Origin of the sequence: Pseudomonas sp. 8O, from assembly GCF_902506495.1 — a bacterium.
Lineage (GTDB): Bacteria > Pseudomonadota > Gammaproteobacteria > Pseudomonadales > Pseudomonadaceae > Aquipseudomonas > Aquipseudomonas chaetocerotis.
In genome coordinates this window covers 1,773,627-1,829,183 of the sequence record NZ_LR733264.1, presented here as the reverse complement: position 1 = coordinate 1,829,183, position 55,557 = coordinate 1,773,627, and the positions used below count along the sequence as shown (strand labels likewise).

Sequence of the window (55,557 nt, the reverse complement as noted above, 5' to 3'; positions counted from 1 at the left end):
TGAGCTCGCGGTCGCTCAGGGCGTGCAGGTTGAGGATGTCCTTGCGAAACAGCAGCGCCTTGTTGGTGTTGTCCCAGATCAGGTCCTCGACCGGATAGATCTCCGAGTAGCCCGGCACCAGGATGCGGCAGGCGTTCGCGCCGAGGTCGTCGTAGGTGGCCACGTAGACTTCCTTGCCCAGGTCTTCGAGGATGCCAAACAGGGTGGCGGCTTCCTGTTCGTTGGAATCTGCCCCTTCGCCGGAGAAGTCCCACTCGACGAACTCGAAGTCGGGCGTGGCGCCGAAGAAGCGCCAGGACACCACGCCGCTGGAGTCGATGAAGTGCTCGACGAAGTTGTTCGGCTCGGTCAGCGCCAGGCTGTCGAAGGTCGGCTGCGGCAGGTCGTTGAGGCCCTCGAAGCTACGGCCCTGGAGCAGCTCGGTGAGGCTGCGCTCCAGCGCCACTTCCAGGCTCGGATGGGCGCCGAAGGAGGCGAACACGCCGCCGGTGCGCGGGTTCATCAGGGTCACGCACATCACCGGGAATTCGCCGCCGAGCGACGCATCCTTGACCAGCACCGGGAAGCCCTGTTTTTCCAGCCCCTGGATGCCGGCGACGATGCCCGGATACTTGGCCAGGACGTCTGGCGGCACGTCCGGCAGGCACAGCTCGCCTTCGAGGATTTCGCGCTTGACCGCCCGTTCGAAGATTTCCGACAGGCACTGCACCTGGGCTTCGGCGAGGGTGTTGCCGGCGCTCATGCCGTTGGACAGGTAGAGGTTTTCGATCAGGTTGGACGGAAAGTACACCGTCTCGCCATCGCTCTGGCGCACGAAGGGTAGCGAGCAGATGCCGCGTACAGTGTTGCCTGAGTTGGTGTCGTACAGGTGCGAGCCGCGCAGTTCGCCATCCGGGTTGTAGATGGCCAGGCAATGCTCATCGAGGATTTCCTCGGGCAGCGCATCCTTCGGGCCTGGCTTGAACCAGCGCTCGTTGGGGTAGTGGACGAACTCGGCGTTGGCGATGTCCTCGCCCCAGAATTGGTCGTTGTAGAAGAAGTTGCAGTTTAGCCGCTCGATGAACTCGCCCAGCGCCGACGCCAGCGCGCTTTCCTTGGTCGCGCCCTTGCCGTTGGTGAAGCACAGGTTCGACTGCGCATCGCGGATATGCAGCGACCAGACGTTGGGCACGATGTTGCGCCAGGAGGCGATCTCGATCTTCATGCCCAGGTCGGCGAGGATGCCCGACATGTTGGCGATGGTCTGCTCCAGCGGCAGATCCTTGCCCGGAATGTAGGTAGTGGTAGCTCCCACCGGCATCAGCAGCGCCTGGGCATCGGCGTCGAGGTTTTCCACCTCCTCGATGATGAACTCGGGGCCCTGCTGCACCACCTTCTTCACGGTGCAGCGGTCGATGGAGCGCAGGATGCCCAGACGATCCTTCTCGGAGATATCGGCGGGCAGCTCAACCTGGATCTTGAAGATCTGCGCGTAGCGGTTCTCCGGGTCGACGATATTGTTCTGCGACAGGCGAATGTTCTCGGTGGGAATGTCGCGGGTCTGGCAGTACAGCTTGACGAAGTAGGCCGCGCACAGCGCCGAGGAGGCCAGGAAATAGTCGAACGGCCCCGGCGCCGAGCCATCGCCCTTGTAGCGGATCGGCTGATCGGCGATCACCGTGAAGTCGTCGAACTTGGCTTCGAGGCGCAGGTTGTCGAGAAAGTTGACCTTGATTTCCATGGGGCAGTACCAGCGAGCGAAACAAAATGGCCGCCATTATCCGGGTTTTCGGCGGCCTGTCTTGCTTGGCTGCTGGCGATCGAGGCGCGCCGGACCGGCGGCGAGCGCAATGCCGGCCCGAGCGACGGCTCAGCTGTCGAGTTCGGCGGTGTTGCTGGTTCCGATGGAGGTGTAGCTCGGCCATTGCCGCAGCAGGGTTTCGACGAACTGTTCCGCTGCCGGTGACAGCGAAGAGCCGCGGCGGCGAACCAGGCCCAGGGTGCGGCTGATCACCGGGTCGACCAGCGGCCGGCTGACCAGAATCGGATGGTCCTCGGCTGGCATCGCCAGGCTGGGCAGGGCGGCGATGCCCAGGCCGGCCTCGACCATGCCCAGCGATGTCGAAAGATGCTGCACCTCGTAGAACCAACTCGGGCGCCAGTCGAGATGGGCCAGGCCGTGATCGAGCAGCACGCGGTTGCCACTGAGGCGTCCGACGCCGATCAGGCGGTAATCGCTCAGCTCGCGCCAGGCCACTTCCGGCTGCTTGGCCAGGGGATGATCGCGTCGGCAGGCGAGCACGAAAGGCTCGTTGACCAGCGGGGTGAAGTCGATTTCCGCGCTTTGTCCGCTCTGCATGTTGATGCCGAAATCCGCCTCGCCGCGTATCACCGCTTCCAGCCCTTCATGGGCGCTGAGGTCGAGGATACGGATGCGGATCTTCGGGTACTGCAGGTTGAAGGCGCGGATCACCGTCGGCAGGAAGTAGAAGGCTGCCGTCGGGATGCAGGCGAGGGTGACCTGGCCGGACTGGCGCTCGGCCAGCTCGCGGATGCCCAGGATCGAACGCTCGAAGTCGTCCAGCAGACGCTGCGCCTTGGGCAGAAAATCCCGCCCCACGGCGGTCAGGCTGACGCGGCGCGTCGTGCGGTCCAGCAACTGGGTGCCGAGGCTTTCTTCCAGCTTCTGCATGCGACGGGTCAGTGCCGGCTGGGACAGGTGAATGGCGTTGGCGGCCTCGTGAAAGTTGCCGAACTCGGCGATTTTCACGAAAGCGCGGATATCTTGCAGTTCGTAATTCATGCGCTTGGGTTATCAGTCTGGCGTATTTTTGTTTGAAGGTTAGCAATGAACCCTAGTCTTTCGGCTCAGCAGTGGCAAGCGGGGAAACACGCACGTGCATTAATGCGTTTAATGGAATAAATATCGAAATATATGCATTTTACAGAATAAATATCCGCTCCTCATAATCGACGCAAAGCAACAATCACTAGTTTTATTGCGTTGGAGGCATCATGCGGACGGTACCTTGTGTACTCATGCGAGGCGGTACTTCGAAGGGGCCGGTCTTTCTGGCCAATCACCTGCCCACGGACCCGCAGCAGCGCGACGAGGTATTGCTCAGCCTGATGGGCTCTGGCCACGAGCTGGAAATCGACGGTATCGGTGGTGGCAGCCCGCAGACCAGCAAGGTGGCGATCGTCAGCCGCTCGCCGCACCCGGATGCCGATGTCGACTACCTGTTCGTGCAGGTCATGGTCACCCAGCGCCGCGTCGACACTGCGCCCAACTGCGGCAACATGCTTTGTGCCATCGGTCCTTTCGCCATCGAGCACGGCCTGGTCAATGCCGGCTCGCCGATGACCCGGGTGCGCATCCGCAATCTCAACACCAACACCTTCGTCGATTCCGACGTGATGACCCCGGGCGGCCGCGTGCGTTATGACGGCGACACCGCCATCGACGGCGTGCCCGGTACCGCCGCGCCGATCAAGCTGACTTTCCTCAATGCCGCTGGTGGCAAGACCGGCCGTCTGCTGCCCACCGGCCGCGTGCGTGACGCGTTCGATGGCATCGAGGTGACCTGCATCGACATGGCCATGCCGATGGTGCTGATGCATGCCGAGGCACTGGGCAAGACCGGCTATGAGTCGCCTGCCGAACTGGATGCCGACAGTGCGTTTCTCCAGCGTCTGGAGCGCATTCGCCTGCAGGCCGGCCTGGCCATGGGCCTCGGCGACGTGTCGCAGATGGTCATCCCCAAGCCGGTGCTGCTGGCACCTGCACGTCACGGCGGCACGCTGAGCGTGCGCTATTTCATGCCGCACAACTGCCACCGCTCGGTCGCGGCCACCGGGGCCATCGGCCTGGCCACGGCCTGTGCGCTGCCCGGCAGCGTCGCTCAGGACATCGCGCCCATCGAAGGCGAGGCGCTGGTACGCCTGGAACACCCGGGCGGGCAGATCGAGGTTTCCCTGCAGCCTGCCGCCGACGGCAACCCCGAGCACCTGCGCGCCTCGCTGGTACGCACGGCCCGTCGCCTGTTCTCGGGTGAGGTGTACATCCCCAGCCTGCGGCGCACCGGCACCTGATTTCGCCTCACTACAACCACACCCGTAGGGCCAACCACAATGACAAGAAAAAAATCCCTCAGTTGCTCCGTCGTCGGCATGACGGTCATGGCGCTGCCTGCAGTCAGTGTCCATGCCGCCGGTTTCATCGAGGACAGCAAGGCCAGCCTGGAGCTGCGCAACTTCTACCTCAACCGCGACTTTCGCGAGAATGCCGGGCAGAACAAACGTGAAGAATGGGCGCAGGGCTTCATCCTCAACCTGGAGTCCGGATACACCCAGGGCACCGTGGGTTTCGGTATCGATGCCATCGGCATGCTAGGGGTCAAGCTCGACTCCTCGCCTGATCGCAGCGGCACCGACCTGCTGCCGCGTGACAGTCGCAACCGTGCCGAGGACGACCACAGCAAGCTCGGCGTGACCGGCAAGGTGCGTTTCGCCGAAAGCCAGCTGCGCGTGGGCACCTTGCTGCCAAAGATGCCCTACCTGCAGTACAGCAATTCGCGTCTGCTGCCACAGGTGTTCGAGGGTTGGCAGGTGCAGAGCAAGGATCTCGAGCGCGCCACCTTCACCCTGGGCGAGATCGACCGTGTGGTGCAGCGCAATGTCTCCGGCTCCGACAAGCTGGCGCTGAACAACAAGAATGGCCGCTTCGGTCGCAGCCCCGAGAGCGACGAGCTGCGCTTCGCCGGGGTCGATTACGCGATCAACCCGCAGTTGCTCGCCAGCTATCACTACGCCGAACTGAGCGATGTCTATCGCCAGCATTTTCTCGGCGTGCAGCACAACCTGGCGCTGGGGCCTGGCAAGCTGAAAAGCGACCTGCGCTATTTCAACAACAGCGAAGCGGGGCAGGAGCGGGTTGGCAAGATCGACAACCAGGCCGTCAACGCGATGTTCACCTATAGCGTCGCGGGGCATTCTCTGGGGCTCGGCTACCAGAAAATGCTCGGCGATGATGCCTTTACCTATGTCAACGGTGCCACGCCTTACCTGACCAACTTCCTGCAGATCAATGATTTCGCCGGCCCGGACCAGCGTTCCTGGCAGCTGCGCTATGACTTCGACTTCGCCCGTGTAGGCGTGCAGGGACTGACCTTCATGACCCGCTATGTACGCGGTGACCAGGTCGACCTGGCGGTAGGCGAGGGGCGCGAGTGGGAGCGTAATACCGATATCGCCTACGCCTTCGGCGATGGCCCGCTGAAGAATCTCAAAGTGACCTGGAGAAACGCGACTTACCGTTCGAGCTTCGTTCGTGACCTGGACGAGAATCGTCTGATCCTGAGCTATATCGTGCCGCTCTGGTAACGCATCGGCCTACATACAAGACCAATAAGAGGAACCCATCATGATCACCTGCACTATTCGCCGCATTCTGCCGCTGTCTTTCGCCGTATTGCTTGCCAGTGGCTCGGCACTGGCTGGTGAACCTTCCCGTCCGGAGTGCATTGCTCCAAGCAAGCCAGGCGGCGGCTTCGACCTGACCTGCAAGTTGGCCCAGGCCGGGTTCAAGGACGAAGGCCTGCTCAAGGCACCGATGCGCGTGACCTACATGCCTGGCGGCATCGGCGCCGTGGCCTACAACTCCATCGCCGCCAACCGCCGGGCAGAATCCGGCACCCTGGTGGCCTTCTCCGGCGCTTCGCTGCTGAACCTGGCTTTGGGTAAATACGGTCGTTTCGACGAGACCGCAGTGAAGTGGCTGGCCACCGTCGGCAACGATTACGGCACCCTGGCAGTACGTGACGACTCGCCTTACAAGAACCTCGACGATGTGGTGCAGGCGCTGAAGAAAGACCCGAAAAGCATCGTGGTCGGCGGCGGTGGCAGTGTCGGCGGTCAGGGCTGGGTGAAGATCGCCCTGCTGGCCCGCGCGGCAGGTGTCGATCCGCGCGAGCTGCGTTACGCCGCGTTTGAGGGCGGCGCCGAGCACTACATGGCGCTGATGGGCGGCCACGTGGACCTGGTCACTGGCAGCGCAAGCGAGATCCGCGCGCAGCAGGGCAACAAGATCCGCACCCTGGCGATCTTCAGTGAAGAGCGTCTGGGTGGCGATCTGGCCTCGATTCCCACCGCCCGCGAGCAGGGTTACGAGATCCAGTGGCCACTGATTCGCGGCTACTTCCTCGGCCCAGACGTGAAAGAGCAAGACGTGGCCTGGTGGCAGGAGCGCTTCGCCAAGCTTGCGGCCTCCAGCGACTTCCAGGCCTACCTGGCCGACCGCGATGTACTGCCTTACTACGTGACCGGGCCGGAGCTGGATGCGCTGGTCAAGAGTCAGGTTGCTGAGTACCGCAAGCTCGGTCGCGAATTCGGCCTGGTCGAGTAATCGAGTTCCCATGCGCCGTCCCTGACGGCGCAGCGTTCTGGAGCGCATCCACATGCATGACCGTATCTTTGCGGGGGTGACCCTGCTGCTTTGCTGCATCCTGGGATTTTTCGCCTGGGGCTACAGCGCCCCGTTTGCCTACGAGCCGGTCGGGCCCAAGGCCTTCCCGCTGCTGCTGTTACTGCTGATCGCCTTTGCCTGCCTGCAACTGCTGCTCAAGCCGGCCGGTGAGGTGCAGGGCGAAGAGCCACCCTTGAACCGCCAAGTGATGATCAAGGCGCTGGTCTTTCTCGGCCTGATGATTGGCTATGCGGTGCTGTTCGAATCGCTCGGTTTCATCCCCGCCAGCGTGCTGTTCGGCATCGGCATGGCGCGTCTGTATGGCGGTAGCTGGCTGCACAGCCTGATCAGTGGTGTGGTGTTGGCAATCGGCCTCTACCTGCTGTTCGACAGAGCCCTCGCCGTACCCCTGCCGCTTGGCATCCTTTCGACCCTGGAGAGCTGAACCCATGGATACTCTCGGTTATCTCGGCCATGGCTTCGGCGTGGCGCTGAGCCCCTACAACCTGCTTACTGCCCTGTGCGGGACCCTGATCGGCACGGTCGTCGGTCTGCTGCCCGGGCTGGGTCCGATCAACGGCGTGGCCCTGCTGATTCCGGTCGCCTTCGCCTTGGGGCTGCCACCGGAAACCGCGCTGATCCTGCTTGCTGCGGTGTACCTGGGTTGCGAATACGGCGGCCGTATTTCCTCGATCCTGCTGAACATTCCGGGTGAGGCCTCTGCGGTGATGACCACCCTCGATGGTTATCCGCTCGCGCGTCAGGGCCAAGCCGGTGTCGCACTGTCCCTGTCGGCCTGGAGCTCGTTCATCGGCGGCCTGATCGCCACCGCTGGTGTCGTCCTGTTCGCGCCGCTGCTGGCCAAGTGGGCGGTTGCGTTCGGCCCCGCTGAATATTTCGTGCTGATGGTGTTCGCCATCACCTGCCTGGCCGGGATGGCCGGCAACAAACCCTTGAAAACCGCTGTCGCGGCGCTGATCGGTCTGCTGCTTTCTTGCGTAGGCATCGACGCCAACAGCGGCGTCTACCGCTTCACCTTCGGCAGCCTGGGCCTGGCCGATGGCATCCAGTTCGTGGTGCTGGTGCTGGGGCTGTTCTCGGTCAGTGAGCTGTTGGTACTGCTCGAACGTACCCATCATGGCCAGAAGGCGATCAAAGCCAGCGGGCGCATGCTGTTCAGCATGAAGGAGGGTGGCTTCGTGTTTGCCACCAACCTGCGCAGCGGCGTGGTCGGCTTCGTGCTCGGCGTGCTACCGGGTGCCGGGGCGACGCTGGCCAGCGCTGTTTCCTACATGAGCGAAAAGCGCATGGCGGTGAAGGACAATAAATTCGGCAACGGTGACCTGCGCGGTCTGGCCGCACCGGAAACCGCCAACAGCGCGGCTGCCTGCGGCTCCATGGTGCCGATGCTGACCCTGGGCGTGCCGGGCTCGGGCACCACGGCGGTGATGCTCGGCGCCCTGACGCTGTACAACATCACGCCGGGACCGCTGTTGTTCCAGAACCAGCCGGACATCGTCTGGGGCCTGATCGCCTCGCTGTTCGTCGCCAACATCATGCTGATCATCATGAACGTGCCGATGATCAAGGTCTTCACCAAGGTGCTGGCCGTGCCTTACTGGGCATTGGTACCGGCGGTGGCGATCATCACTGCGATCGGTGTGTACGCGGTGCACGCGACCACCTTCGACCTGTACCTGATGATCGCCATCGGCCTCTTCGGTTACGTCATGCGCAAGCTGGACTTCCCGCTGTCGGCGATCCTGCTCGGTTTCATCCTCGGCGGGATGATGGAGCAGAACCTGCGTCGTGCGCTTTCCCTGTCCAGCGGTGATCTCGGTATCCTGTACGCCAGCCCGATCACCTGGGTGGTCTGGGGCCTGGTGGCGGTGATGATCGTGCTGCCATTCTGGCGCGCCTGGCGTGCGCGTCGTCAGCAGGGCCGCGCCGCCAGCGTGGCCTGATTCGGAGGGTTGGCATGCGTATCGTGATACCGGATGACTATCAGCGGGTCGTTCAACAGCTCGATTGTTTCCGCTTGTTGGAGGGCTTCGATGTCCGCCTGTATCACGACGCCGTGAGCGATCCGCAGGTGCTGGCCGAGCGCTTCGCCGATGCCGAGGCGCTGGTGCTGACCCGCGAGCGCACGCGTATCGATGCCGCGCTGCTGGCACGCTTGCCGAACTTGAAGCTGATCAGCCAGACCGGGCGAGCCGGCCCGCATCTGGATCTGGAGGCTTGCCGCGAGCGCGGCGTGACCGTAGCCGAGGGCACCGGCTCGCCGACCGCAGCGGCCGAGCTGACCTGGGCGCTGATCCTCAATGCCCGGCGGCAGTTGCGCGAGGCCATCAACGGTTTGTATGACGGACACTGGCAGGTCAACCTGGGCCAGCGTCTGTATGGCCAGACGCTGGGCATCTGGGGTTACGGCAAGATCGGCCAGCGTCTGGCGCGTTATGCACGAGCCTTCGACATGCGTGTCCTGGTGTGGGGCAGCGAGGCTTCGCGCCAGGCCGCCATCGCCGATGGCTACGAGGCCGCGCCGACGCGCGAAGCCTTCTTCGAGCAGGCCGACGTGCTCAGCCTGCACCTGCGCCTGGTGCCCGCCACCCGGCATTGCGTAGGCGCTGCCGACCTGGCGCGAATGAAACCTGACGCGTTGCTGGTCAATACCAGCCGCGCCGAGCTGGTCGCCCCCGGGGCGCTACTCGACGCGCTGGACCTTGGCCGTCCTGGTCAGGCGGCGCTGGATGTTTTCGAGCAGGAGCCGATCCTGCAGGCCGATCATCCGCTGCTGACTCATCCGCGCATTCTCTGTACGCCTCATCTGGGCTATGTCGAAAAGCACAGCTACGAAGCCTACTTCGGCGAGGCCTTTGCCAACGTCAGGGCGTTTGCGCAAGGATGACGCCCTGAGCATCGCGGCAAGGATTCTCGAGGCAGAGTCCGAATCCTCCTCGGCGTTCTTTCACCAGCGCTAGCTCTCAGTGCTCAGCATCCAGCGCTGGCCGCTCTATCGCATCAGCTCAACGCATCGATCTGCAGCGTTTCTGCAGCGTGCTATTGAGCGAATCACCGAGTTGGATGCAGGCCTCTGCCAGGTATTTCGGTAGGATCGCACCTGGGTTCAGAAATGGAGATAGGGATGCACTCGTCCGAGCGGCTGAAGGGGATCGATGTCTTTGTGGCTGTCGCTGATTCTGGCAGTTTCAGTGCTGCTGCCGAACGCCTCAATCTCACCGGCTCCGCCGTCAGCAAGAGCGTGGCACGGCTGGAGGAGCGGTTGGGCGCGCGGCTGTTCAATCGCACCACCCGCTCGCTGGCGCTCACCGACGCCGGAGTCCTGTTCTACAGAACCTGCACATCGGTTCTGTCCGAGCTGGAAGAGGTCGAGCATGCGCTCGTCAGCGAGGAACACGAGCTCCATGGCAAGGTCCGCATAGACCTGCCGGCCTCCTACGGTCGCCTCCATGTGCTGCCGCTGATCATGGATTTTGTCCGTCTGCACCCCATGCTTCAGCCGCATATCTCGTTCACCGATCGGTTCATCGATCCTGTTTACGAGAACATCGATATCGTCGTTCGCATCGGTGGCCCGGATACCTGGCCGGCCAATCTGGGGCATGAGTATTTCGGTGCGCAGCGCCTGATCTTCTGCGCTTCACCGGACTACGTGAGGCGCTTCGGCTGTCCAGAAAGACAGGATGATCTGGATAACCACCAGTGCATCGGTTACGTGCAGAGCGATGGCTTGGTTGGTCCCTGGTTCTTCAGGGGCGCGCGGCCGGGAGAGATGGAGCGCCGAACCATGCAGACGCGAATTGCAGTGGGTGACGGTGAAGGGGAGGTGGCAGCGGTGCTTGCAGGTCACGGTATCGGGCAGTTACCGACCTGGCTTACGCAGCGCCATATTGAACAGGGCACGCTCGTCGAGGTGCTGCCAGACCTGGCTACGGATGGTTTGCCCATGCATTTGATCTGGCTGAAAAATCGCGAAAACGTCGCCAAGGTCAGAGCCCTTCTGGACTACCTGCGCCTTCGGCTTACGCCTTATGGAACGAGAGTCTCGACAGATACGGCGGAGCACTGATCACGCCGAATCATGCTCCGCATTGATCGGAACCGACGCTTTCAGGTCGCAGGTGCCTGCTCCTGCCGGGACGCCAGCTTGTGTACCAGGGGCACCAGCATCAGAGCCATGACGGCGATAGCCGCAGCCGCATAGCCAAGATAATCGACCCCCAGATTGGCAATGGTCATGCCGCCGACAATAGCGCCAATACCGATGCCGGCATTCGCCGCCGATACGTTGGTGGTGCCCGCCAGTGCCTTGGAGTGGGAGACCGAACTCATGACGCGGACCTGGCTGACCGGATAAAGAGCGGTATTTGCAATGCCCCACAGGCCCAGCGCAGCGCAGAAAATCAGGCCCACATGAGCGAACGGAACAATCGCAGTCATGCCAATCGCCAGCAGAAGCAAAAAGAGCACGCTGGCCTTGATCGGGGATATATCAATCGCCTTGCCGCCAATCCAGTTGCCGACCAGGCCGACTGCGCCGAATGCCATCAACCACCATCCGATATTTTCCGGACGCACGCCCGCCACGCGCTCCAGGATGTCGGCCAGGTAGGTGTAGGCGGTGAACATGGCGCTGAACACGACGATGGAAAGCAGCACATTCGAAAGGAAATAGGGTTCCTTGAAAATCTTTGCTTGCTGCAGAAAATTCACCTTGGCAGTGCGGGCAACGGCAGGCATGAACGCCAGAACTGCCAGTGCCATGATCATCGATAAGCCGGCGAGCGACCAGAATGCGCCCCTCCAGCCGAGCGCATTCGACACCAGAGTGCCCAGCGGAATGCCGAGCAGCATCGCGGCAGAGATACCCAGGTAAACATTCGCGATCGCCTGGCCCGCTTTTTCGGGACCGACCAGTTGCCCTGCGGTTTCACTGGCGGTACCCCAGAAAACGGGCAACGCCAGTGCAGGCACCAGGCGCGCGACGGCGAGAAGCCAAAAGCTGTCCGATACCGCCGCAAGCGCGTTCGATGCGGCGAAAATCAGCAAAATGGCCACGAACAGCTTCTTCCGATCAAGATGAGACAGCATTGCTGTCAGCGGTGGGCCGAAAATCATCACTGTGAAGGCAAAAAGAGTCACCAGTTGGCCTGCCATGGAGATGGAAATATCCAGGTCTCGGGCAAGAGAAGGCAGGAGGCCGACGATCAGAAATTCAGTGGTGACGATGAGAAAAGCGGAAAATGCCAGGATGGCGACGCTAAGGCCGGCGCCTCGTTGCGAGCCGACAGAGTGAGAGGCTGATTCATGAACAGGCATGGGCGGAGCTCCGATAAGAACGGCCCTGAGTCTATTGATTATTTATTTTCTTATTTTTGGTATTTATTCATTTTATTAATGAATAAATTTCGTTAATTGGTAGTGGCAACTGAGCGCTGGTCAGTCCGCCCATCCGCCTACCGAAAGGCCAGTCCGTCCACGCCCTTAAACACAGCTTCGCCAGCCCCTTCATCCACAACGGCGGCAACATCCTCACCTTGCAGGACATCCTGGGTTACTCCAGCCTGGTCATGACCAGGCGCCGGAGCATCTGACCGAGGCGGTGAGGCTGAATCCTGGCGCGGTGATATCTGCCTGGTTTGGCGTGGAACCCTGTTCGGATTCGGGCAAGATTTCTTCCACGACTCAACCCTTGGCGAGCCAATTCAGTCTAGCTTTAGCCTCGTCAGACCTGCGGCAGCGGTCAGGTCGTCCATCGAGCTGTCCGCATAGCCGTTCGCCGCGAAAGCCTCGCGCGCCGCTTTGATCAGTTTGTTGCGCGTTTCCACAATCATCGCTGCACGCTTATGCGCCATCGAAATTCGTCCTCAAGCAATTTGCGTGCGATGCGTATGAGTCAATTGGCATGCGCCGCGTACGTTGTATTCTGATTCGCATACGTGTTGTATGCAGTTGCATTGGGGCTGCTTTCATCCATGCAGGCGCAGGTACCTGCAGACAAAACAGGAGATGGCGCCATGGACGAGCAGCGTCACCATCAAATCTTCGCTTCTATCAGATACCAGGCCAATGCCACTGATGCTGTGGCGGGTGAGAAAGGGCAGGGCGGCGAGGGCATGTCGCGTGCCATGTTCGCAGCTATAGGCTATCAATGGCCGATGCTCCCGGACCTGCTGCGCCTGGTATTGTGCTCGATGACGCGCTTACCGGTAGTGCTGCACCGGGCGAGATGGCCCGTTCAGCAGGCCCGGCGTTCGTAGATGTCGGTTCTGGCCTGCACCTCCTGCCGCGCCCCCCGTGCTATCGGGCTTGCTCTGTTCCCCAGGCGACTATCCTGAGCGATTTGATAGTAGAGGTAAGCGCCGGCGAGCTGAGCGCAGCCTTTGGATTCAATGTCCGATGAACGGTTGACTCGCGTATTGACATATCGGCAAATCTCGATATTATGAGCCCCATGGAACTGATAAATGTATTTAAAGCCCTCTCGAATCCAACCCGCCTTGAAGTCCTCAAGGGGTTGAAGGATCCGGTGAAGAACTTTCCTCCCCAAGATGAAGGGGACGTTCATACCGTGGGGGTCTGCGTAAGCAGTATTCAGGAAGGTGTTGGTCTGTCGCAGTCGACGGTGTCGGATTACCTTGCGACGCTGCAACGAGTCGGCCTGGTAGAAGTTCGTCGTATCGGGCAGTGGACCTACTACAAGCGCAATGAAGCCAACATCCGTGCTCTGGCTGAGCTCATAGGCAAAGAGCTGTAATTTTTTAACCTAATGTATCGATAATTCTCGATATCCCTTTTTGTCGAAGCGAGGATTCACGATGGAGAGACCTTAGGCAAGACCGTGCATTTTTTTAATCACATATATCGAAAATTCCCTATATCCCTTTTTCCAGAAACGAGGATCCAAAAATGAAAGCGCAAACTTTTTTGAAGAACTTACTTACAGCTGTAATTCTGGCCCATGTAGCTTCATCTGCATTCGCTGTAACTCCGTCTAACCCGCAGCCGTTGCAAAGTGCTACGACCGTTCAGCAAGCAACCACCGACCATCAGAATGTTTCGGAAAATGGTTTCGACCGCACGCCTCTCGGCGAACGTATTGCTGAAGACGGTTTCGACCGTACGCCTCTTGGCGAGCGCATTGCTGAAGATGGTTTCGACCGCACGCCTCTGGGCGAGCGTATTGCTGAAGACGGTTTCGACCGCACGCCTCTGGGCGAGCGTATTGCTGAAGACGGTTTCGACCGTACGCCTCTGGGCCAACGCATTGCTGCAGACGGTTTCGACCGCACGCCTCTGGGTGAGCGCATTGCTGCAGACGGTTTCGACCGCACGCCTCTTGGTGAGCGCATTGCTGCAGACGGTTTCGACCGCACGCCTCTCGGCGAGCGCATTGCTGCAGACGGTTTCGACCGCACGCCTCTCGGCGAGCGCATTGCTGAAGGTGGTTTCAGCCGCACGCCTCTCGGCAAACGCATTGCTTGAAGATGGTTTCGACCGCACGCCAATTGGGCAACTACTGGCGGTCATCGACAGTGAGCACACCGGGCATCGTTAATGCCCAACGTGAACGAGCACGTTTACGTGTCAATATATCGAAAATTCCCTATATCCCTTTTTCCAGAAGCGAGGAACCACAATGAAAGCGCAAGTACTCAAATCCTTTGGCGGCCCGAACGCGTTCGAACTGAGCGAAGTGGCCAAACCCGCACCGCAGGCAGGACAAGTACTGGTGCGGGTTCACGCAACCTCCATCAACCCGCTGGATTACCAGGTACGTCGTGGCGACTACGTTGATTACGTCCCTCTCCCCGCCATTACNGTGTTGTCAATCGGTTTCTTTCTTTTAATCGAAAATACTAATCGACCAGGCAAACAAAAAGGCCACTCGTTAGAGTGGCCTTTCCGGAAGGTGGTTGCGGGAGCAGGATTTGAACCTACGACCTTCGGGTTATGAGCCCGACGAGCTACCAGACTGCTCCATCCCGCGGTGGCCATTCTACCGGCAGAGAGCCTTACGTCAACTGTTATCTTCAAGAAACTGTTTTCAACTCAGATGGTTAGCCTCAAACAACTGTTAGACTTCAGCGAGTTCGACCAGACCTGGCAAGGCTTTCGAGGGTGTTGTGCGCAAGATAATTCACGTTGACTGCGACTGCTTTTACGCCGCCATCGAGATGCGTGACGACCCGAGTCTGGCCGGTCGTCCGCTGGCTGTTGGCGGTTCGGCGGACCGTCGCGGGGTAATCGCCACCTGCAACTACGAGGCGCGTGCCTATGGTGTGCGTTCGGCGATGTCGTCGCGGCATGCGCTGAAACTGTGCCCGGATCTTCTGATCGTCAAACCGCGCTTCGAGGTCTACCGCTCGGTCTCTCGTGACATTCACGGCATTTTTCGTCAGTTCACCGACCTGATCGAGCCGCTGTCGTTGGACGAGGCCTATCTGGATGTCAGCGACTCGCCGCATTTCGCCGGCAGCGCCACGCGCATCGCCCAGGAAATTCGCCGTCGTGTGGCGCAGGAGCTGCACATCACCGTGTCGGCTGGCGTCGCGCCGAACAAGTTCCTGGCCAAGATCGCCAGCGACTGGCGTAAACCCAACGGGCTGTTCGTGATTACCCCGGATCAGGTCGATGATTTCGTGGCTGATTTGCCGGTGAACAAGCTGCATGGCGTCGGCAAGGTCACAGCTGACAAGCTGACGCGCCTGGGCATTCGCACCTGTCTGGATCTGCGGGACTGGAACAAGCTGACGCTGGTGCGCGAGTTCGGCAGTTTCGGTGAGCGCCTGTGGCGCCTGGCCCACGGCATCGACGAACGTGCCGTGCAGGTGGACAGCCGCCGCCAGTCACTGAGCGTGGAGAACACCTACGATCAGGATCTGCCGGATCTGCAGAGCTGTCTGGAGAAACTGCCGGCGCTGCTCGAGGAGATGAACGGCCGCCTGCAGCGTCTGGACGCCAGCTATCGACCGGACAAGCCTTTCGTCAAAGTGAAGTTTCATGATTTCACCCAGACCACTCTGGAGCAGGCGGGTGCCAGTCGGGATCTGGAAAGCTATCGGCTATTGCTGAGCAACGCTTTCGCCCGCGGCGACAAGCCGGTGCGCCTGCTCGGGGTGGGCGTCAGGCTGCATGATCTGCGCGGGCGGCAGGAGCAGCTGGAGCTGTTTGCGTAGCCCGGATGAAATCCGGGAGCTCTTTGCGCGCTATCTGTTGATGCTCCGCTCTGACCTTTATAGGAGTGACCGAGCGGCACACTGCTTCAGGCGCGAATTTCGCGGATAAATCCGCTCCTACAACCCTGTGCAACAGCCAACTCGATCATGGCTTTCGGGCAACCGCCCCGGATTGCATCCGGGCTACGCCGTCATTGCGGCCAGAGACGAATAGGCTTGCCGCTGGCCGGCCACAACTGCAACTGGCCGATTTCGTTGAAGTCCCAGCGCTGCACTTCAGTCAAGGCCGCGAGGAAGCGCTGCTCCTGCTCCATCAACGAGGGTGCGCACATTTTGCGGGTGCTGCCCGGGGTTTCGAAGCGGACGGCGTCATCTTTCAGCGTGTAGCCGGCGAACCAGTGGTTGCAGCCAGCATGCCCGTGAGCGCGACCGTCAGCGGCAAAGGTGACGGTCAGGTGGCTGCGGTCGATCAGTGGGCGTTCGCCGATCCATTCCACCTGGTAGCTGCGTTCGGTTTCCAGCTGCGGGGCGTCGCTGGCGCAGCCGACCAGTGTGGCGGTGAGAAGGGCGAGGGGCAGGGCGCGGTACATGGTGTCAGGCCTCCTGGCAGGTGCGGCATAGATGACGGCCAGCGTCGTTGCGCCAGCCCAGTTCGGCGATGCGGGCCTCGGCGGCCGGAGCATGTGCGGCCTTGCCGAGCGCGGCATCGACGGCGAATTCGAAATCCAGCTGCTTGCCGCAGCTGTCGCAGTTCACTTGCCAGTTGTGAATGGCCAGCTCCTTGAACTGCGGGCCCTTGCACACCGCCAGCCATTGACCGGGCGGGTTGATCAGGTGACGAACCTTCTCCACGTCAAGGCGCATGTGCAGGTCGCGGCTGCCCTTGAGGGTGACCAGCAGCACGTCGTTGGCCTTGATCGAGCCACCGTTACCGGTGACCTGGTAGCGACCCGGTGCCAGTGCGCGGCACTCGGTGAGGGTGTGTTGCGGGTTGAGCAGGGAATAACGGAAATCGTGTTCGGCCATGGGTCCTCCAGATCAGCCGGCATGCTATCACGCGCCGGCCTTGACCTCATTGCTCGGCTGGCCGGCGAGCCAGGCGGCGATGTTGTCCAGGGTGGTGCGGGCGATGGCGTCGAGCGCTTCGTGGGTGAGAAAGGCCTGGTGCGCGGTGACGATGACGTTGGGAAAGCTCAGCAGGCGGGCCAGGGTGTCGTCCTGCAAGGGCAGGTCGGAGTGATCCTCGAAAAACAGTTCCGACTCCTCCTCGTAGACGTCCAGGCCCAGGTAGCCGAGCTGGCCGCTTTTCAGCGCCTTGATCAGTGCCGGTGCGTCGACCAGCGCGCCGCGGCCGGTGTTGATCAGCATCGCGCCACGTTTCATCTGAGCCAGACGTGCAGCATCTATCAAGTGGTAGCTGTCGTCAGTCAGCGGGCAGTGCAGGCTGAGGATGTCGCTGCTGGCGATCACTTCTTCGAGAGCTGCCTGGCGTGCGCCGAGCTCACCGAGCCCGGTCAGCGGGAACGGATCGTGGATCAGCACCTGGCAACCGAAGCCGTGCATGATGCGGGCGAATACCTGGCCGATCTTGCCGCCGCCAACCACGCCGACGGTCTTGCCATGCAAGTCGAAGCCGGTCAGACCATGCAGGGAAAAATCACCCTCGCGGGTGCGGTTGAACGCGCGGTGGATGCGCCTGTTCAGCGCCAGTACCAGGGCCACGGCGTGTTCGGCCACGGCATGCGGCGAATAGGCCGGTACGCGCACCACTGGCAGACCGAGGCGCTGCGCGGCTGTCAGGTCGACATGGTTGTAACCGGCCGAGCGCAAGGCGATCAGGCGCGTGCCACCAGCGGCCAATTGCTCCAGTACCGGCGCCGACAGGTCGTCGTTGATGAAGGCGCAGACCACTTCGCTGTCCTTGGCCAGTGCCACGCTGTCGCGGGTCAGGCGCGACTCATGAAACTGCAGGTGCCATTCGGGCGAGCCGTTGGCTGCCAGGAAGGACTCGCGGTCGTAGGTTTTGCTGCTGAACAGGCAGATACGCATGGCGGCTCCTCAGGCGCTTTGTGCCGCCGCTTCGGTCAAGCGCGCGATTGCTGCGTCCAGTTCGTCCAGAGCGCGCTGGGCCTCGGGATCATCCTGTTTGAGCAGCGTCTCGCTGCGTTGGCAGGCCATGCGCAGTTGCGGCACGCCGCAGTAGCGCGTAGCGCCGTGCAAGCGATGAACTCGTTCGATCAGTGTGGTGCGCTCGCCGGCGTCGCGTGCCTGGCGGATGGCCTGGCGGTCACCGGGCAGGCCGGCCAGCAGCATACTCAGCATGTCCGCCGCCAGATCGGCTTTGCCTGCTGCCAGGCGCAGGCCTTCTTCCGCGTCGAGCACCTTGGGCTGCGGTTGCGGCGCAGCAACCGGTGCGACACTGAGATTGGGCTGGTTGCGCAGGCTCAGCCCCGTCCACTTGAGCACCACCTGGGCCAGTTGGCGTTCGTTGATCGGCTTGGTCAGGTAGTCGTCCATGCCACTCTGCAGCAGGGCGCGTTTCTCGTTGGCGAGGGCGTGAGCGGTGAGGGCGATGATCGGTGTGGCACTGCGACCCTGTTCGCTTTCCCACTGACGAATCGCTTCGGTGGCTTCGCGACCATCCATGCCGGGCATCTGCACGTCCATGAACACCAGGTCGAAGCTGTCGCGCTGTATCGCTTCTATGGCCGCGTAGCCGCTGTCCACGGCGGTAACCTGAGCACCGAGGTCATCGAGCAGGGTTTGCACCAGCAGCAGGTTGGCCGGGTTGTCGTCGGCGCAGAGGATTTGCGGGCGACGCGTGTTGCTGATGGTGACCGACTCGCTGGCCGGGCGTTGCGGGCTGACCAGTTCCACCAGCGCCTTGTACAGTTTGCGTGTGCAGGGTGGCTTGGCCTGCAGTTGGGCGTAGGCATCGGGCATCGAGTCGTGAAACAGCCCCAGTTCGGTGGTCGGGCACAGCACCAGGGCCTTGCAGCCGAGCCGGTCGAGCTCCTGGATACGTTGGCCGAGGGTGTCAGGCGGTAGCTGGCTGGCGGTGATGCCAAGAACAGCCAGGCTCAGCGGTTTTTCGTGATTCTGCTGCTGGTTCACTGCATCGAAGAGTTGGCCGGGGTCGGCGAAGCTTTCCACCTCCAGGCCGCAGTCTTCGAGTTGATGGGTCAGCGCCTGGCGCGCCAGCTCGTGGCTTTCCAGCACGGCCACGCGGCGGCCCTGGAAGACGGCACGTGGCAGGTCTTCGGCGTCGTCGCGGGCCTTGGGCAGGGTCAGGGTGACCCAGAATTCGGAGCCTTCGCCCGGCGTGCTGTCGACGCCGATCTCGCCGCCCATCTGCTCGATCAGGCGCTTGGAGATAACCAGGCCGAGGCCGGTGCCGCCGGCCTGGCGGCTGAGTGAGTTATCGGCCTGGCTGAAGGCCTGGAACAGCGCGCGCAGGTCCTCATCCGACAGGCCGATGCCGGTATCCATTACGCTGATGCGCAACTGCGCGCTATCGGGACTTTCGTCCTCGACCATGGCGCGCATGACGATGGTGCCTTCGCGGGTGAACTTGATCGCATTGCTGACCAGGTTGGTCAGGACCTGCTTCAGGCGCAACGGATCACCGCGCAGGGCCAGCGGGGTGTCGCGGTAGATCAGGCTGACCAGTTCCAGCTCTTTCTCGTGGGCAGCCGGTGCGAGGATGGTCAGGGTGTCCTGCAGCAGGTCGCGCAGGTTGAAGGGAATGGATTCGAGCATCAGCTTGCCGGCTTCGATCTTGGAGAAGTCGAGCACCTCGTTGATGATGCCAAGCAGGCTGTCGGCGGACTTTTCGATGGTCGACAGGTAATCCTGCTGGCGCGGGCTGAGCTCGCTCTTCTGCAGCAGGTTGGTGAAGCCCAGGATGCCGTTGAGCGGCGTGCGGATCTCGTGGCTCATGTTGGCCAGGAACTCGGACTTGATGCGGCTGGCTTCCAGGGCCTCCTTGCGCGCGAAGTCCAGCTCGATGTTCTGGATCTCGATGGTCTCGAGGTTCTGCCGTACGTCCTCGGTGGCCTGCTCGATGCTGTGCTGGAGTTCTTCCTGTGCGTTCTGCAGGGCTTCGGCCATGCGGTTGATACCGGCGGCCAGCTCGTCCATCTCATGACTGCCCAGTGGAGGGAGACGGGTTTCCAGGTGGCCGTCCTTGAGCTGGGCGACACCGGCCTTGATCTGGCGCAGTGGCTCGTTGATGCTGCGGCCCATGCGCAGGGCGAGCAGGGCGGTGACGGCCAGGCCGCCGGCGATCAGCAGCAGGCTGGCGAACAGGCTGCGGTAGCCGCTGAGCAAGGTGCCCTGATGCGAAAGCTCCAGTTCGACCCAGCCGAGCAGTTCCAGCTTCCGCCCTTCATCCTGGTCGTCGCTAAGCGCCAGGTGCTGGTCGTAGACCGGTAGCAGAAAACGCGTGGCGTCCTGGCCGCTGAGCAGGCTGATGCCCGCCTGGTCGCTGGGTGATGGGTTGAGCATGCTGGGGCCGGCGTGTGCCAGTGACGTGCGCTCGGGGCTGAGAAAACCCACCGCGCGCACATCAGGGTGCTCCAGTGCCTGCTGAGCGATGCGCTCGAGTTTTTTCAGGGCGTTCTGTTCCAGCGCGGGGGCCGCCAGGGGCGCCAGGTGTTCGGTCAGCATCTCACCGCGCTGCAGCAATTGCGTCTGCAAACCGGACAGCTGCACCCAGGTGAAATAGCCACCCAGCACCAGAGCCAGCAGGCTGGTGGGGAACAGGGTGAGCAGCAGCACACGGCCTTTGATGCCTAGATCCTTGAACACGACGTTCCTCCTGAGTGACGTTCCGGCAGTGTAGCGATTCAGCGCGGCGGAATCTGTAGGTGAGCGATTGTCGTTTAGTAGGTAGAATTGTTCTCATTCTGCCTCGTCGGTTTCTCTCCATGAATGCCAGCTCCGTTTCTCCAACCCGAATCCTCGCTGTCGAGGACGACCCGCTGCTTGCCAGTCACCTGCAATCTCACCTGATGGCCCGTGGTTTCGACGTGACCCTCAGCCATGACGGCAGCGATGGGTTGCGCTTGGCTGAGAACGAGGATTTCGATCTGATCCTGATGGATATCCTGCTGCCCGGCACCAATGGCCTGGTGGCGCTGCAGCAATTGCGTCAGCGCCGCAGCGTGCCGGTTCTGCTGATGTCTGCGTTGGGCGATGAGCAGAACCGCATCGCCGGTTTCAGTCAGGGCGCCGACGACTATCTGCCCAAGCCCTTCAGTCTCGGCGAACTGAGCGTTCGCGTGGATGCGATCCTGCGGCGTGTCGCCTATGAGCGCCGCGAGCCGCAGTCGAGTGCAGAGGGCAACGGTTTGCAGTTCGACGAGGGACGCAGCGATGTGGCCTTCCGTGGTGACTGGGTCGGCCTGACGCCCAGCGAATACCGGGTGCTGGAGCTGCTCTGGCGACACAAGGACGAGGCCTTGAGCAAGCCCTTCCTTTATCAGCAGGCGCTGCGCCGTGCTTACGCCCAGCACGACCGTAGCCTGGACATGCACGTCAGCCATATCCGTCGTAAATTGCAGGCCGTCGGCTACGAGGCGACGCGTGTCGATACCGTCTGGGGCAAGGGCTACATCCTGACGCAGGCCGGGGCATGAACCTGCCGGGGCGACATTCGCTGCTCTGGCGGCTGGCCGGAGCGCTTGCACTGTTTTGCCTGTTGCTGGTCAGTCTGCATGTGGATGTCGGCCGCGTGCTGATCGATGCGACGTCCTATTTGCCCGAGTCCACCCGGCAGACGCTCAAAGACTACGCCCGGGAGGCGGAAACAGCGTGGCGCGAGGAGGGTGCAGCAGGCGTCGATGCCTTCGTGCAGCGGCTGCAGGAGCGTGAGCAGGTCTGGGCCGTGGTGGTCGATCAGCACAAGGACTCGCTGTCCTCGCAAACCTTGACGGCCGAACAGGCGCAACGCCTCGATTTCGTGCGCAGGCTGGAGTTCCCGGTAGGGCGGCCAGGCGGCACGCCGACCTTTTACATTCCTTTCAGCGACGGCAATGCCCGGCTGGTCATGGAGTTGCCGCAGCGGTTGAACCCGCGCAAGTACAACGAGCTATGGGAGTTGCTGCTGCAGCGCGTGCTGCCGGCCGTGCTGGCTGTGATCGTGGCCGTTCTGCTGTATCGCCTGCTGATCGCTCCGCTGGCGATCCTCAGGCGTCAGGCCGCGGCACTCAGTGCAGGCGACCTGTCTGCTCGGCTCGGGCCGCAGGTGACGCAGCGCAAGGATGAGCTGGGAGAGCTGGCACGAACCTTCGACCATATGGCCGAGCGCCTGCAGGGCACCGTGGCGTTCCAGCGCCAGCTGCTGCGCGACCTGTCCCATGAACTGCGCACGCCGCTGGCCCGCTTGCGTGTGGCGGGGGAGAGCGAGCAGGACATCGAGGCCCTGCGTCAACGCCTGGCGCGTGAAGTCGAGGAAATGGAAAAACTGGTCGGCGATGCCTTGGAGCTGGTCTGGCTGGACACCGAACGGCCCAGCTTGCCGCTGGAAGAGGTGGACATCGTCAGGCTCTGGGATGTGTTGCGTGAGAACGCCGGCTTCGAGACCGGCTGGCCCATCGAGCGCATGCCCTGCGAGCTGCCGGCCGATTGCCGGGTGCTGGGCAACCTCAACGGCCTGGCGCAGGCGCTGGAGAACATCCTGCGCAATGCCATTCGCCACTCGCCTGAAGGCGCAGTGGTGCGCCTGGCCGGACAGCTCGATGGTGGGCAATGGCTGTTGTGGATCGAGGACCAGGGGGCCGGTGTCGCCGAGAGCGAGCTTGAGACCATCTTCCGTCCTTTCACCCGCCTTAGTGCGGCTCGTCCGGGGGGGGACGGCTTCGGCCTGGGGCTGGCCATTGCGCGCAGCATGATCGCGACTCAGGGCGGGCACCTGTGGGCGGAGAATGCCAGGCCCGGTCTGAGGCTGAAGCTGCGGCTGCAAAGTGTATAGTTCGTAAATTAGATTTACTCTCAAATGTAAATTCTTACTATTTGCGTCTGACCCGACAGGGCCGGCAAGTAGTAGCGCTTCTTTTTCTTCCTAGTGCTCGCTCTCGATGGCGTGTTGTCCATCCGAGGCTTTGCCACGGCCCTTTCTAGTTGTCTCGGCCATCACATGCCGGCTGCTCGCGCTGATCACGGCGGAGCCTGCCGCCGATGTTCCGAGATGGGTCAGCCAGCGAAGCCTAAGTCCGGGGGAGTGCAGGGTTCGAGTTCCTGTGCAGGACGGCCGCTGGAAACAAGCCGACAACTCGATTTACCTTGATCACTGGGAGCAATCCACATGTCACTCAACCAGCGACGTCTCGCTGCATCGTCTCGGCCTCTATTCAACAAAACCCTGCTGGCTGTCACGCTGGCCTCGCTGGCCTGTTCGGCGGGTGCCGACGAGAAGGCCGAGCAACTGGAGCTTGGGGCGGTAGTGGTCACCGCCACAGGGTTCGAGCAAAGCGTCAAGGATGCTCCCGCCGCCATCACGGTCATCTCCGCAGAAGAACTGAAGAAACGCTCCTATACCGATATCACCGACGCGCTGAAGAACGTGGCCGGGGTGCAGATTGCCGGTGGCGGTGTGGAACGCTCGATCCAGATCCGTGGCATGACCTCGGGCTATACGCTGTTTCTGATCGATGGGCGGCCGATGCAGGGCAACGATTCCTTCGGCCTCAACGGTACGCAGAACGGTACGCCGATCAATTTCCTGCCACCCCTCGAGGCGATCGAGCGCATCGAAGTCATTCGTGGCCCAGCTTCGTCCTTGTATGGCTCCGATGCCATGGGCGGGGTGATCAACATCATCACCAAGAAGATCCGCAACGAGTTCGCCGGTAGCATCACCACCGAGTACAGCCTGGCCGATAGCGCCAACAAGGTGAACGAGGACGGTTATCAGACCAGTGCCTATCTGAATGCGCCGCTGATCGAGGATGTGCTGGCCCTGCAGGTCAATGGTTCCTTCCTGCACCAGGACGAAAGCCATTTCCTCGGCAGTGACGACAGCGCTGCCTCCGATCCCAGGTACAGAAGAAGCAACCTGGGCGGCAAGCTGGGCTGGAACATCGACGAGCAGAACCTGGTCACCTTCAACTACAACGAGGCGCTGCAACGCCGTTGGGCCAATCCGGGCAAGAGCATCGACGTGGCCGACGAGCCGAGCTACAACGAGTCGATCCTCAAGACCTACGCCATTACCCATGAAGGGCGTTACGACAACCTGCTGCTGGACACCTACGTCAACTACGACACCTCGGAGAACCCGACCCGTGTCAACGCCAATACCGGCAATGGCATCGAGTACAACGTGCTGACGGCCAACACCCAGGCGACCTATTTCCTCGGCTCCCATGCACTGACAGGTGGCCTGACCCACAAGTACGAAGAGCTCAAGGACGGTGCCAGCAGCGGCCTGCGTCCGCCGGTCGTTCCGGTTGCCGATGCCGTAGTGGAGATGGAGCGCTACCAGAACTCGATCTTCCTGGAAGACAACTGGAGCCTGACCGACGACCTGTCGCTGACCTTGAGTGCCCGCTACGACGACAACGAGGCGTTCGGCAGCGAAGTCAGTCCCAAGGTCTATGCCGTCTATCACCTGACCGAGAACTTCACCCTCAAGGGCGGCGTGACCTCCGGTTACAAGGCGCCCAGCCTGCGCCAGGCCGCAACCGATTTTGGCTCCAGCTCAAGGGGCGGCGTAATCATCGGTAACCCCGAACTGACGCCGGAGACCAGCCTCAACCGCGAGATCGGCATCGGCTACGAAAACTTCGATCTGGGCCTCAACACGACCCTGACGGTCTATCAGACCGACTACAAGGACAAGATCAACCGCACTGGCCGCGTCTGCCAGCCGAACGTGCCCTGCGTATACAACGGCACCACCTATCCGGCGCACCAGTATGGCTACACCGCCTACGAGAACGTGGACGAGGCAGAGTTGAAGGGCGTGGAGTTCACCCTCGATTACCAGCTGCTCGACAACCTGATGTACCGCCACAGCTACACCTACACCAGCACGGAGCAGAAGACCGGCCAGTACAAGGGCGAGCCGCTCAACGACATGGCCAAGCACATGCTCAACGTGTCATTGGACTGGCAGGCCACGGACAAATTGAACCTCTGGACCCAGCTCAACTACCGGGGCGAGACATCCGGTCGTTGGCAGACCGGTACCAGCGGCGCGTCCAGCAACGGCGTGACCTACCCGTCCTATACCTTCGCCGACGTCGGTCTGGTGTACAGGCCGACCAAGGATCTCAGTCTGAAGTTCGGCGTGTACAACGTCACCAACAAGGAAGTCACCACCGAGGATGACTATGCCTACAACCTCGATGGCAGGCGATACGTGTTCGGCCTGACGCAGAACTTCTGACCCGCAGCACATCGCCCAGGCCGCCCAGGAGCCTCTCCGGGTGGCCCTTGCCGCCAGCTCCTGGCGCGCTGCCACGGCATTGCACCGAACATGACGGACACTAAATAGCGAGGAAAGAGATATGACGCTGTTCAAGCGTACCCTGACGAACCTGCTGTACCTTGGCGCGCTGATGTGCGCCGTGTCGGCCGCCCAGGCCGCCTACCCGCTGGCCGTCGAACATGGCCAGGGCAAGCTGACACTGAACGAGACGCCCAAGCGCGTCGCCGTTTTCGATCTGGGCGTGCTCGACACGCTCGACGCCCTTGGCATCGCCGCTGCTGGCGTGCCGCAGATGGCCGGGCCGGCTTACCTGAAAGCCCAATACGCAGGACGTGAGAGCGTCAACATCGGCACCCTGTTCGAGCCAGATCAGGCGGCATTGGAACGCCTCAAGCCTGACCTGATCATCATTGGCGGTCGTTCCAGCAATCAGTTCGAGACGCTTTCGGCACTGGCGCCGACCCTCGATCTGAGCATCGCTCCCGACCAGTTCCTGGCGGGCGTTCAGCGCAATCTGCAGGTGTTGGGCGAAATCTTCGACAAGCAGGAGCAGGCTGCGCAACTGCAAGCGCAACTGAACGAGGAGCTGGCTGCGGTTCATGCAAAGTCGGCCGGCCTGAGCTCGCTGACGCTGTTCACCGTCAACGACGCGCTGATGCTGCATGCGCCGGGCGAGCGCTTCGGCATGCTCAACGAGGTGCTGGGTACTCGCTCGGTGGTCGAGTCGGTGGACCCGGCGAGCGTTGCGCAGGGGCGCCCGGCGCCGGATTCACCGGAGGCCAGGCAACTGCGCGAGCGGCAGAAGGTGCGCCTGGAGGCAGCGTTGCAAGAACAGCCGCAGTGGCTGGTGGTCCTCGATCGTGGTGCGGCGACCGGTGGCGAGGGCAAGGCCGACGAAACCCTGGGCAAGCATGCCGGTATAGCAGCCAGCAAGGCCTGGATCGATGGCAAGGTGTTCTATCTCGAGCCGGCGACCTGGTACATCGCCACGGGTGGCTACCAGGGGCTGATGAGCACTCTGAAGGCTTTCGCTGCCGCGCAATAATAGAAGTGGCATATGGCCCGGATGCAGTCCGGGTCACTACCAGACAATCCCGGATTGCATCCGGGGCAAGGCTCGATCACGCCCTGCAACCGATCATGGCGTGATGAAGCGACGGGTTCGGCGTATCATGATGCCCCTTCGCGTCAGTCTGGATTCGAGCGACCCATGACCCTGCAATTCCCCACCATTGCCGACTGCATCGGCAATACCCCCCTGGTACGCCTGCAACGCCTGGGCGGTGAAACCAGCAACACTCTGCTGGTCAAGCTGGAAGGCAACAACCCGGCCGGTTCGGTCAAGGATCGTCCGGCACTGTCGATGATCAATCGCGCCGAGCTGCGTGGTGATATCCAGCCTGGCGACACCCTGATCGAAGCCACCAGTGGCAATACCGGTATTGCCCTGGCCATGGCGGCGGCGATCAAGGGCTACAAGATGATCCTGATCATGCCGGACAACTCCACCGCCGAGCGCAAGTGGGCGATGACCGCCTATGGTGCCGAGCTGATCCTGGTCAGCAAGGAGGAGGGCATGGAGGGCGCTCGTGATCTGGCCGAGCGTCTGCAGGCCGAAGGGCGTGGCAAGGTGCTCGACCAATTCGCCAATGGCGATAACCCCGAGGCGCACTACAGCGGTACCGGCCCGGAAATCTGGCGCCAGACCGGCGGCACCATCACCCACTTCATCAGCTCCATGGGTACCACCGGCACCATCATGGGCACCTCGCGCTACCTCAAGGAGCAGAACCCAGCGATCCAGATCGTTGGTCTGCAGCCGCAGGAAGGCTCGGCCATTCCCGGCATCCGTCGCTGGCCGCAGGAGTACCTGCCGAAGATCTATCAGGCCGAACGTGTCGATCAGGTGATGGACATGGGCCAGGCCGAGGCCGAGCACGTCATGCGGCGCCTGGCGCGGGAAGAGGGCATCTTCTGCGGCGTTTCGTCCGGCGGTTCGGTGGCCGGCATGCTGCGCCTGTCGCAGCAGGTGGAAAACGCGGTACTGGTAGCGATCATCTGCGACCGCGGCGACCGTTACCTGTCCACCGGCGTTTACGAAGAACCGGCGCACTGATGGCCAGACGCAGCTCCAACCTGCGCTTTCAGCCCAGCGGCGGCAGCCGTGCGGCGCAGGTTCCGGTCGGCAAGAAGCAGAAGCTCGCCATCGAGCGTCTGGCGGGTGACGGTCGCGGCATCGCCTTCGAAGGCGGGCGCACCTGGTTCGTCAGTGGCGCTCTGGCCGGCGAGCAGGTCGAGGCGCGAGTACTCAGTGCCCGCAGCCAGACCGTCGAGGCGCGCGCCGATCGCATCATCACCGCCAGCAGCGAGCGCCGTGCGGCGCCCTGCATTCACGCTGACCGCTGCGGCGGTTGCAACCTGCAGCACATGCCCCATGCCGATCAGTTGGCCCTGAAACAGCGCACGCTGGCCGAGCAGCTGTCACGCCTGGGCGGCGTGCAGCCGGATGAGTGGGCGGCGCCGCTGGCCGGTCCTGAATTCGGCTATCGCCGCCGCGCGCGTATCGCTGTGCGCTGGGACGCCAAGGCTCGTGAACTGCAGGTCGGCTTCCGCGCAGAGGCCAGCCAGGACATCGTCGCCATCGATGAGTGTGCGGTGCTGGTACAGCCTTTGCAGCCTGTTTTCCGCGCGTTACCGGCGTTGCTGCGCAGCCTGGAAAAACCGCAGGCAGTCGGGCACGTGGAACTGTTCAGTGGTACTGCCGAAGCGTTGCTGCTGCGTCACACGGCAGCGCTGGCGGCGGCTGATCTGAGCCGCCTGCGCGCATTCTGCAGCGAGCATCGTGCGCAGCTGTGGTTGCAGGGTGAAGGGCAGCCGCAGCCTGACGATCCGTCCGTCGAGCTCGGTTTTGAGTTGCAGCGCTGGCAACTGCAACTGGCCTATCGGCCGGGAGATTTCGTGCAGGTCAATGGTCTGGTCAACGAGGCGATGGTCGCCCAGGCGCTAGACTGGTTGGCAGTACAGCCTGGCGAGCGAGTGCTGGATCTGTTCTGCGGCCTGGGCAATTTCGCCCTGCCGCTGGCGCGTCAGGCCGCTGAAGTGGTGGCGGTGGAGGGCGTCGAGGCGATGGTGCAGCGGGCCGCTGGCAACGCGCACGACAATGGCTTGGACAATGCGCACTTTTTCCGTGCCGACCTGTCCAAGCCGCTGGCCTCCGAGGCCTGGGCGCGTGGCGGTTTTACCGCGGTGCTGCTCGACCCGCCACGCGATGGCGCGTTGCAGGCGGTGCGTGGGATGAGTGAGTTGGGCGCGCGGCGCCTGGTCTACGTCTCCTGCAACCCGACCACCCTGGCGCGCGATGCGGCCGAGCTGGTGCAGCAGGGCTATCGCCTGCGCCGTGCCGGGATTCTCGACATGTTCGCGCAGACGGCGCATGTCGAGGCGATGGCTCTATTCGAAAAACCCGAGACTTAGGTCTTGGGCCAAAGCGGTACGTTCGGTACCGCAGGGATGTGCAGGATGCGCATTCTTTCAGTTAATCCGACCGGCTCAGAGAAGGCCGGCGACTGCTCGGTGCGACCTATGCGCGCCGTAGGGAAGGTAAGACGATGGTTCAGGTGAGAGCGCATCAGCCAGTCAACGATGACGGCAGCATCAATCTCGAGGCCTGGTTGGAGCATGTCACTCGCGTCGATCCGGCGCTGGATCGTCAGGCGCTGCAAGAGGCCTGCGAGTTCGCCCGTGATCTGGAGCAGCAGGCCAACACCACACCGCATCACTGGAGTGAGGACGCATCGACATTCCGCGCCGGTCTCGACATCGCGGAAATCCTCGCCGATCTCAAGCTCGATCAGGATTCGCTGGTCGCGGCGATCATTTATCGCGGTGTGCGTGAAGGCAAGATCACCCTGGCTGCGGTGCACCAGCGCTTCGGTCCGGTGGTGGCCAAGCTGATCGAAGGCGTGCTGCGCATGGCGGCGATCAGCGCCAGTATCAATCCGCGTGAATCGGTAGTGGTCGGCTCGCAGACGCAGGTCGAGAACCTGCGCAAGATGCTGGTGGCCATGGTCGATGACGTGCGCGTGGCACTGATCAAGCTGGCCGAGCGCACCTGCGCCATTCGCGCGGTCAAGGAAGCCGACGAAGAGAAGCGTCAGCGCGTGGCGCGCGAGGTGTTCGACATCTACGCGCCGCTGGCCCATCGCCTCGGTATCGGCCACATCAAGTGGGAGCTGGAGGACCTGTCCTTCCGCTACCTGGAGCCGGAGCAGTACAAGCAGATCGCCAAGCTGCTGCACGAGCGTCGTCTGGATCGCGAGCAGTACATCAACGATGCCATGGCCCATCTGCGCCAAGAGCTGGAAGCCACCGGCATCAAGGCCGACATCAGCGGCCGGGCGAAACACATCTATTCGATCTGGCGCAAGATGCAGCGCAAGGGCCTGCAGTTCAGTCAGATTTACGACGTGCGCGCAGTGCGCGTGCTGGTGCCGGAGGTGCGCGACTGCTACACCACCCTGGGTATCGTGCACACCCTGTGGCGGCACATTCCCAAGGAGTTCGACGACTACATCGCCAACCCCAAGGAAAACGGCTACCGCTCGCTGCACACCGCCGTGCTCGGGCCGGAGGGCAAAGTGCTGGAGGTGCAGATTCGCACCCACGCCATGCACGAAGAGGCCGAGCTGGGAGTTTGCGCGCACTGGCGCTACAAGGGCACCGACGTCAAATCCGGCTCCAACCACTACGAAGAGAAGATCTCCTGGCTGCGTCAGGTCATCGAGTGGCACGAGGAACTGGGCGATATCGGCGGCTTGGCCGAACAGCTGCGCGTCGATATCGAGCCGGATCGGGTCTACGTCTTCACCCCCGACGGTCACGCCATCGACCTGCCCAAGGGCGCCACGCCGCTGGACTTCGCCTACCGCGTGCACACCGAGATCGGCCACAACTGCCGGGGCGCCAAGATCAACGGCCGCATCGTGCCGCTGACCTACAGTCTGCAGACCGGTGAGCAGGTGGAAATCATCACCAGCAAGCAGGGCACGCCCAGTCGCGACTGGCTCAACTCCAACCTGGGTTATGTCACCACCAGCCGCGCACGGGCGAAGATCGTCCACTGGTTCAAGCTGCAGGATCGCGACCAGAACGTCGCCGCCGGCAAGCAGTTGCTCGAACGCGAGCTGGCGCGCCTGGCCCTGGTCGGTGCGGACTTCGACAAGCTGGCCGAGAAGGCCAACCTGAAAACCGCCGAGGACCTGTTCGCTGCCTTGGGCGCCGGCGACGTGCGCCTGGCCCATGCGGCCAACCTGGCTCAGCAACTACTCGAGCCGGAACGCAGCAACGAGCAACTGGAGCTGATCCCGCGCAAGGCGCAGGGCTTCAAGCCGGGCAAGCGTGGCGATATCCAGATCCAGGGGGTCGGCAACCTGCTGACGCAGATGGCCGGCTGTTGCCAGCCGCTGCCGGGCGACCCGATCGTCGGTTACATCACTCTGGGGCGTGGCGTCACCATTCACCGTCAGGACTGTCCTACGGCGTTGCAGCAGACTGCGCGCGAGCCGGAGCGGATGATCCAGGTGAGCTGGGGCCCGGTGCCGGTACAGACCTACCCGGTGGAAATCGTCATCAAGGCCTACGACCGTTCCGGTCTGCTGCGTGACGTGACCCAGGTGCTGCTCAACGAGAAGCTCAACGTGCTGGCGGTCAACACCCGTTCGAACAAGGAGGACAACACCGCCTCCATGTCGATCACCGTGGAGATTCCGGGGCTCGATGCCCTTGGCCGCCTGCTGGCGCGTATCGGTCAGTTGCCCAATATCATCGAGGCGCGTCGCCACCGCGTATCTTAGGCTTCGTACGGAAAGTGCCTGCGCTCGGTGATGCTGCGTTGAAATCGCTCTCAGAATGCTCATTTACAACACGTAAACTGCGCTTCTTCGAGCGATTTCGCCTTGCCTGACCTTCGCTCGACGACTTTTCGTACAAACCCTAGCGAGAGCTTTCATGTATCGACTCGACGACCTGCTGCACCTGATGGCGCGTCTGCGCGATCCGCAACACGGCTGCCCGTGGGATCTCAAGCAAAGCTACGCGACCATCGTGCCCTACACCCTGGAGGAGGCCTACGAGGTCGCCGACGCCATCGAACGTGGCGACTTCGAGCATCTGCCGGGTGAACTCGGCGACCTGCTGTTCCAGGTGGTCTATTACAGCCAGCTGGCGCAGGAAGAGGGGCGCTTCGACTTCGCTCGGGTGGTCGATGGCATCACCCGCAAGCTGATTCGTCGTCACCCGCACGTGTTTCCCGACGGCGATCTGTACGGCGCGCCGGATGCGGCGAAGCTGGAGGAGGCGGCGGTCAAGCAACGCTGGGAAGAACTCAAGGCACAGGAGCGCGCCGAGAAGGCCGCTGCCCCCGAGCAGCTGTCCTTGCTCGATGACGTACCGAGCGCGCTGCCGGCGCTTTCGCGTGCGGCCAAGCTGCAGAAGCGTGCAGCCCAGGTCGGTTTCGACTGGCCCGAGGCACTGCCTGTGGTGGACAAGGTGCGCGAAGAGCTGGACGAAGTGCTCGAAGCCATGAGCGAGAACGACACCGATGCGGTGGCCGAGGAGATCGGTGACCTGCTGTTCGTCGTCACCAACCTGGCGCGCCACCTGAAGGTCGACCCGGAAGCGGCATTGCGCGCGGCCAATGGCAAGTTCGAGCGGCGTTTTCGCTTTATCGAACAAAGCGTGCGTGAGGCCGGGCGCAGCATGGAGGGTTGCTCGCTGGAGGAACTGGATGCACTGTGGGGCGAGGCGAAGAAGCTGGAGAAGCAGGCGCCTGGCTGTTGAACCCTATGGGCACGGCGGCGTTCCGATTTATCCGCGAAGCCTTTGCTGTCTGCCTTTCGCGACTGAAGTCGCTCCTACAGGCTGGAGCCGCCGCTGCTTAGCCCTTATGCTGGGCGCCTTGGATTGGCAGCGCGAATCTGCGTCGCTGCCGCAACTGAATCATGTTCGGGATCTTTAGTCATGGGTCTTTCCCTGCGCGACCAGCTGCTCAAAGCCGGCCTGGTCAATGAAAAACAGGCCAAGCAGGCTGGCAAGCAACAGCAAAAGCAGAAACGTCTGGTGCAAAAAGGCCAGGCCGAACTGGATGACAGCACCCGCCAGGCCGCGCTGCAGGCGCAAGCCGAAAAGGCCGCACGAGACCAGGAACTGAATCGTCAGCAACAGGAAAAGGTCGAGCAGAAAGCCCGCGCGGCGCAGGTCAAGCAACTGATCGAGCGTTCACGCCTGCCCAAGCTCGCCGGCGAGGACTACTACAACTTCGTCGACGACAAGAAGGTCAAGCGCCTGCCGGTCAACACCATGGTGCGCAACAAGCTGTCCAACGGCTGGCTGGCCATTGTCCGTCATGGTGGTGGTTACGAAATCATCCCGCGCGAGGCGGCGTTGAAGATTCAGGAGCGCGATGCCTCGCGCATCGTCCTGCTCAACACCCATGTCGAAGAGCCGGATGCCGACGATCCTTACGCGGCCTATCAGATTCCCGATGATCTGATGTGGTAACGCAGCGGCGCTGCACGCTCGCGTAGGGTGCGCCGTGCGCGCCGTGGCTTAGTGCGATTGCTGCTGGTGCGCATGGCGCGCACCCTACCTGTAGACGCGTTGCGCTCAGCAGCGATTGCCGTTCAATAGCACCCGACCAAAGCTGGCGCCTGCATTCTGTGGGGTGATCGCCAGCAGGCTATCCATGCGCAGGCGCTGTTCGCCGTCGGCGGTACGCACCAGCAGAAATTCTTCCTTGCTCGCTGTCGTCTCGGTGGTCAGCGCCTCGCCTTGCAGGTGGGCGCCATCGACCAGTTCGATATCCAGCTGATAGTGATGCATGCAGGCGATCTCCAAGTAGTCGTAGAGATCGCAGGCCAGGGGTTGGTAGTCGTCCATCGAGTTTTCCTCCGCGCTCGCCAGAGCCTAGTCGAGAAATGACTCCGACTGTTTTTCAGGCAGACAAAAAAACGCCGCAACCCGGTACAGGCGTTGCGGCGTTTTCGTGTTGCCGGAGTGTTTACATCAGGGGGATGGTGTAGCTGACGATCAGGCGGTTTTCGTCCAGATCGCCGATGCTCGCATTGGAGCGCACCATCGCGTTACGCCAGCGCACGCCGAGGTTCTTCAACGGGCCTTCCTGAATGATGTAACTGATATCCACGTCGCGTTCCCATTCCTTGCCGCTTGCGCCACCCACGCCGTCGAAGCCGTCGCCGGTCACGTAGCGGACGAACGCCGTCAGGCCTGGAATACCGTAGCTGGCGAAGTTGACGTCATAGCGCGCCTGCCAGGATTTCTCATCCTTGCGGGTGAAGTCGAGAATCTGGATGTAGTTGACGATGTAGGGATCGGTCTCGGTCAGGAAGGGGAAGGCGTTGTCACCGCCGACCTTCTGGTAACCCACGCGGAAGGTGTGCGCCCCGATACCCGCCCAGAGGTTGACCGAGGTCAGGTCGTTATCCAGCTTGCCGCCGAGTTTGCGGCCGTTGTCCTGGGAGTCGAAGTAGGCCAGGTTGGCGCCCAGCTTCCAGTCGCCGATCGGCTGCACGTGGATCAGGTTGTACAGCTTCTGGTCGTAGATATCTTCCAGTTCGCCGTACCACGCGCCAACGGTGGTGTTACCGCCATTGAACTTGTAGTCGCCACCGGCGAAGTTGTAGCGGTCGCTTTCGCCGCCGACGTTGGTGGCGGTGATGTCCTGGCTGTCAGTGGAATTGCGGAAGTTCACTTCACGCAGTTGACCACCGTTGAGGGTCAGCCCGGCGAGTTCCTGCGAGGTGATCATGCCGCCGTTGAAGACCTGAGGCAGCAGGCGCGAGTCGCCAGATGAGACGATGGGCAGCTTGGGCATCAGGCCGCCGACCTTGGCAACCGTCTTGGACAGGCGCACCTTCACTGCGCCGGTGGCTTCGGAGTATTCGTCCGGGCCTTCATTGCCGAAGGCGTTAGGCAGCAGGTTGGTGCCGGCGCGTTCGTCAGACGAGTCGAGCTTCAGGCCCAGGCCCGCATAAGCGTCCAGGCCAAAACCAACGGTACCCTCGGTAAAGCCGGACTCGGCCTTGAGGATGAAGCCCTGCGCCCACTCCTCGCGTTTGGACTGCTGGGCGGCCGTCGTGTCGCGCAGGTCGCGATTCATATAGAAGTTACGGAGTTCCAGTGTCGCTTTGCTGTCGCCGATGAAGTCAGCCTGTGCCAGGCTCGGCAGGGTCAGGCTGGCGCCCAGCGTGGCGAGGGCCACGGCGCGGGCGAGGGGAGTCTTACTCATTATTGTTGTCTCCTCGTTGTTATTAGCAGGTCGGCCACGATGTGACCGGCCAGTTACGGCGCGATGAATAAAGCATTTCACCTGCGAGTCGACTGTAAGACTTTAGTCTGGCGGGGCTTTGAGCGAAGCAGCGGTATCGGTGGAGATGGGCTCTATCTCAGGGGTTACAGGGCTTTGCTCGGGTTTGCCAGCCATCGGGAGAATCCTGATCGGGTGCGCGGCAACTGAGAAAAGTCGGCAACCGTTGGTCGTTAAGGGTTAAAGCTTGGCTTCTGACGGCCGTTAAGGTCGGCAGATAACCTGTTCAGGTACCCGGTCATGAATCCTCTGAGCTCACTCAACTCCGGCGCTTCCCGCGCTGCGCAAGCCAGCCAGTCGATGGCTGCGCGCAACAGTGCCGCCGATGCGCAGGCTACCCTGGCCAATCGTCTCGCCGAGAAACTCGGCGTGCCGCCGGGCTCGCTGTCAGGGGCGCGTGATGATTACACCCCGGAGAAAGTGGCGGGGCGGATTCTGGGGTTCATCGAGCAGCGCCTGCAGAGCGAGGCGGCGGCTGGCGCTGATCCGACCAAATTGGACAAGCTGCTGTCCCAGGCGCGTGATGGTGTGGAGAAAGGCTTCGCCGAGGCGCGCAAGATTCTCGATGGCATGGGTGTGCTCAAAGGTCAGGTGGCTGGCGATATCGATGACACCTACAAGCGCATTCAGGATGGTTTCACCGATCTCGACAAGCGCTTCGGCAGCGCTGTCCCGAGCGCGGGGGGCACGGTTGCTGTGGCGGGCTACAGCGAGCGCTTCAGTGCGTTGGCGGAGACCTTCGACCTCTCCGTCACCACCCGCGATGGTGACCGCCTGCGCATTTCCGTGGCGCAGGCTTCAGCCAACTGGTCGCAGAGCAGTTTCGCCGCTTCCGGCGACGGTAAGTCCACCACTGTCGCAGGCAGTAGCCAGTCTGGCAGCCTGCGCATCGGTGGCTGGCAAGTGGACGTCGAAGGCGAACTGGATGATGACGAGATCAAGGCGCTGGAGAAGCTTTTCGGTCAGGTTCAGGATCTTTCCGACACCTTCTACGCTGGCGATCTGGCAGGTGCCTTCGACCGTGCCATGGCGTTGGATATGGACGGCGAGCAACTGGCTTCGATGTCGCTGCGCCTGACGCAGACCACTGTGCGTCAGGCCACCGATGCCTATGGCGCCGTGGCCGGGCAGGGCGCCAGTGCAGTCAATGCCGGGCTGCAGGGCTATGCCCAGGGCCTGCTCGATGCACTGCGCAGTGCCGAGGACCTGGCGCAGGATGCTGGTGGCATGCTCAAAGAGTTGCTCAAGGGCGGTTTCTCGCTCGACGAGCGCTTCGACCTGCCGCGTCTGGAAAAGGCCGAAAGCCTCAACCGCAGCCTGCTCGACGGCTTGCAGTCGCTGCTCGCCGGTCAGGTGGGCGACACGGGAGCTGACGCGAGCTGATCCCGGCCGGTGTTAAACTGCGCACCTTGCTGACAGAGAGGTGCGCTCATGACGCCTGAATGCCAACTTTTCGGAACCCTGGGTTGCCATCTCTGCGAGGTGGCCGAGGCGCTGCTCATGCCATTCGTGGAGAATGGTCTGCTGGTCGAATTGATCGACATTGCCGAGCATGAGGGGATGGTCGAGCAGTACGGCTTGCGCATTCCGGTGCTGCGCCGCTGCGACAGTGCAAGCGAACTGAACTGGCCATTCGATGCTGAGCAGGTGGTGGCTTTTCTGAGCTGAAAGGCGGTACCGACAAATCGAAGGCAATAAAAAACCCGCCTATCAAGGCGGGTTTTTTGATTGGTCGGAGAGACAGGATTCGAACCTGCGACCTTCTCGTCCCGAACGAGACGCGCTACCAAGCTGCGCTACACTCCGAATGAGCCGTATTCTACCGAAAAACTTTTACCGCACAAGGGGTTAGCCTGAAAAATATGCAGGCTGATCATCTCCCTCAGCGGCCGGTACGGGTTCGGGTGTTCTTCAGCGGTACCTCAGAGTTCCTTGACGGTCTGCACCTGGTCCTTGTTGATCGTGGCGCGCTTGCCGTCGAGTTGCTCGAATTCGTAGAAGCCAGAATCTTCATCGAACTGGGGTTTGTCCACCGTCTGTATTTCACGCCCATCGTTCAGGGTGATCACCGACGGCGTGGAGCAGCCGGCCAGTACAGTGAAGCCGATTGCCATCAGCAGGGCGGGGATGATCCGTTTGGTCATGGTCTGTCTCCTTGGGTGCTAAAGAGGTTCTTATACCCTCGCTCAGACGTGAAACTGCCGTATGAGTTCCGCACAGGGCTTCCCGTTTCAGCAAGGAGGGATGTTGTGCGCGAGCGTTTCCGGTGTGTTCAGGTTGGCCAGTCGGGCATCGTCCAGCATGCAGTCGACGGCGATGGGTGCCAGTTTGCCGAACCAGCGTTGCGGGCTGCGTTCACCGGATTGCCAGGCGTGTTCCAGATCGTCCCGGAGTCGCGTGGGCAACAGGCAGAACAGTGGCTGCCAGTAGTCGCCCTGGCGGATCACTACTGGCCGGCTCCCGGCGTGGGCGAGCAGTGACTCGATCAGTGCACGGTCGACCAGAGGGGCGTCGCAGGGCAGCACCAGCATCTGCTCGTGGCGCGCCGCGGCCATGCCGGCGCGGATACCCGCCAGCGGTCCCTGAAAGTCCTGATCCTGATCTACGACCAGTTGGTCGGCATAGGGCGCATAGCGCTCAGTGTTGCGGTTGCAGGAGATGATCAGGTCGTCGCTCAACGGCCGGGTCAGGTCATGCAGCCACGCGATCAGCGGCCGACCGCGCCACTCCAACAGGCCCTTGTCGCGGCCGCCCATGCGCAGGCCTCGGCCACCGGAAAGCAGCAGCACCGAGCAGGTGGGGCGGGCGTTGGATGCGGGCATGTGTGAAGTCTCCGAAGGCAGGCTGTGTGATATAACAGCGCCCATTCTCTCCCAATTGGATGCCTGCCATGAACCATAAGGCCGACGCGGTTTTCGTGCCGCTGAACATTGCCGTGCTGACCGTCAGCGACACGCGCACGTTGGAGACCGATACCTCGGGTCAACTGCTGGTCGACCGTCTGACCGCCGCCGGGCATCAACTGGCCGCTCGTGTTCTGCTCAAGGATGACCTCTACAAGATCCGCGCCCAGGTGGCGACCTGGATTGCCGAGGATCAGGTGCAGGTAGTGGTGATTACTGGCGGTACCGGTTTCACTGGGCGTGACAGCACGCCGGAAGCGGTCACTTGCCTGCTGGACAAGCAGGTCGATGGGTTTGGCGAGCTGTTTCGCCAGATTTCCGTGGCCGATATCGGCACTTCCACCATTCAGTCGCGCGCGCTGGCCGGCCTGGCCAACGGCACCCTGGTGTGCTGCCTGCCGGGTTCGACCAATGCTTGCCGTACCGCCTGGGATGGCATTCTCGGCGAGCAACTGGATGCACGCCATCGTCCCTGCAACTTCGTGCCGCATCTGAAACAGGTGGGTGCCTGCGAGACGCGCGGATGAGTGCTTGCGATCATCCCGGTCTGCTGCCCGTGGAGGCGGCGCTGGAGCGTCTGTTGGCTCTGGCAGATGCGGCGCCAATCGAGCAGGTCGAGCAGGTCGAGCTGGCCGAGGCGGATGGCCGAGTGCTGGCCGAGCCGCTGATCGCGACGCTGGATCTGCCGCCCTGGGCCAACAGTGCCATGGACGGTTACGCCCTGCGCCTGGCCGATTGGAATAACCAGGCGTTGCCGGTTAGCCAGCGCATTCAGGCCGGCACCGCGCCAACGCCGCTGCAGCCTGGGACCTGTGCGCGCATCTTCACCGGTGCGCCGCTGCCGGAAGGTGCCGACACCGTGGAAATGCAAGAGAACGCCGAACTCGATGAGTCGGGGTGCGTCATGTTCCGCGAATCCTTGAAAGTCGGGCAGAACGTGCGCGCTCAAGGTCAGGAAACCTGCGTCGGCGAATGCGTGCTGCCGGCCGGTACCCGTCTGGGGCCAATCGAGCTGGGGCTGGCAGCCTCGCTTGGTGCGGCGCGGCTGTCGGTGCGGCGGCGCCTGCGTGTCGCCGTGCTATCCACTGGCGACGAACTGGTAGAGCCGGGGCAGGCGATTGGCCCTGGGCAGATCTACAACAGCAATCGGCGTCTGCTGATTGCCTGGTTGCAACGGCTGGGCTGCAGCGTGGTCGATGCGGGCATATTGCCTGATGATCTGCAGCGCACCCGCGAAGCGCTGGGTGCGCTGGGCGAGGTCGATCTGATTCTCTCCACGGGTGGCGTTTCGGTGGGGGAGGCAGATTTTCTCGGCATGGCCCTGCGCGAGGCGGGCGAACTGGCGCTATGGAAATTGGCGATCAAGCCGGGTAAACCGTTGACGTTCGGCCACTACCAGGGCGTTCCGGTAATAGGTTTGCCGGGCAACCCGGCTTCGACGCTGGTTACCTTCGGACTGCTGGCGCGCCCGTACATGTTGCGTCGTCTGGGTGTGCAGCGGGTCGAGCCATTGGGCTTCTTGGTGCCGGCAGGTTTTGCCTGGGGTAAGCCAGGCATGCGCCGAGAGTACCTGCGCGCGCGCCTGGAAAATGGCCGTGCGGTGCCCTATGCCAACCAGAGTTCAGGTGTGCTGCGCAGCGCCGCCTGGGCCGAAGGGTTGGCCGAGGTGATGGAGGGCAGCACGCTGGCTGAAGGGGATATGCTGCGCTTCATCCCCTTGAGCGAGATTCTCGGCTAGCGCCTGAATCGCCCGGCTGCAGGAGTGGCCGGGCGCTTTAGATGGCGCGGCGAAACTACTGGGTCACATTTCTAACGATAGAATTTGCAAATGAGCCTTGTAGAGGGCATAGTCGCCGACTTGTAAATTCAACCGACACGGTCGTGCCCATGCTAAAACGCTTCGCACCCCTCGTGCCTCTTGCACTCACTGTCTTGCTCGCTGCCTGCGCCGGCCACTCGCCACAGCCGCAGACAGGCGTTACTGCGACCGAGCCAGTTGCTCGTTCGCTCTCTCAGCAGGTTGAGCCTGCCGACGATGAAATCAACGCGCTGATCGACGACAAGCCCTATGAAATGCCGCAGCTGACAGACAGCCTGCTGGAACTTGGGCGTTCGCTGATCGGCACTCGCTATCGCTATGGCGGCACCTCGGTGCAATCCGGTTTCGATTGCAGCGGTTTTGTCGGCTACCTGTTTCGCGAAGAAGTCGGCCTGGAGCTGCCACGTTCCACGCGTGAGCTGATCAAGCTCGATGCGCCGAAGGTGGCGCGTGCCGATCTGGAACCGGGCGATCTGATCCTGTTCAATGATCGTGGTCGTGGTCGCGTCAGTCACGCCGGCATCTATCTGGGGGATGATCAGTTCATCCACTCCAGCAGCAGCCGCAGCGGTGGTGTGCGCATCGACAGCCTCGACAATAGCTACTGGAGCCGCAGTTATCTGCAGGCCAAGCGCGTCCTCGCGCTGGCTCCGGTGGACGAGCAGGTCACCGCCAAGCGTCCCAACTGATGTATCACGGCGTACCCCAAGGGTTGCGCCGTTCGTCGTGAATCGGCAGAGTAGAGCGCATTCAGGCTCAGGATCGCCTCGCTTATGCCCGTCACGACCCGTGTTGCCCTCATCGCTCTCGCTCTGCTGCTGAGTGCCTGCAGCAGTCGCGCTCCTTCTCCCCAGCCTGGTTACACACCTTCTGTCTCTCCGTCTTCTTATCAGGGCGGGACTGAGGACGTGCTGTTTCGCGCCCTTGGCCTGGTCGGTACGCCTTATCGCTACGGTGGCAATACCCCGGAAGGCGGTTTCGACTGCAGTGGCTTGATCGGCTACGTTTATCGCGATGCTGCTGGTATCAGTCTGCCGCGTTCGACGCGTGAGCTGAGTGCCATGCGCACCCCTGATGTACGCCGCGACGCCCTGCAGAGTGGCGATCTGGTGTTCTTTGCCACCAATGGCGGGCGCGCCGTCAGTCATGCCGGGATCTATGTCGGCGAAGGGCGTTTCGTGCATGCACCGTCCAGTGGCGGCACGGTGCGTCTGGATAGCCTCGACAACGTCTACTGGCAGCGTGTCTACCTCGATGCCAAGCGGGTCATCACACCAGAGCTCGCGCGTAATCCCTGAGCATCCATGGTCGATCCCATTCGCCTGCCGCCTCAGCCCGAGTTCTGCGAGCTGTGCGCACGCCCAGTCGCGTTGACCCGTCATCACCTGATTCCCAAGGCGCTGCACGACAAGGTTTATGTGCAGAAGCGCTATCCCCGTCATGAACGAATTACCGCCACGCTGTGGGTTTGCCGCGCCTGCCATAACCAGATTCATCGGCTTTTCAGCGAAAAGGAGCTGGCGTTGACCTACAACAGCCGCGAGGCGCTACTGAGCGACGAGCGTTTACGAACGTTCGTCGACTGGTTGGCAAGCAAGCCGCCCGGGTTCATGCCCAGGCACTGAGTGGCGTTGACGAGCAGGGCTGCCAGCCTCTACCCTGCGCGCCTTGCTTCAGGTGCCCCGAGTTGCCGTGAATGGCGGCCAAGGGGTGAAACAGGGAAGCCGGTTCCAATGCCGGCGCTGCCCCCGCAACGGTAGGTGAGTCAAACGTCGCTCAACCAGACCGTGTGAAAACGTAGCGAGCGAAGGTCAGGCAAGGCCGATGGCGGCCTCGCAAAAACAGGCGAAGAACGGACTGGGCTCGCATTCGAGCTCACGAGCTGTAACTGAGCACTTTGAGCCTGTTTTTAACGCCGCATGACCTGGCGCAGTAGTTTTCACGCAGTCTGCAAGGCCACTGTGCATTGCACGGGAAGGCGCGGCGCAGAACCCATGGTTCACTCACAAGCCCGGAGACCGGCCTGTCGCAGTTTCACGGCATCGCGGAGGGCGTTGTCCGGCCAACGCTTCGGTTCTCCGGGGCGTTCGTGTTTTCTGTCTTCCGCTCGCCTGACCAGCCATTAGCGCCTGAACGAGGATGTGCGGATCATTGCCGCGTCGTTTTCCTCGTTGCCGTTCCACTGCCTATCAAGCCGGTGGGACGGGCGCCTGACAGGATCACCGCATGAGCGAATCGACCGACCGCGATGCCCGCCACAAGGCGCGCATGCAACGCAAGAAAGCCCTGATCGATGAAAAGATCGCCCAGGCCCAGGATGAATACGGCCTGCTGCTGGTGCACAGCGGCAATGGCAAGGGCAAGAGCAGCAGCGCCTTCGGCATGGTCGCGCGTGCCCTGGGTCATGGCATCAAGGTCGGCGTGGTGCAGTTCATCAAGGGTGCGGCCAGCACCGGTGAAGAAACCTTCTTCCGCCGTTTTCCCGAGGAAGTCAGCTATCACGTGATGGGCGAAGGCTTCACCTGGGAAACCCAGGATCGCCAGCGTGATATCGCCAAGGCTCAGCAAGCCTGGGCGGTGGCCCAGCGCCTGCTCAGTGATGAGTCGGTCGGCCTGGTGGTGCTGGACGAGCTGAACATAGCCCTCAAGCATGGCTACCTCGAACTGGACGCGGTGCTGGCCGATATCGAAGCCCGGCCGCTGTTGCAGCATGTGGTGGTGACCGGGCGCGGCGCCTTGCCTGGGATGATCGAGGCGGCTGACACCGTCACCGAGATGAGCCTGGTCAAGCACGCGTTCAAGTCCGGGGTAAAAGCACAGAAGGGCATCGAATTCTGATGGGCGCACGTCACTGTCCGGCGCTGCTGATCGCCGCGCCGGCTTCCGGCCAGGGCAAGACCACCGTCACCGCTGCTCTGGCGCGCTTGCACACCCGCCAGGGTCGGCGGGTGCGGGTGTTCAAGTGCGGCCCCGACTTTCTCGACCCGATGATCCATGCCCGTGCCAGTGGCGCCCCCGTGTACCAGCTCGACCTGGCCATGGTCGGCGAGGCGGAAAGTCGGCGACTGCTTTGGCAGGCCGCCGGTGAGGCCGATCTGATCCTGATCGAAGGGGTGATGGGCCTGTTCGATGGCAAGCCCTCGGCGGCGGACCTGGCGCGCCACTTCGGCGTGCCGGTGCTGGGCGTGATCGACGGTGCGGCCATGGCGCAGACCTTCGGCGCCCTGGCCCACGGGCTTGCCACCTTCCAGGCAGACTTGCCCTTTGCCGGCGTGCTCGGCAACCGTGTCGCCAGCACGCGCCACGGCGACATCCTGCGTGATGCGCTGCCAGCGAGTATTCGCTGGTTCGGTGCGTTGCCGCGCAGCGCCGCGGTGGAGCTACCCAGTCGCCACCTGGGGCTGGTGCAGGCGGCCGAGCTGGCCGATCTGGACGCGCGTCTGGACGCCGCGGCCGATGCGCTGGCAGCCAGTGCCAACGTCGACCTGCCGCCTGCGGTGAACTTCGCCGCGCCGCAGGTCGATGAACTGGCGCCGCTGTTGGCTGGCGTACGCATCGGCATTGCGCGCGATGCGGCGTTCGCCTTTCTCTATCAGGCCAATCTCGATCTGTTGCAGGCGCTCGGCGCTGAGCTGCATTACTTCTCACCGCTCGCTGATCGTGAGCTGCCGGAGGTGGATAGCCTTTATCTGCCGGGCGGATATCCGGAGCTATACCTGGCCGAGCTGGAAGGCAACCAGGCCATGGCTGCGTCGATCCGTGCCCATCATCAGGCCGGCAAACCCTTGCTCGCCGAATGTGGCGGCATGCTCTATCTGCTCGATGAACTGCGCGACAAGCAGGGCGCCAGTGGGCGCATGCTCGGCCTGCTCAGCGGCAGCGCGGCCTTGCAACCGCGACTGACCGCCCTGGCCTTGCAGCAGGTGACGCTGCCTGAAGGCGAGCTGCGTGGCCACAGCTACCATCACTCGCGGCTGGAAAGCCCATTGCCGCCCCTGGCGCTCGGCCGCTGCCCGAACGGCAAGCCGGTAGCAGAGGCGGTGTATCGCCTGGGACGGCTCACGGCCAGCTATATCCACTTCTACCTGCCGTCCAACCCGGAGGCGGCCGCCGCGCTGTTACGTCCATGAGCGAGCATGCGTTCAGCCCCGAAGAGCGCGCGGCGGTGTATCGCGCCATTGCCGAACGCCGTGATATGCGCCACTTCAGCGGCGGCGAGGTACCGGCCGAGGTGTTGGCGCGGTTGCTCGAAGCGGCGCACCACGCGCCCAGCGTCGGCCTGATGCAGCCTTGGCGCTTTGTGCGCGTCAGTGCCCCGCAACTGCGTGAGTCCATTCATGCGCTGGTGGAGGCCGAGCGGGTGCGCACTGCCGAGGCCCTGGGCAAGCGCAGTGACGAGTTCATGCGGCTGAAGGTCGAGGGTATTCGCGACTGCGCCGAGCTACTGGCGGTGGCGCTGATGGAGGGACGCGACGCACATGTCTTTGGACGACGCACCCTGCCGGAAATGGATATGGCCTCGGTGGCCTGCGCCATTCAGAATCTGTGGCTGGCTGCGCGTGCCGAAGGGCTCGGGCTCGGTTGGGTGTCGCTGTTCGACCCCGAGGCGCTGGCCGCGTTGTTGGACATGCCGGTGGGCAGCAAGCCGGTGGCGCTGCTGTGCCTGGGGCCGGTAGAGGCCTTCTACGAAAAACCGATGCTGGTGCAAGAGGGCTGGGCCAAACCACGCCCGCTGAGCGAGCTGCTGTTCGAGAATCGATGGGGAATACAGGGTGACTGAACGATGAGCCTGGCACTGATCACCTGCGCCGGCGTGGCGCTGGATGCCGTGCTGGGCGAGCCTCGGCGCGCGCATCCGCTGGTGGCTTTCGGTCGCCTGGCGGGGCGCCTGGAGCAGCGCTTCAACCCGGCCGGCGGCGGCTGGCGCAGCCATGGCGTAACGGCCTGGTGCCTGGCGGTGCTGCCGCTGACCCTGCTCACCTGGCTATTGCTGCACGTGACCCCGTTTGGCTGGGCGGTGGAGATTGTCGCCCTGTACTTCGCCCTTGGCCTGCGCAGCCTGTACGAGCACGCGCAACCGGTGGCCTGCGCGCTGCGTCTGGGCGACCTGGCCCTGGCGCGTGAGCGCGTCGGCTGGATGGTCAGCCGCAATACCGCCGAGCTGGACGCAACCGGGGTGGCCCGCGCCGGCACCGAGTCGGTGCTGGAGAACGGCTCCGATGCGGTGTTCGCCGCCTTGTTCTGGTTCATCGTCGCTGGCGCGCCGGGCGTCGTCCTGTACCGCCTGAGCAACACGCTCGATGCCATGTGGGGCTATCGCAACGAACGCTTCGAGCGTTTTGGTTGGGCCGCGGCAAAGATCGATGACGTGCTCAATTACATCCCGGCGCGCCTGGTGGCGCTGACCTATGCGCTGCTTGGGCGTACTGTCCTGGCCCTGCGCTGCTGGCGCCGGCAGGCGCCCTTGTGGGACAGTCCCAATGCTGGCCCAGTGATGGCCGCTGGTGCCGGAAGCCTGGGCGTGAGTCTGGGCGGTGCGGCGGAGTATCACGGCGAGGTGCATGAACGCCCACAATTGGGCGAAGGCCCACCGCCGCGGGCGCGGGATATCGAACGGGCGATGAACAGAGTCATCGCCGGCGTTGGTTTGTGGCTGTTATGCCTGATCGTTTGGGAGGTTTGGGTTGCTTGAGCATGGAGGTCGTCTGCGCGCAGCGGCGCAGCGCTATGGCATCCCGCTGGAGGACTGGCTGGATCTGTCCACCGGGGTTGCACCCTACGGTTGGGATCTGCCGGCGGTACCGTGCTCGGCCTGGGCGCGCCTGCCTGAAGCGGATGACGGCCTGGAGCAGGCGGCGCGCGATTATTACGGTGCCGTCAGCCTGCTGCCGGTGGCCGGTTCGCAGGCGGCGATACAGGCCTTGCCGCGTCTTCGCGGGCACAGCAGCGTGGGTATCCTCGCGCCGACCTATGCCGAGCACGCTGCCGCCTGGCGACGCGAGGGACATCGGGTGATCAAGCTGAGCGAGGGCTCGGTGCCTCGCGCGCTGCCGCAACTGGATGTATTGCTGGTGGTCAACCCCAATAATCCGACCGGCCGCCTTATCGAGCCGGCGCGCCTGCTTGACTGGCACGACGAACTGGCCGAGCGCGGCGGCTGGCTGGTGGTCGACGAAGCCTTCATCGATTGCACGCCGGAGCACAGTCTGGCCGCTTACAGCGACATGCCGGGGCTGATCGTGCTGCGCTCGTTCGGCAAGTTCTTCGGTCTGGCGGGCTTACGGCTGGGCTTCGTTCTGGCCGCGCAGGCCATGCTGGATGAGCTGGAGGCGCTGCTCGGGCCCTGGGCGGTCAGCGGTCCGGCACGAAGCGTGGCGCGCAGCCTGCTGGTCGATGGCGACGGGCAGCGCCGCCAACGCGAGCGCCTGTTGGCCGATGGCGAGCGCCTGGCCGCCTTGCTGCGTGAATGCGGCTTGCCATCGACCGGTGGCTCGTCGCTGTTCCAGTTCTGCTGCACCCGCCGCGCGGTGCCTTGCGCCGAGCTGCTGGCGCGGCGCGGTATTCTGGTCCGGCTATTTACCGAGCTGGACAGCCTGCGCTTCGGCCTGCCTGCCGACGAGGCAGGTTGGCGGCGTCTGCAGCAAGGGTTGCTGGAGTGCGCGCCGATACTGGCGAGTCTCGAGGAAACGCCCTGATGGCCACCCTGATGGTGCAGGGCACCACGTCCGATGCCGGCAAAAGCACACTGGTGACGGCGCTGTGTCGTTGGGCGCGGCGCCAGGGCGTGTCCGTGGCGCCGTTCAAACCGCAGAACATGGCGCTCAACTCCGCGGTGACCGCTGATGGCGGCGAGATCGGCCGGGCACAGGCGGTGCAGGCGCAAGCGGCCGGCCTGGCGCCGCATACCGACATGAATCCGGTGCTGCTCAAGCCCAACAGCGACATGGGCGCCCAGGTGATCATCCACGGCCGCGCCATCGGCAACATGCAGGCATTGACCTATCACGGCTACAAGCCGGTGGCCATGGCGGCGGTGCTGGAGTCCCACGCCCGTTTGCACGAGCGTCATGAGCTGGTGCTGGTCGAGGGGGCCGGCTCGCCGGCCGAGATCAACCTGCGTGCCGGTGACATCGCCAACATGGGCTTTGCCGAAGCGGTGGATTGCCCGGTGATCCTGATCGCGGACATCGACAAGGGTGGCGTGTTCGCCCATCTGGTCGGCACTCTGGAACTGCTCAGTCCGAGCGAGCAGGCGCGCATCCAGGGCTTCGTGATCAATCGTTTTCGCGGTGACATCGCGTTGCTCAAGCCGGGGCTGGACTGGCTGGAGCAGCGCACCGCCAAGCCGGTGCTCGGCGTGCTGCCATACCTGATGGATTTCCACCTGGAAGCCGAGGACGCCGTCGATACCCGTCAGCAGGCCAAGGATGCGCAGGCGTTGCGCGTAGTGGTACCGGTGCTGCCGCGTATCAGCAACCACACCGATTTCGACCCGTTGCGCCTGCATCCGCAGGTGCAATTGACCTTCGTCGGCCCGGGCCAGGCCATCCCGCCGGCCGACCTGATCATCCTGCCGGGCTCCAAGAGTGTGCGCGCCGATCTCGCGCGCCTGCGGGAGCAGCGCTGGGACACGGCCATCGCCCGCCACCTGCGCTATGGCGGCAAGCTGCTGGGCATCTGTGGTGGCCTGCAGATGCTCGGCCGGCAGATTCACGACCCGCATGCTCTGGAAGGCGCGGCCGGCAGCAGCGAGGGCCTCGGCCTGCTGGATTTCGAGACGCTGCTGGAGCCGGAAAAACAGCTGCGTAACGTGCGCGGCCAGCTGTGTCTGCAGCAGGCTGATGTCAGCGGCTACGAGATTCATGCCGGCGTCAGTCGCGGTCCCGGTCTCAACGGCGCCGTGCAGCTCGATGACGGCCGCAGCGACGGCGGCCTCAGTGCCGATGGCCAGGTGCTCGGCACCTATCTGCACGGTCTGTTTGAGCAACCGTCGGCGCTCGCCGCACTGTTGCACTGGGCCGGGTTGCATGAGGTGCAGACCGTGGATTATCAGGCGTTGCGCGAGCGCGATATCGAGCGCCTGGCCGATCAGGTGGAACTGCATCTGGATACCGAAAAACTCAGGGCACTTTGCGGCCTGTAGGAGCGAGCTCTGCTCGCGAAGCTTTTATGTCCCGTACACGAGCAGAGCTCGTTCCTACGGGGAGAAATGAATGTGGATGGAAGCATGCTTGAATTGATCCTCGGCGGTGCCCGTTCCGGCAAGAGCCGGCTGGCGGAGAAGCTGGCCGACGAGTCCGGGTTGGACGTCGTTTACATCGCCACCAGCCAGCCGCTCGATGGCGAGATGAATGCGCGCGTCGCTCAGCATCGCGCGCGTCGTCCGGCGCACTGGGCGCTGGTCGAGGAACCGCTGGCGCTGGCCCATGTACTGCGCGAACAGGCCGCGCCCGGGCGTTGCCTGCTGGTGGACTGCCTGACCCTGTGGCTGACCAATCTGCTGATGCAGGACGATCCGGCTCGGCTGGCGGCCGAACGCGATGCGCTGCTTGGCTGCGTGAATGGGCTGCCCGGGCGCATCCTGCTGGTCAGCAACGAAACCGGGCTGGGTGTGGTGCCGCTGGGCGAGCTGACCCGCCGTTATGTCGATGAGGCCGGCTGGCTGCACCAGGCGCTGGCTGAGCGCAGCCAGCGCGTGCTGTTCACAGTCGCCGGTTTGCCCACGGTGTTGAAGGGGAATGCGTTATGAGCCTGCAATGGTGGCAAGGGCCTTGTCAGCCGCTCGATCATGTTGCGCGGGGCAAGGCCGAGACGCGTCAGCAGCAATTGACCAAACCGGCGGGTTCGCTGGGGCGGCTGGAGAGTCTCGCGGTCCATCTGGCTGCGCTGCAGGGGCGCGAGCGGCCTAGCCTGGACACATTGTGGATCGCCATCTTTGCCGGTGACCATGGCGTTGTGGCCGAAGGGATTTCTGCCTACCCGCAGGCGGTGACGGGGCAGATGCTGGCCAACTTCGTCACGGGCGGTGCGGCGATCAGCGTACTGGCGCGTCAGCTGGATGCGGCGCTCGAGGTGATCGACCTGGGTACTGCCGAACCCTTGCCGCCGCTGCCAGGCGTGCGTCATCTGCAGGTCGGTGCCGGGACGCAAAACTTCGCCCGTGACCCGGCCATGACCTTGGCTCAGGTGATGATCTGCCTGGAGGCCGGTCGCGACAGCATCCAGCGCGCGCGCGCCAGCGGTTGCGATCTGTTCGTCGGTGGCGAGATGGGCATCGGCAATACCACGGCGGCGGCGGCGCTGGCCTGCTGGCTGCTGAGGTGCCCGGCGAGTGAACTGGCAGGCCCCGGCACCGGGCTGGACGGCGCCGGCGTGGCGCACAAAGCGCGGGTGATCGATGCCGCGTTGGCCCTGCACCGGGCGCAGATCGACGGGCCGTTGCAGGCGCTGATACACCTGGGTGGCTTCGAGATCGCCGCGCTCACCGGCGCCTATCTGGCCGCTGCGCAGCAGGGCGTCGCGGTATTGGTCGATGGCTTTATCTGCAGTGTCGCGGCGATGCTCGCCGTGCGCCTGAATCCCGGCTGCCGCGACTGGCTGCTGTTCGCCCACCATGGCGCCGAGCCGGGTCATGTTCGCGTGTTGCAGGCGCTGGAGGCCGAGCCGCTGCTGGAGCTGGGCCTGCGCCTGGGTGAGGGCAGTGGCGCCGCGCTGGCAGTACCGCTGCTGCGTCTGGCCTGTGCCCTGCACGGGCAGATGGCGACCTTCGCCGAAGCTGCTGTCGCCGAGAGACCGAGCTGATGCTGCATCTGGAATTGCTGCGTCACGGTGAGACCGAGCTGGGTGGTGGGCTGCGTGGCAGCCTGGATGATGCGCTGACCGAGCAGGGTTGGGCGCAGCTGCGCGACGCGGTGCAGGGCGCCGGCCCCTGGGATCGCCTGGTCAGCTCGCCACTGCAGCGCTGCGCGCGTTTCGCCGAGGAAGTTGCGCTGGCCAATGCCTTGCCGCTGCACTACGAGGCTGATCTGCAAGAGCTGCATTTCGGTGATTGGGAAGGGCGCACTGCTGCACAGCTGATGGACAGCGATGCTGAGGCGCTGGGCCGCTTCTGGGCCGATCCCTATGCGTTCACACCGCCGAATGGCGAGCCGTTGCTGCAGTTCGAAGCACGTGTGCTGGCTGCCTTGCAGCGGTTACAGCAGCGCCATGCGGGTGAGCGGCTGCTGCTGGTCACTCACGGCGGCGTGATGCGCCTGTTGCTGGCGCGCGCGCGCGGCCTGCCACGCCAGGATCTGCTGCAGGTCAACGTCGGCTATGCCCAGCGTTTTCGCCTGAGCCTGGATGCCGAGGGGCAACTGGCGGAGTTGCCATGATCGCGTTGCTGATCGCCTTGCAGTTCCTCACGCGCCTGCCAGTCAGCTTGCCGGGGATGCCGACGCCTGAGCAGGTGGGGCGCTCGCTGCTCTGGTATCCGGCTGTTGGAGTGCTACTCGGCCTGCTGTTGTGGGGCGCTCATCTGCTGTTGGGGCAGACATCGGCGTTATTGCAGGCAGCGATCATTCTGGCGCTTTGGGTGGGGCTGAGCGGCGGCCTGCATCTGGACGGCCTGGCCGACACGGCTGATGCCTGGGTCGGTGGTTTCGGTGATCGCGAACGTACCCTGGCAATCATGAAGGACCCGCGCAGCGGTCCCATTGCGGTCGTGGTGCTGATGCTGATGCTGCTGCTCAAATTCGCTGCGCTATTCACGCTCTTGCAAGCCGGGCAGGGCATCTACCTGTTGCTACTGCCCTGGCTGGGGCGCAGCCTGTTGCCGCTGCTGCTGGCAACCACGCCCTACGTGCGGGCCGGTGGGCTGGGCCAGGCCCTGGTCGATCATCTGCCGCGCGAACAACTGCCCTGGGTGCTGGGCGCGCATCTACTGGGCATGCTGCTGTTCGGCTGGCCGGGGCTGCTGGCGTTGGCGACTGGCTTGCTGCTGTTCATCTGGCTGCGCCGCGCGTTGCTGTCGCGCCTCGGTGGTACCACGGGCGATACGGCCGGTGCGCTGGTCGAACTGGCCGAGTGCACGGTGCTTCTGGCGCTGGCCCTGAGTCTCTGATCTCAACTGTTATGGCGAGGCGGCCGGCAACTGTATGAGTGCCAATCGCTGATGCGGGTATATACCTGCATTCATGTTGCCGACCTCCTGTCTCTGTACCCAATTGCGCCGCGCCAGCCGGGGTGTCACGCGCCGTTACGACGATGCTCTCGCGGCCGTCGGGCTCGGTGCCGCGCAGTTTTCCCTGCTACGTCATGTGCAGCGGCTCGGTGAGCCGAGCATTTCCCTGCTCGCCGAAGCCATGGGGCTCGATCGCAGTACGCTCGGGCGCAACCTGCGGGTGCTGGAGGATCAGGGGCTGGTGCAACTGGGAGAAGGGCGCGATTTGCGCGCTCGCGAGGTACGGCTCACAGAAGCCGGCCTGCAACGCATCGAACAGGCGCTGCCGCTGTGGGAGCAGGTGCAGCGTGAGCTCAATGCCCGGTTGGGCGCAGATCGCCGCGCCGAGCTGATGAGCCTGCTCGAAGAACTGGCCTGATGGCCGCATCACTGCCTACACGGTCGCTGGCGACCGTCCGCTGGAGATACCGATGACAACTGTATGGCGTTCAACCACCTGGCTGCTGCTCGGCGCATCGCTGATCCTGGCGTTGTCGCTCGGCACTCGCCATGGCTTCGGCCTGTTCCTGCCGCCGATGAGTGCCGAGTTCGGCTGGGGCCGTGAAGTGTTCGCCTTCGCCATCGCCCTGCAGAACCTGATCTGGGGCCTGGCCCAGCCGATCACCGGCGCGCTGGCCGACCGTTTCGGTGCGCGCAAGGCTATCGTCATCGGCGGCGTGCTCTACGTGCTGGGTCTGGTTTGCATGGGCATGGCCGACTCGCCGCTGTCGTTATCGCTGAGCGCAGGTCTGCTGATCGGCATCGGTCTGTCCGGTACGTCGTTCTCGGTGATTCTCGGCGTGGTCGGTCGCGCCGTGCCGCCGGAGAAACGCAGCATGGCCATGGGCATCGCTGCCGCGGCTGGCTCCTTCGGTCAATTCGCCATGCTGCCGGGCACGCTGGGTCTGATCAGTTGGCTCGGCTGGTCGGCGGCACTGCTGGCCCTGGGGCTGCTGGTGGCGTTGATGATTCCGCTGGCAGTGATGATCAAGGAAGCACCGCCACCCGTGACCAATGGTCCGCAGCAGACGCTGGTCGAAGCGCTGCGTGAGGCGACCAGTCACTCAGGTTTCTGGCTGCTGGCGCTGGGCTTCTTCGTCTGTGGCTTTCAGGTGGTGTTCGTCGCCGTACACCTGCCGGCCTATCTGGTCGATCACCACCTGCCAGCGCTGACTGGCACCACGGTGCTGGCGTTGGTGGGGCTGTTCAACATTTTTGGCACCTACATCGCTGGCTGGCTCGGTGGGCGCATGTCCAAGCCGCGCCTGCTCAGTATCCTGTATCTGCTGCGTGGGGTAGTGATCACGCTGTTTCTGCTGGCGCCGCTGACGCAGTGGAGCGCCTACCTGTTCGGCATCGCCATGGGCCTTTTGTGGCTGTCCACGGTACCGCTGACCAACGGCACCGTGGCGACCCTGTTCGGGGTGCGCAATTTGTCGATGCTCGGCGGTATCGTCTTCCTGTTCCACCAGCTCGGCTCCTTCCTGGGTGGCTGGCTGGGTGGCTACCTCTATGACACCACCGGCAGCTACGACCTGGTCTGGCAGATCTCCATCGGTCTGAGTGTGATGGCTGCAGCGCTGAACTGGCCGGTGCGTGAGGTGCCGGTGGCGCGTCTGCAAGGTGCGCCGGCGTGAGCCACAAGGTACTGCTCTTCGCCGCTCTGACGCTTGGCCTTGGCCTGTTGTTGGCGTTGGCCTGGTGGGGCTGGCGTCAGGGTGGGTTGGCTCTGCTGCAGTTGGGCGTCGGTATCTGCTAGTTGCTTGCGGTTGGGCCTGCGAGTAGCGTGGTGAGATCGCGTCATCGCCTGAGGTCACTGCCATGTCTCTTCGTCGTCTTGCCTGTTCCCTGTTGCTGTCCAGCCTGGCGTTGCCAGCGCTGGCCGCAGAGTGCCCGGCCATGCTCCAGGGGGAGCTGCCCAAACTGCGCAGCAAGGACGCCAGCATCGATCTCTGCCAGTACGCGGGCAAGCCGCTGGTGGTGGTCAATACCGCCAGCTTCTGCGGCTTCACCCCGCAGTTCAAAGGGCTCGAAGCGCTTTACCAGCGCTACAAGGATCAGGGCCTGGAAGTGCTCGGCGTGCCGTCCGACGACTTCCGTCAGGAATCGGCCGACAGCAAGGAGACGGCCACCGTCTGCTACGTCGACTATGGCGTGACCTTCGCCATGACCGAACCGCAGCCGGTTTCCGGTGCCAATGCCATCCCATTGTTCAAGGGCCTGGCCGAGCAGAGTCGGCAGCCGCGCTGGAACTTCTTCAAGTACGTGGTCGACCGTCAGGGCAAGGTGGTGGCGAGTTTCTCCAGCCTGACCAAGCCTGACGATCCCGAGCTGATCGCGGCCGTCGAAAAGGCCATCGCCTCGCAACCCTGAGATTCTCTGAACAGGCTCTGAGCCTTTTCGCTTCACGGCCCTTCACCCATCTGGGCGATGGGCCGTGTCCGTCTGCCTGCCTAGACTGGCCAGGCGCCGGACGCAGTTCAACCGGCGTGCCCACAAGAACAATAAGGAGGCACCCATGCGTCGCGTCTATACAACTGCCCTTGCAACACTCGCTCTGCTTGGTGCCGTCGATGCCCAGGCCAACTACACCAAGACCCGATATCCGATCGTGCTGGTACACGGCGTGACCGGATTCAATACCATCGGCGGGCTGGTCAATTACTTCCATACCATTCCCTGGAACCTCGAGCGCGATGGCGCCCGGGTACACGTCGCCAGTGTCGCTGCCTTCAATGACAGCGAGCAGCGCGGCGCCGAGCTGGCCCGGCAGATCGTGCCCTGGGCTACAGCCGGTGGTGGCAAGGTCAACCTGATCGGCCACAGTCAGGGCTCGCCGACATCACGCGTGGCGGCTTCGCTGCGACCGGATCTGGTGGCCTCGGTGACCTCGATCAATGGTGTCAACAAGGGCTCCAAGGTCGCTGACGTGGTGCGCGGCGTGCTACCGCCAGGCAGTGGTATCGAAGGCGGCGCCAATGCCATCGCCAACGCCCTTGGTGCGGTGATCAATCTGTTGTCCGGGTCGAGCAACCCGCAAAACGGCATCAACGCGCTGGGCACCCTGACCACCGCAGGCACCAATGCGCTGAACAGTCGCCACCCGTGGGGCGTCAACACCAGCAGCTACTGCGCCAAGTCCAGCGAGGTGCACAGCGTGCGCGGGCACAGCATCCGCTATTACTCCTGGACCGGTAATGCCGCCTATACCAACGTGCTCGACGCGGCCGATCCCTTCCTGGCCTTCACTGGCCTGGTGTTCGGCAGCGAGAAGAACGACGGCCTGGTAGGCGTCTGCTCCACCTATCTGGGTCAGGTGATCGGCGACAGCTACAACATGAATCACGTCGATGCGATCAACCACCTGTTCGGTATTCGCGGCTGGACCGAGCCGGTATCGCTGTATCGCCAGCATGCCAATCGCCTGAAGAACAAGGGCGTCTGATCCTGATGAGCGCGGCGGGGCAACTCGCCGCAGTGAGGTCGCATGTCCAGATTCTTCGGTCTTTCCCTGGTTGCCGTGTTGCTGGCTGGCGGCCTGACCCTGTACTGGCGTTGGCCGCCTGCAGTGCCTGAAGTACAGCCTGCTGCCACTGTCGCCGTACCGTCACGGCAGTCGTCGATCGAGCAGGTTTCGGCTTCCGCCGCCAAGGCGCCCGCCGAGGCGCAACCGGCAATAGCCATGACCTTGCCCAGCCTGGCCGGTACCGAGGTGGATGGCCAGCTGCGTACCGACGCGGCCGGCAATCTGCTGCTGGATCTGGCGGTTCGCGATTACTTCGATTACTTCCTCAGCGCGGTCGATCATTCCGGGCTCGATGCGGTGATCGAGGCGTTATTGGCTGATGCAAGACGGCGTCTGCCGGAACCGGCGCTTGGGCAGATGATCAGCCTGCTGGGTGATTACCTGGACTACAAGCGCGCCAGCATGGCGCTGATGCAGCAGCCGCTGGATGCTCGGCAGCAGGTCGAACCGCAGGCTCAGCTGCAGGCCCTGCAGTCGGCTTTCGCGCGTTTGGACGAGCTGCGCCGCGTACATTTTTCTGCCACTGCGCAGGAAGCGCTGTTCGGCGCCGAACAGGCCTATGCCCGTTACACCCTCGATAGCCTGGCAGTGCAGCAGCGTGATGACCTCGGCGAGGCGCAGCGCACGCAGATGCTCGAACAGTTGCGTGAGCGTCTGCCCGATGCGCTGCGAGCAAGCGAGCAACGCCAGCAGCTGGCCCTGGAGCAACTGCAGCGCAGCGAGCAACTCTGGCGTGATGGTGCGGACGAGCAACAGGTGCGCGAGTTCCTGGCGATGACCTATGATCCGGACACCGTGCAGCGCCTGCTCGATGAGCAGCGTCGCGAGCGCGACTGGCAGCAGCATTACCAGGCCTATCGCAATGAGTTGGCCAGCCTGCAAGGTCGGGGGCTGAGCGAGGTAGATGGCGAGCAAATGCAGCGGCAGCTGCGCGAGCGGCTGTTCAGCAGTGAAGACCGACACCGTGTGGAAACCTATGACGCCATTGCCGCGAAGCAGCCGGAGCCGCTCGACCCCTGACGGATGCCCCCCATGAGCGAGCGCCTGCTGTTGGCCCAGCAGCGCCGAGGCTATCGCTCGCTGCGTTTCGTCGTCGAGCTGGAGGCGGGGTTTGCCGAGCATCGGGTGCAGCGCATTCTTCGACGTCTGCCCCTGATCGCGCCTACCGCCGCCTTGTTTCAGCTCATCTATGCGCTGCTGGATTTTCTGCTGATGCCGCTGACGGTCAGTCTCTCGGTGTTACCGTTGCGCCTGCTGGCGCTGGCCGCGGTGGTGCTGTCCTTTTTCTACTGTCGACGCCGCGATGTGCCGCCTGCCAGGGTGCCGTTGGCCTACGCCGCAGCCTACTGGGTCAACGGTTTCAGCGTCGCGCTGATCGTGCACCTGTGCTGGCAGCAGGGCGTGGCGATGCCCTACGACGGCCTGTTTCTCATCCTGCTGTTCGGTTACGCCCTGCTGGGGCTGTCGTTTCGTGCGATCAGCCTGTGCAGCTGGAGCTTCTGCCTGCTCTTCATCGGCATGGGCGTGCTGTTCGGTGAAACCGGCGGCGAACTGGCCTATCAGGGCCTGTTTCTGTTCTGCGCCAACCTGATCGGCAGCGTGGGCGCCTACATGCAGGAGCACGGGCAACGTGGTGCCTGGTTGAACCTGCG

Annotated in this window: 56 protein-coding genes, 2 tRNA genes, 1 pseudogene and 1 riboswitch (2 of these 60 running past the window's edge); of the genes and pseudogenes, 45 read left to right on the top strand and 14 right to left on the bottom strand. The window is 63.1% G+C overall.

All coding sequences use genetic code 11. From position 1 onward, the window contains the following. Positions 1-1,720, bottom strand: the 5' portion of a protein-coding gene (locus tag GV002_RS11185) for an OsmC domain/YcaO domain-containing protein (protein ID WP_160018435.1). 479 nt of this gene lie to the left of the window's left edge; 1,720 of the gene's 2,199 nt are visible here — the first part of the coding sequence; the start codon lies at positions 1,718-1,720; its stop codon lies beyond the left edge, outside the window. A gap of 129 nt (positions 1,721-1,849) precedes the next feature. Then, positions 1,850-2,782, bottom strand: coding sequence for a LysR family transcriptional regulator (locus GV002_RS11180; RefSeq protein ID WP_160018433.1), 933 nt, complete (start codon positions 2,780-2,782; stop codon positions 1,850-1,852). 212 nt (positions 2,783-2,994) lie between these two features. Between GV002_RS11180 and GV002_RS11175 the strand changes: the two genes are divergently transcribed. The 7 genes from GV002_RS11175 (at position 2,995) to GV002_RS11145 (ending at position 10,532) form a co-directional block, all read left to right on the top strand. Continuing rightward, positions 2,995-4,071, top strand: coding sequence for a 4-oxalomesaconate tautomerase (locus tag GV002_RS11175; RefSeq protein WP_160018431.1), 1,077 nt, complete (start codon positions 2,995-2,997; stop codon positions 4,069-4,071). Between the two features lie 39 nt (positions 4,072-4,110). Further along, on the top strand, positions 4,111-5,361 hold the full coding sequence (locus tag GV002_RS11170) for an OprD family porin (protein ID WP_160018429.1): 1,251 nt from the start codon (positions 4,111-4,113) through the stop codon (positions 5,359-5,361). Positions 5,362-5,401: 40 nt separating this feature from the next. Further along, the gene (locus GV002_RS11165) at positions 5,402-6,382 is read left to right on the top strand and encodes a Bug family tripartite tricarboxylate transporter substrate binding protein (protein WP_160018427.1); all 981 of its coding nucleotides are present in this window, start codon (positions 5,402-5,404) and stop codon (positions 6,380-6,382) included. Between the two features lie 52 nt (positions 6,383-6,434). Further along, positions 6,435-6,887 (top strand): tripartite tricarboxylate transporter TctB family protein, encoded by a 453-nt coding sequence (locus GV002_RS11160; protein ID WP_160018425.1) that lies wholly within the window; start codon positions 6,435-6,437, stop codon positions 6,885-6,887. A gap of 4 nt (positions 6,888-6,891) precedes the next feature. Then, the gene (locus GV002_RS11155; protein ID WP_160018423.1) at positions 6,892-8,406 is read left to right on the top strand and encodes a tripartite tricarboxylate transporter permease; all 1,515 of its coding nucleotides are present in this window, start codon (positions 6,892-6,894) and stop codon (positions 8,404-8,406) included. Between the two features lie 14 nt (positions 8,407-8,420). Continuing rightward, positions 8,421-9,350 (top strand): D-2-hydroxyacid dehydrogenase family protein, encoded by a 930-nt coding sequence (locus tag GV002_RS11150; protein ID WP_160018421.1) that lies wholly within the window; start codon positions 8,421-8,423, stop codon positions 9,348-9,350. A 237-nt stretch (positions 9,351-9,587) separates the two neighbouring features. Beyond that, entirely contained in the window at positions 9,588-10,532 is a 945-nt protein-coding gene (locus tag GV002_RS11145; RefSeq protein WP_160018419.1) for a LysR family transcriptional regulator, read from the top strand. Between the two features lie 41 nt (positions 10,533-10,573). Here GV002_RS11145 and GV002_RS11140 read toward each other — a convergent pair whose 3' ends face one another. Both GV002_RS11140 and GV002_RS11135 read right to left on the bottom strand, forming a co-directional pair. Then, positions 10,574-11,782, bottom strand: coding sequence for an MFS transporter (locus GV002_RS11140; RefSeq protein WP_160018417.1), 1,209 nt, complete (start codon positions 11,780-11,782; stop codon positions 10,574-10,576). A gap of 386 nt (positions 11,783-12,168) precedes the next feature. Continuing rightward, the gene (locus GV002_RS11135) at positions 12,169-12,318 is read right to left on the bottom strand and encodes a TetR family transcriptional regulator (protein ID WP_372241823.1); all 150 of its coding nucleotides are present in this window, start codon (positions 12,316-12,318) and stop codon (positions 12,169-12,171) included. A 162-nt stretch (positions 12,319-12,480) separates the two neighbouring features. On the opposite strand from GV002_RS11135, the gene GV002_RS11130 reads away from it, so the two are divergent. The 4 genes and pseudogenes from GV002_RS11130 to GV002_RS24315 all read left to right on the top strand — a co-directional run. Further along, the gene (locus GV002_RS11130; protein WP_160018415.1) at positions 12,481-12,723 is read left to right on the top strand and encodes a hypothetical protein; all 243 of its coding nucleotides are present in this window, start codon (positions 12,481-12,483) and stop codon (positions 12,721-12,723) included. A 194-nt stretch (positions 12,724-12,917) separates the two neighbouring features. After that, positions 12,918-13,220 (top strand): ArsR/SmtB family transcription factor, encoded by a 303-nt coding sequence (locus GV002_RS11125; RefSeq protein ID WP_160018413.1) that lies wholly within the window; start codon positions 12,918-12,920, stop codon positions 13,218-13,220. Between the two features lie 152 nt (positions 13,221-13,372). Next, a complete protein-coding gene (locus GV002_RS11120; RefSeq protein WP_160018411.1) occupies positions 13,373-13,948 on the top strand; it encodes a hypothetical protein in 576 nt (191 codons plus the stop codon). Between the two features lie 154 nt (positions 13,949-14,102). Continuing rightward, positions 14,103-14,284, top strand: a pseudogene (locus GV002_RS24315) (alcohol dehydrogenase catalytic domain-containing protein); the annotation flags it as partial. A gap of 92 nt (positions 14,285-14,376) precedes the next feature. Here GV002_RS24315 and GV002_RS11110 read toward each other — a convergent pair. Further along, positions 14,377-14,453, bottom strand: a tRNA-Met gene (locus GV002_RS11110). A gap of 136 nt (positions 14,454-14,589) precedes the next feature. Here GV002_RS11110 and dinB point away from each other — a divergent pair. Beyond that, positions 14,590-15,642 carry a DNA polymerase IV gene (dinB, locus tag GV002_RS11105; RefSeq protein WP_160018409.1) on the top strand — a complete coding sequence of 351 codons (1,053 nt, stop codon included), beginning with the start codon at positions 14,590-14,592 and terminating at the stop codon, positions 15,640-15,642. A gap of 191 nt (positions 15,643-15,833) precedes the next feature. On the opposite strand, the gene GV002_RS11100 is transcribed toward dinB, so the two are convergent. The 4 genes from GV002_RS11100 to GV002_RS11085 are packed head-to-tail and all read right to left on the bottom strand — an operon-like array spanning position 15,834 to position 20,451. Beyond that, positions 15,834-16,232 carry an META domain-containing protein gene (locus tag GV002_RS11100; protein WP_160018407.1) on the bottom strand — a complete coding sequence of 133 codons (399 nt, stop codon included), beginning with the start codon at positions 16,230-16,232 and terminating at the stop codon, positions 15,834-15,836. A gap of 4 nt (positions 16,233-16,236) precedes the next feature. Next, a complete protein-coding gene (locus GV002_RS11095) occupies positions 16,237-16,668 on the bottom strand; it encodes a hypothetical protein (protein ID WP_160018405.1) in 432 nt (143 codons plus the stop codon). A gap of 27 nt (positions 16,669-16,695) precedes the next feature. Next, the gene (locus tag GV002_RS11090; protein ID WP_160018403.1) at positions 16,696-17,691 is read right to left on the bottom strand and encodes a 2-hydroxyacid dehydrogenase; all 996 of its coding nucleotides are present in this window, start codon (positions 17,689-17,691) and stop codon (positions 16,696-16,698) included. A gap of 9 nt (positions 17,692-17,700) precedes the next feature. Beyond that, complete coding sequence (locus tag GV002_RS11085) at positions 17,701-20,451, bottom strand: response regulator (protein WP_160018401.1); 2,751 nt, start codon at positions 20,449-20,451, stop codon at positions 17,701-17,703. Positions 20,452-20,570: 119 nt separating this feature from the next. Here GV002_RS11085 and GV002_RS11080 point away from each other — a divergent pair, with 119 nt between their 5' ends. The 9 genes from GV002_RS11080 (at position 20,571) to GV002_RS11040 (ending at position 32,632) form a co-directional block, all read left to right on the top strand. Continuing rightward, positions 20,571-21,281 carry a response regulator transcription factor gene (locus tag GV002_RS11080; protein WP_160018399.1) on the top strand — a complete coding sequence of 237 codons (711 nt, stop codon included), beginning with the start codon at positions 20,571-20,573 and terminating at the stop codon, positions 21,279-21,281. Beyond that, positions 21,278-22,615 carry a sensor histidine kinase gene (locus GV002_RS11075; RefSeq protein WP_160018397.1) on the top strand — a complete coding sequence of 446 codons (1,338 nt, stop codon included), beginning with the start codon at positions 21,278-21,280 and terminating at the stop codon, positions 22,613-22,615. The genes GV002_RS11080 and GV002_RS11075 overlap by 4 nt, the downstream gene beginning before the upstream one ends. 333 nt (positions 22,616-22,948) lie before the next feature. Further along, on the top strand, positions 22,949-25,033 hold the full coding sequence (locus GV002_RS11070; protein WP_160018395.1) for a TonB-dependent receptor domain-containing protein: 2,085 nt from the start codon (positions 22,949-22,951) through the stop codon (positions 25,031-25,033). Positions 25,034-25,154: 121 nt separating this feature from the next. Beyond that, positions 25,155-26,120, top strand: a complete 966-nt coding sequence (locus tag GV002_RS11065) for a siderophore ABC transporter substrate-binding protein (RefSeq protein WP_160018393.1) — start codon at positions 25,155-25,157, stop codon at positions 26,118-26,120. Positions 26,121-26,285: 165 nt separating this feature from the next. Beyond that, positions 26,286-27,191: a cysteine synthase CysM gene (gene cysM, locus GV002_RS11060; RefSeq protein WP_017677484.1), complete on the top strand. Its 906-nt coding sequence runs from the start codon at positions 26,286-26,288 to the stop codon at positions 27,189-27,191. Beyond that, on the top strand, positions 27,191-28,549 hold the full coding sequence (rlmD, locus tag GV002_RS11055) for a 23S rRNA (uracil(1939)-C(5))-methyltransferase RlmD (protein ID WP_160018391.1): 1,359 nt from the start codon (positions 27,191-27,193) through the stop codon (positions 28,547-28,549). Before cysM ends, rlmD begins: the two co-directional genes overlap by 1 nt. Positions 28,550-28,683: 134 nt before the next feature. Beyond that, positions 28,684-30,927 carry a GTP diphosphokinase gene (gene relA, locus GV002_RS11050; protein ID WP_160018389.1) on the top strand — a complete coding sequence of 748 codons (2,244 nt, stop codon included), beginning with the start codon at positions 28,684-28,686 and terminating at the stop codon, positions 30,925-30,927. Positions 30,928-31,081: 154 nt separating this feature from the next. Further along, positions 31,082-31,912, top strand: a complete 831-nt coding sequence (gene mazG / locus GV002_RS11045) for a nucleoside triphosphate pyrophosphohydrolase (RefSeq protein WP_160018387.1) — start codon at positions 31,082-31,084, stop codon at positions 31,910-31,912. A 180-nt stretch (positions 31,913-32,092) separates the two neighbouring features. Continuing rightward, positions 32,093-32,632, top strand: coding sequence for a DUF2058 domain-containing protein (locus tag GV002_RS11040; RefSeq protein WP_160018385.1), 540 nt, complete (start codon positions 32,093-32,095; stop codon positions 32,630-32,632). 105 nt (positions 32,633-32,737) lie between these two features. Here the strand turns inward: GV002_RS11040 and GV002_RS11035 are convergent, their stop codons facing one another. Together GV002_RS11035 and GV002_RS11030 are read right to left on the bottom strand one after the other, a co-directional pair. Beyond that, positions 32,738-33,010 (bottom strand): Rho-binding antiterminator, encoded by a 273-nt coding sequence (locus GV002_RS11035; protein ID WP_160018383.1) that lies wholly within the window; start codon positions 33,008-33,010, stop codon positions 32,738-32,740. A gap of 121 nt (positions 33,011-33,131) precedes the next feature. After that, positions 33,132-34,379, bottom strand: coding sequence for an OprD family porin (locus GV002_RS11030; protein WP_160018381.1), 1,248 nt, complete (start codon positions 34,377-34,379; stop codon positions 33,132-33,134). Positions 34,380-34,697: 318 nt separating this feature from the next. Between GV002_RS11030 and GV002_RS11025 the strand changes: the two genes are divergently transcribed. Further along, entirely contained in the window at positions 34,698-35,840 is a 1,143-nt protein-coding gene (locus tag GV002_RS11025; RefSeq protein WP_160018379.1) for a DUF5610 domain-containing protein, read from the top strand. A 48-nt stretch (positions 35,841-35,888) separates the two neighbouring features. Then, complete coding sequence (locus tag GV002_RS11020; RefSeq protein ID WP_160018377.1) at positions 35,889-36,125, top strand: glutaredoxin family protein; 237 nt, start codon at positions 35,889-35,891, stop codon at positions 36,123-36,125. A 61-nt stretch (positions 36,126-36,186) separates the two neighbouring features. Here GV002_RS11020 and GV002_RS11015 read toward each other — a convergent pair. The 3 genes from GV002_RS11015 to mobA form a co-directional block, all read right to left on the bottom strand. Continuing rightward, positions 36,187-36,263 (bottom strand) — tRNA-Pro (locus tag GV002_RS11015). Positions 36,264-36,379: 116 nt separating this feature from the next. Next, positions 36,380-36,601 (bottom strand): YgdI/YgdR family lipoprotein, encoded by a 222-nt coding sequence (locus tag GV002_RS11010; RefSeq protein ID WP_160018375.1) that lies wholly within the window; start codon positions 36,599-36,601, stop codon positions 36,380-36,382. 87 nt (positions 36,602-36,688) lie between these two features. Further along, a complete protein-coding gene (gene mobA, locus GV002_RS11005) occupies positions 36,689-37,279 on the bottom strand; it encodes a molybdenum cofactor guanylyltransferase MobA (RefSeq protein WP_160018373.1) in 591 nt (196 codons plus the stop codon). 68 nt (positions 37,280-37,347) lie between these two features. On the opposite strand from mobA, the gene moaB reads away from it, so the two are divergent. The 22 genes from moaB to GV002_RS10900 all read left to right on the top strand — a co-directional run. Beyond that, entirely contained in the window at positions 37,348-37,887 is a 540-nt protein-coding gene (gene moaB / locus GV002_RS11000) for a molybdenum cofactor biosynthesis protein B (RefSeq protein WP_017677474.1), read from the top strand. After that, positions 37,884-39,098 (top strand): gephyrin-like molybdotransferase Glp, encoded by a 1,215-nt coding sequence (gene glp, locus GV002_RS10995; protein WP_160018371.1) that lies wholly within the window; start codon positions 37,884-37,886, stop codon positions 39,096-39,098. The genes moaB and glp overlap by 4 nt, the downstream gene beginning before the upstream one ends. A gap of 149 nt (positions 39,099-39,247) precedes the next feature. Continuing rightward, positions 39,248-39,868: a C40 family peptidase gene (locus GV002_RS10990; RefSeq protein ID WP_160018369.1), complete on the top strand. Its 621-nt coding sequence runs from the start codon at positions 39,248-39,250 to the stop codon at positions 39,866-39,868. An 84-nt stretch (positions 39,869-39,952) separates the two neighbouring features. Beyond that, a complete protein-coding gene (locus GV002_RS10985) occupies positions 39,953-40,477 on the top strand; it encodes a C40 family peptidase (protein WP_160018367.1) in 525 nt (174 codons plus the stop codon). Positions 40,478-40,483: 6 nt separating this feature from the next. Then, positions 40,484-40,804, top strand: a complete 321-nt coding sequence (locus GV002_RS10980) for a hypothetical protein (RefSeq protein WP_160018365.1) — start codon at positions 40,484-40,486, stop codon at positions 40,802-40,804. A gap of 33 nt (positions 40,805-40,837) precedes the next feature. Next, positions 40,838-41,221: riboswitch (cobalamin riboswitch) on the top strand. Between the two features lie 184 nt (positions 41,222-41,405). After that, positions 41,406-42,017: a cob(I)yrinic acid a,c-diamide adenosyltransferase gene (gene cobO, locus GV002_RS10975; RefSeq protein ID WP_160018363.1), complete on the top strand. Its 612-nt coding sequence runs from the start codon at positions 41,406-41,408 to the stop codon at positions 42,015-42,017. Then, positions 42,017-43,309 carry a cobyrinate a,c-diamide synthase gene (locus tag GV002_RS10970; protein WP_160018361.1) on the top strand — a complete coding sequence of 431 codons (1,293 nt, stop codon included), beginning with the start codon at positions 42,017-42,019 and terminating at the stop codon, positions 43,307-43,309. Before cobO ends, GV002_RS10970 begins: the two co-directional genes overlap by 1 nt. Further along, the gene (gene bluB, locus GV002_RS10965) at positions 43,306-43,959 is read left to right on the top strand and encodes a 5,6-dimethylbenzimidazole synthase (protein ID WP_160018359.1); all 654 of its coding nucleotides are present in this window, start codon (positions 43,306-43,308) and stop codon (positions 43,957-43,959) included. The genes GV002_RS10970 and bluB overlap by 4 nt, the downstream gene beginning before the upstream one ends. Before the next feature lie 3 nt (positions 43,960-43,962). After that, a complete protein-coding gene (cbiB, locus tag GV002_RS10960) occupies positions 43,963-44,871 on the top strand; it encodes an adenosylcobinamide-phosphate synthase CbiB (RefSeq protein WP_160018357.1) in 909 nt (302 codons plus the stop codon). Beyond that, the gene (gene cobD, locus GV002_RS10955) at positions 44,864-45,874 is read left to right on the top strand and encodes a threonine-phosphate decarboxylase CobD (protein ID WP_160018355.1); all 1,011 of its coding nucleotides are present in this window, start codon (positions 44,864-44,866) and stop codon (positions 45,872-45,874) included. The genes cbiB and cobD overlap by 8 nt, the downstream gene beginning before the upstream one ends. Beyond that, a complete protein-coding gene (locus GV002_RS10950; RefSeq protein ID WP_160018353.1) occupies positions 45,874-47,322 on the top strand; it encodes a cobyric acid synthase in 1,449 nt (482 codons plus the stop codon). The genes cobD and GV002_RS10950 overlap by 1 nt, the downstream gene beginning before the upstream one ends. Positions 47,323-47,406: 84 nt before the next feature. Then, positions 47,407-47,928 carry a bifunctional adenosylcobinamide kinase/adenosylcobinamide-phosphate guanylyltransferase gene (cobU, locus tag GV002_RS10945; protein WP_160018351.1) on the top strand — a complete coding sequence of 174 codons (522 nt, stop codon included), beginning with the start codon at positions 47,407-47,409 and terminating at the stop codon, positions 47,926-47,928. After that, complete coding sequence (gene cobT, locus GV002_RS10940) at positions 47,925-48,980, top strand: nicotinate-nucleotide--dimethylbenzimidazole phosphoribosyltransferase (protein WP_160018349.1); 1,056 nt, start codon at positions 47,925-47,927, stop codon at positions 48,978-48,980. The genes cobU and cobT overlap by 4 nt, the downstream gene beginning before the upstream one ends. Next, positions 48,980-49,552 (top strand): alpha-ribazole phosphatase family protein, encoded by a 573-nt coding sequence (cobC, locus tag GV002_RS10935; RefSeq protein WP_160018347.1) that lies wholly within the window; start codon positions 48,980-48,982, stop codon positions 49,550-49,552. Before cobT ends, cobC begins: the two co-directional genes overlap by 1 nt. Further along, a complete protein-coding gene (locus GV002_RS10930; RefSeq protein ID WP_160018345.1) occupies positions 49,549-50,280 on the top strand; it encodes an adenosylcobinamide-GDP ribazoletransferase in 732 nt (243 codons plus the stop codon). The genes cobC and GV002_RS10930 overlap by 4 nt, the downstream gene beginning before the upstream one ends. A gap of 73 nt (positions 50,281-50,353) precedes the next feature. Next, a complete protein-coding gene (locus GV002_RS10925) occupies positions 50,354-50,758 on the top strand; it encodes a MarR family winged helix-turn-helix transcriptional regulator (protein ID WP_160018343.1) in 405 nt (134 codons plus the stop codon). Between the two features lie 52 nt (positions 50,759-50,810). Further along, complete coding sequence (locus GV002_RS10920) at positions 50,811-52,016, top strand: MFS transporter (protein ID WP_046492813.1); 1,206 nt, start codon at positions 50,811-50,813, stop codon at positions 52,014-52,016. After that, complete coding sequence (locus GV002_RS24310) at positions 52,013-52,138, top strand: hypothetical protein (RefSeq protein ID WP_256667088.1); 126 nt, start codon at positions 52,013-52,015, stop codon at positions 52,136-52,138. The genes GV002_RS10920 and GV002_RS24310 overlap by 4 nt, the downstream gene beginning before the upstream one ends. Before the next feature lie 62 nt (positions 52,139-52,200). After that, on the top strand, positions 52,201-52,752 hold the full coding sequence (locus GV002_RS10915) for a glutathione peroxidase (protein WP_160018341.1): 552 nt from the start codon (positions 52,201-52,203) through the stop codon (positions 52,750-52,752). A 145-nt stretch (positions 52,753-52,897) separates the two neighbouring features. Continuing rightward, positions 52,898-53,824 carry an esterase/lipase family protein gene (locus GV002_RS10910; protein ID WP_046492811.1) on the top strand — a complete coding sequence of 309 codons (927 nt, stop codon included), beginning with the start codon at positions 52,898-52,900 and terminating at the stop codon, positions 53,822-53,824. Positions 53,825-53,866: 42 nt separating this feature from the next. Beyond that, a complete protein-coding gene (locus GV002_RS10905) occupies positions 53,867-54,925 on the top strand; it encodes a lipase secretion chaperone (protein WP_160018339.1) in 1,059 nt (352 codons plus the stop codon). 12 nt (positions 54,926-54,937) lie between these two features. Continuing rightward, positions 54,938-55,557, top strand: the beginning of a protein-coding gene (locus tag GV002_RS10900; RefSeq protein WP_160018337.1) for a hybrid sensor histidine kinase/response regulator. Its footprint extends 1,129 nt past the window's final position; 620 of the gene's 1,749 nt are visible here — the first part of the coding sequence; its start codon is at positions 54,938-54,940; its stop codon lies off the right edge, out of view.

Coding starts and splice junctions, on each gene's coding strand:
- cobU (WP_160018351.1), top strand. CDS start 47,407: ATGCTTGAATTGATCCTCGGCGGTGCCCGTTCCGGCAAGAGCCGGCTG.
- GV002_RS11025 (WP_160018379.1), top strand. CDS start 34,698: ATGAATCCTCTGAGCTCACTCAACTCCGGCGCTTCCCGCGCTGCGCAA.
- GV002_RS10910 (WP_046492811.1), top strand. CDS start 52,898: ATGCGTCGCGTCTATACAACTGCCCTTGCAACACTCGCTCTGCTTGGT.
- GV002_RS11150 (WP_160018421.1), top strand. CDS start 8,421: ATGCGTATCGTGATACCGGATGACTATCAGCGGGTCGTTCAACAGCTC.
- GV002_RS10985 (WP_160018367.1), top strand. CDS start 39,953: ATGCCCGTCACGACCCGTGTTGCCCTCATCGCTCTCGCTCTGCTGCTG.
- GV002_RS10970 (WP_160018361.1), top strand. CDS start 42,017: ATGGGCGCACGTCACTGTCCGGCGCTGCTGATCGCCGCGCCGGCTTCC.
- GV002_RS10930 (WP_160018345.1), top strand. CDS start 49,549: ATGATCGCGTTGCTGATCGCCTTGCAGTTCCTCACGCGCCTGCCAGTC.
- GV002_RS10925 (WP_160018343.1), top strand. CDS start 50,354: ATGTTGCCGACCTCCTGTCTCTGTACCCAATTGCGCCGCGCCAGCCGG.
- moaB (WP_017677474.1), top strand. CDS start 37,348: ATGAACCATAAGGCCGACGCGGTTTTCGTGCCGCTGAACATTGCCGTG.
- GV002_RS11090 (WP_160018403.1), bottom strand. CDS start 17,691: ATGCGTATCTGCCTGTTCAGCAGCAAAACCTACGACCGCGAGTCCTTC.
- GV002_RS11020 (WP_160018377.1), top strand. CDS start 35,889: ATGACGCCTGAATGCCAACTTTTCGGAACCCTGGGTTGCCATCTCTGC.
- GV002_RS11120 (WP_160018411.1), top strand. CDS start 13,373: ATGAAAGCGCAAACTTTTTTGAAGAACTTACTTACAGCTGTAATTCTG.
- GV002_RS11165 (WP_160018427.1), top strand. CDS start 5,402: ATGATCACCTGCACTATTCGCCGCATTCTGCCGCTGTCTTTCGCCGTA.
- GV002_RS11180 (WP_160018433.1), bottom strand. CDS start 2,782: ATGAATTACGAACTGCAAGATATCCGCGCTTTCGTGAAAATCGCCGAG.
- cbiB (WP_160018357.1), top strand. CDS start 43,963: ATGAGCCTGGCACTGATCACCTGCGCCGGCGTGGCGCTGGATGCCGTG.
- bluB (WP_160018359.1), top strand. CDS start 43,306: ATGAGCGAGCATGCGTTCAGCCCCGAAGAGCGCGCGGCGGTGTATCGC.
- GV002_RS11065 (WP_160018393.1), top strand. CDS start 25,155: ATGACGCTGTTCAAGCGTACCCTGACGAACCTGCTGTACCTTGGCGCG.
- GV002_RS10990 (WP_160018369.1), top strand. CDS start 39,248: ATGCTAAAACGCTTCGCACCCCTCGTGCCTCTTGCACTCACTGTCTTG.
- GV002_RS11030 (WP_160018381.1), bottom strand. CDS start 34,379: ATGAGTAAGACTCCCCTCGCCCGCGCCGTGGCCCTCGCCACGCTGGGC.
- GV002_RS10915 (WP_160018341.1), top strand. CDS start 52,201: ATGTCTCTTCGTCGTCTTGCCTGTTCCCTGTTGCTGTCCAGCCTGGCG.
- GV002_RS11175 (WP_160018431.1), top strand. CDS start 2,995: ATGCGGACGGTACCTTGTGTACTCATGCGAGGCGGTACTTCGAAGGGG.
- GV002_RS11095 (WP_160018405.1), bottom strand. CDS start 16,668: ATGGCCGAACACGATTTCCGTTATTCCCTGCTCAACCCGCAACACACC.
- rlmD (WP_160018391.1), top strand. CDS start 27,191: ATGGCCAGACGCAGCTCCAACCTGCGCTTTCAGCCCAGCGGCGGCAGC.
- GV002_RS11080 (WP_160018399.1), top strand. CDS start 20,571: ATGAATGCCAGCTCCGTTTCTCCAACCCGAATCCTCGCTGTCGAGGAC.
- GV002_RS11100 (WP_160018407.1), bottom strand. CDS start 16,232: ATGTACCGCGCCCTGCCCCTCGCCCTTCTCACCGCCACACTGGTCGGC.
- GV002_RS11155 (WP_160018423.1), top strand. CDS start 6,892: ATGGATACTCTCGGTTATCTCGGCCATGGCTTCGGCGTGGCGCTGAGC.
- mazG (WP_160018387.1), top strand. CDS start 31,082: ATGTATCGACTCGACGACCTGCTGCACCTGATGGCGCGTCTGCGCGAT.
- GV002_RS10980 (WP_160018365.1), top strand. CDS start 40,484: ATGGTCGATCCCATTCGCCTGCCGCCTCAGCCCGAGTTCTGCGAGCTG.
- cobO (WP_160018363.1), top strand. CDS start 41,406: ATGAGCGAATCGACCGACCGCGATGCCCGCCACAAGGCGCGCATGCAA.
- GV002_RS11035 (WP_160018383.1), bottom strand. CDS start 33,010: ATGGACGACTACCAACCCCTGGCCTGCGATCTCTACGACTACTTGGAG.
- GV002_RS10905 (WP_160018339.1), top strand. CDS start 53,867: ATGTCCAGATTCTTCGGTCTTTCCCTGGTTGCCGTGTTGCTGGCTGGC.
- GV002_RS11070 (WP_160018395.1), top strand. CDS start 22,949: ATGTCACTCAACCAGCGACGTCTCGCTGCATCGTCTCGGCCTCTATTC.
- GV002_RS11130 (WP_160018415.1), top strand. CDS start 12,481: ATGGACGAGCAGCGTCACCATCAAATCTTCGCTTCTATCAGATACCAG.
- glp (WP_160018371.1), top strand. CDS start 37,884: ATGAGTGCTTGCGATCATCCCGGTCTGCTGCCCGTGGAGGCGGCGCTG.
- GV002_RS11140 (WP_160018417.1), bottom strand. CDS start 11,782: ATGCCTGTTCATGAATCAGCCTCTCACTCTGTCGGCTCGCAACGAGGC.
- mobA (WP_160018373.1), bottom strand. CDS start 37,279: ATGCCCGCATCCAACGCCCGCCCCACCTGCTCGGTGCTGCTGCTTTCC.
- GV002_RS11010 (WP_160018375.1), bottom strand. CDS start 36,601: ATGACCAAACGGATCATCCCCGCCCTGCTGATGGCAATCGGCTTCACT.
- GV002_RS11135 (WP_372241823.1), bottom strand. CDS start 12,318: ATGGCGCATAAGCGTGCAGCGATGATTGTGGAAACGCGCAACAAACTG.
- GV002_RS11160 (WP_160018425.1), top strand. CDS start 6,435: ATGCATGACCGTATCTTTGCGGGGGTGACCCTGCTGCTTTGCTGCATC.
- GV002_RS10950 (WP_160018353.1), top strand. CDS start 45,874: ATGGCCACCCTGATGGTGCAGGGCACCACGTCCGATGCCGGCAAAAGC.
- cysM (WP_017677484.1), top strand. CDS start 26,286: ATGACCCTGCAATTCCCCACCATTGCCGACTGCATCGGCAATACCCCC.
- cobC (WP_160018347.1), top strand. CDS start 48,980: ATGCTGCATCTGGAATTGCTGCGTCACGGTGAGACCGAGCTGGGTGGT.
- GV002_RS11145 (WP_160018419.1), top strand. CDS start 9,588: ATGCACTCGTCCGAGCGGCTGAAGGGGATCGATGTCTTTGTGGCTGTC.
- relA (WP_160018389.1), top strand. CDS start 28,684: ATGGTTCAGGTGAGAGCGCATCAGCCAGTCAACGATGACGGCAGCATC.
- GV002_RS10920 (WP_046492813.1), top strand. CDS start 50,811: ATGACAACTGTATGGCGTTCAACCACCTGGCTGCTGCTCGGCGCATCG.
- GV002_RS11075 (WP_160018397.1), top strand. CDS start 21,278: ATGAACCTGCCGGGGCGACATTCGCTGCTCTGGCGGCTGGCCGGAGCG.
- cobT (WP_160018349.1), top strand. CDS start 47,925: ATGAGCCTGCAATGGTGGCAAGGGCCTTGTCAGCCGCTCGATCATGTT.
- GV002_RS11040 (WP_160018385.1), top strand. CDS start 32,093: ATGGGTCTTTCCCTGCGCGACCAGCTGCTCAAAGCCGGCCTGGTCAAT.
- GV002_RS11125 (WP_160018413.1), top strand. CDS start 12,918: ATGGAACTGATAAATGTATTTAAAGCCCTCTCGAATCCAACCCGCCTT.
- GV002_RS11170 (WP_160018429.1), top strand. CDS start 4,111: ATGACAAGAAAAAAATCCCTCAGTTGCTCCGTCGTCGGCATGACGGTC.